Below are 47608 nucleotides of genomic sequence, written 5' to 3'. Positions count from 1 at the left end.
GGCTGGGAGGGCCTCATCGCGGGCAAGCCCCATCCCACATGTTGAACGCAGTCCAACGGTGGGAGGGGGCTGGCCCGCGATGCGCGAAGCGCGGCTTTTATTTTTTCAGGTCTTCAGCACCTTGCAATGGTTCGTCGCCCAGCAGCAAGTCCTTGTCATGGCTGACCTGTTCCTCTTCGAACATGCGCCAGGTGCGGTCGCCTTCCACGCCGAGCAGCTCGACGAAACGGCGGCCTTCGACCTTGTCGGTGACCTGGCCGAGGTAGCGCCCGGGTTCGCTGGGGCTGAGGGCCAGGTTGATCTTGCGATCCTTCTCCGGCTGGGTTGGGGAAATCAGGTTCAGTTCCAGGGTCGCCGGGTTGCTGTTGCCGGTCAGGTGCACCTCGACTTCGCCGGTCAGCTCGTCCAGGTGCACCTTGGCGCGCAGTTGCAGGATCTGGGCCAGTAGCTCGCGGTCCAGGGAGCGGTTGATGCCTTTGCCGGCCTCGTAGTAGTTGTCGTTGACCAGGTTGTCCGGGTTGTTCACCGCGATGGTGACCATGGACAAGGTCAAGGTCACCGAGCAGGCCAGGATGCCAATGATGATCCAGGGCCAAAGGTGCTTGTACCAGGGGCTTGCGGCAGTTGCTGCAGGCATTGTTCTGCTCTCTGTTTAGCGGACTTGGGGGCCGATGAATCGGCTCTTGGCTTCAATACGAACACTCTCGTCATCGGCGTCGGTGAGGATGAATTTGACCTCGTTGGTGCTCGACGGCAATTGTTCCGGCGCGCTTGACAGCTCCACCGGCATGCTGACGATGTCGCCGGCGGCCACCTTGATTTCGCGCCGGCCTTGCAGCTTGAGGTCCGGCAGGCCGGCGGCGTCGAGCACGTAAGTGTGGTCGCGCTGGTCCTTGTTCATGATCTTGAGGCTGTAGACGTTTTCGATGCGCCCCTCGGCGTTTTCGCGGTACAGCACGCGGTCTTTGCTGACGTCGAAACCCACCAGCGAGCGCATGAAAAACGCCGCCGCCAACAGGCCGATCATCGCCAGCAACACCAGCGCATACCCGATCAGGCGTGGGCGCAGCTTATGGGTTTTCTGCCCGGACAGGTTGTGCTCGGTGGTGTAGCTGATCAGGCCGCGGGGGTATTCCATCTTGTCCATGATGGTGTCGCAGGCATCGATACAGGCCGCGCAGCCGATGCACTCGATTTGCAGGCCGTCGCGGATATCGATACCGGTCGGGCACACCTGCACGCACATCGTGCAGTCGATGCAATCGCCCAGGCCCTGGGCCTGGTAGTCGATACCTTTTTTGCGCGGGCCACGCACCTCGCCACGGCGCGGGTCGTAGGAGACGATCAGGGTGTCCTTGTCGAACATCACGCTCTGGAAGCGTGCGTAAGGGCACATGTAGATGCACACTTGCTCGCGCAGCCATCCGGCGTTGCCGTAGGTGGCGAGGGTGAAGAAGCCGACCCAGAAATACGACCAGCCATCGGCCTGGCCGGTGAAGAAGTCGAACACCAGTTCGCGGATCGGCGAGAAGTAGCCGACGAAGGTCATGCCGGTGGCAAAACCGATCAATAGCCAGAGTGTGTGCTTGCTGAATTTGCGCAGGAATTTGTTGGCGCCCATGGGCGCTTTGTCGAGCTTGATGCGCTGGTTGCGGTCGCCTTCGGTGACCTTTTCGCACCACATGAAGATCCAGGTCCACACGCTTTGCGGGCAGGTATAGCCACACCACACGCGCCCGGCGTACACCGTGATAAAGAACAGGCCAAACGCCGCAACAATAAGGATGCCCGAGAGCAGGATGAAGTCCTGGGGCCAGAAGGTTGCGCCGAAAATAAAGAATTTACGCTCCGGCAGGTTCCACCACACGGCCTGGTGGCCACCCCAGTTCAGCCACACGGTGCCGAAGTAGAGCAGGAACAACCCGGCGCCGCCGAGCATGCGCAAATTGCGAAACAGGCCGGTGAAGGCGCGTGTGTAGATTTTCTCTCGTGGCGCGTAGAGGTCGACAGTGCTGCTGGCGTTTTTGGCAGGCGGGGTAACGTCATGTACCGGTATCTGGTTGCTCATCATTGCATCCCACGGCGGTGGAGATTTGCCTCGGCCAGTACGTGCCAACCGGGGTCAAATTAAGGGTGTTGCAGTGGCGTAATGATACGCCCCAGATCCCCCTCAAAGGGTGCGACCTTTGGTCGCGTAGGGGAAAATCAATTGATGGTGTACGTGACCTGGATCAATTGACAGGGGAAGTATGGACGGTTTTGCGTGGCTGTCAGTCGAACCAACGAAGTAATTGATCAACGGGCGCATAGGATTTTTTGATTTGGCGTGTCGGGAATTAACAATGTCGACGTCGCCGATTTCTGAAATGACGTGTTGCGTTTTCTTTATGAACCTAACTGCTCGTGATGCCACAGAACAGTATCTTCTCCATGAAGGGGAAGGATAATAGAGCAGAGGTTAAGTTATGAAAGTTGAAGGCGCCGCGATTGGCTTGGTAAACCAGAATAGTATTAAGCCGGGCAGTGATAATGCGAGTTTAAAATCCCCGGTCGACGACAGTGTGTTTCGTTCTATGAGTGCGCAGTACATGGGCGAGATGTTGTTTTTTCAGTTTAAAAAACTCACTGATCCCAAGACTAATGATCAGTACATAACCCGAGACTCTCTCTATCAGGCAGCGTATTCAAATAAACGGGACGGCCTGCCGGAGTACGAAAAGTCAATGGTTAAGGAACTTTTGCGTCGTCCGGCGCTTTTGGAGCGACTCGATATCGGTCAGGACGGTAAGCTCGATAACAAAATTGACATAGGAAATGTCCGTTTGGTTATGAAGTCCAAGGAGTATGGTGCGCTCAAGTCCGAAAGTGATACTTACCTTGGTAAGCAGCTACAGGCAGGTTTCGAAAAATTTGCCGACCCGAATGAAAAAGGCTTCATCACTACGTCTTCGCTCAGGCAAGCGGCTAAAGGTGTCGAAGGATTTACAGCTAAAGATTCGCTATTGGCATCCGAGGTTTTACGGCGTGGTCTAGTGCTGGAGGGTCTTGCTGCTGATCGTAACGGGGAGTTGGATAATAAGACAGGTCAGGTAAATATTCAGAATGTCACTGCGGCAAGTGATGATAATGTATTTAAATCCATGTCAGACGACGAAATCACCCTGAAATTTATTTCTAGTTTCGAGCGGTTCCTGGGGCCGAGGGGTGGTTTTCTACTCTCGTATGAATCCTTGGAGAATATTGCAAATTCACAGGGGGGTGGTTCGTTCTCTGCTGAGGATTCTGCGTTTGCGCGTGAGCTGTTAAGCCGCAAACCGCTTATGAAGAGCTTTGAGTTTACTTGGAGCGGAAAACTGTCCTCCGCCACTGCAAAGAGCGTGTTCGTAGAGAAAAATCTTCACCACTTTGAGCAAGACTACAGCACGGGTCCCACGTTTGCAGGTAAGGGGCAGCGAGTTGCATATGACAAGGATGGGCGTGAGCTGGCGCGATATGACTATAAAAATGATCCAACAAAATTCGGCCAAGGTAGTTGGGTGATGCGTTTGCCGTAACTCGGTTCAGTAAGTCAAACGATTTTTTGGGACCGTATATGTCTTGATTGATCTCGCGATTGAAAATGACGAAGCCCCGCACAGCTTAATTGCACTGTGCGGGGCTTTGCTTTTGGCAGGGCCGACTGCTTTTCAGCAGGCCATGACGCCATGCGGCAGGCTGTACGCACGCGCCGGCAAATGCACCTTGTCCTTGCCTTGCGAGCGCAGCACAAGTTTATAGCGATTAAGTGTGTATGAATCTGTCTGTAAGTTTCTATGTATTTTGGGAACGTGGCGCGGTGAAATGAACACTCACTTGTCACCTGCTTCCATGTCGGGAGTAGGATAATTTACAGTGAGATTACTTTTGGATATTTCTACAACGCTGGCAAACTCCAATCCTTTGAATTCTTCGGCCGAAAGTTTCGACCACATACGCGCAGCGCTTAAAGAACTTTCAAACTTTTACATGAGCCTGGATAACTTTTCATTGGCCCTGCTGCTGGGTCAAAACCTGCAACGGTTTTCGGATCCGGAACAGCCAGGTTTCATCACTGCAGATTTCCTGGGGCTTATCGTCAAAGGCGAGGGTGGTAACAAGTTTACCCAGGCAGATCAGGCGCTCGCGCTGGAAATCCTATCGCGTGATGGGTTTGTCTCGGGTATTGATCTGGACAGTAATAACCAGAAAGACGGAAAGTTTGATTTGAGCGATATCCATCGATACATGGATTCGCTGTAACAGCGCCAATAAGTTGTCCGCACCTGCCTCCATGGATTAGTCAGTGTTATTGCAGATGAGTCTGGATGTTGTCGGAAGGCGAAGTAGTTTCGCGCTCAAATAAAAAACAGCCCCGCCAATGAAGACTGGCGGGGCTGTTTTTGTGTCAGTGCGTTACTTTGCGTCTGCCGGCTTATCCCCATGGGACAGGCTGTAAACATACGCCGCGAGCAAGTGCACTTTGTCATTGCCTTGCAACAGTTCCTGAGCAGGCATTTGACCCTGACGGCCATAACGGATGGTTTGCTGCAACTGAGCGAAGCTCGAACCGTAGATGAATGCACCCGGGTGGGTCAGGTCCGGCGCGCCCATTGCCGGGGTGCCTTTACCGGCAGGTCCGTGACAGGCCACGCAGTTGGCGGCGAAGAGTTTCGCGCCGTTTTCCACATCGGCCTTGGTACCTTCCGGCAGCTTGCGGCCGTCGAGGTTGGTCACCACAAACCCGGCCACGTCGGCCACGCCTTGCTCGCCGATGACCTCGGCCCAGGCCGGCATCACCGCGTGGCGGCCTTTCATGATGGTTTCCTTGATGGTTGCCGGTTCGCCGCCCCAGCGCCAGTCGGCGTCGGTCAGGTTGGGGAAGCCGTAGGCGCCCTTGGCGTCGGAGCCGTGGCACACCGAGCAGTTGGAGGCGAACAAGCGGCCACCCATCTTCAAGGCCTGCGGGTCCTTGGCCACTTCCTCAATCGGCATCGCCGCGAATTTGGCGAAGATCGGCCCGAACCTGGCTTCCGACTTGGCCATTTCCTTTTCCCATTCGTGCACGCCGGTCCAGCCGGTCTGGCCGTTGGCAAATGGGGTTTGCTTGTCGTTGTCGAGGTAGTTGTAGCCCGGCAGCAAGCCTTTCCAGTTGCCCAGGCCCGGGTACAGCGCCAGGTAGCCGAGGGCGAAGATGATGGTGCCGACGAACAGCATGAACCACCATTTTGGCAGCGGGTTGTCGTACTCCTCGATACCGTCGAACGAGTGGCCGACGGTTTCGTCCGTCTGCTCGGCGCGCTGGCCCTTGCGGGTCGACAGCAGCAGCCAGGTCAGGGCGAAAATGGTACCCAGACTGAGGACTGTGACGTACAGACTCCAGAACGTAGTCATTCTTTGTTACTCCTAGACGCTTGCTCGACGTGCTTGATGGCTTCGGGGTCATCCGCGAAGGGCAGCATGGTCGCGTCGTCAAACTCCGACTTGCGTTTGGGGCTGAACACCCACAACGCCAGGCCGATAAAGGCCACCATCACGACAACGGTGCCCAGGCCACGAATCATCCCGATATCCATGAAGATCACCGTTTGCTTTTGATGATGGTGCCAAGGCCTTGCAGATAGGCCACCAGTGCGTCCATTTCGGTCTTGCCCTTCACGGCTGCGGCTGCACCGGCGATGTCTTCGTCGGTGTAGGGCACGCCCAGGGTGCGCAAGACTTCCATCTTCTTCGCGGTGTCCTTGCCGTCGAGCTTGTTTTCCACGAGGAACGGGTACGCCGGCATTTTCGACTCAGGCACCACGTTGCGCGGGTTGTACAAGTGCGCACGCTGCCAGTCATCGGAGTAACGCCCACCGACCCGGGCCAGGTCCGGGCCGGTGCGCTTGGAGCCCCACAGGAAGGGGTGGTCCCACACGCTTTCGCCGGCGACCGAGTAGTGGCCGTAGCGTTCGGTTTCAGCGCGGAACGGGCGGATCATCTGCGAGTGGCAACCCACGCAACCGTTGGCGATGTAGACGTCGCGGCCTTCGAGTTCAAGCGCGGTGCGCGGCTTCATGCCTTCGACCGGCTTGTTGGTCACGTCCTGGAAAAACAGCGGGACGATCTGGGTCAGGCCGCCGATGCTCACGGCGATGACCATGAAGAAGGCCAGCAGGCCGATATTCTTCTCGACTACTTCATGCTTCATCAGTGCGCTCCCACAACGGCGATCTTGGCGGCAGCTTCAGCTTGCGCAGGGTCGGAGGCACGCACGGTGCGCCAGACGTTGTAGGCCATGAGCAACATGCCGCTGGCAAAGAACGCACCGCCCAGGGCGCGGACGATGAAACCAGGGTGGCTGGCTTGCAGCGCTTCGACGAAGGAGTAGGTGAGGGTGCCGTCATCGTTGATCGCACGCCACATCAGACCCTGGGTGATGCCGTTGACCCACATCGACGCGATGTAGAGCACGGTGCCGATGGTGGCGAGCCAGAAGTGCGCGTTGATCAGCCCGACGCTGTGCATCTGCACGCGGCCGAACAGTTTGGGGATCATGTGGTACAGCGCGCCGATGGAGATCATCGCGACCCAGCCCAGAGCGCCGGCGTGCACGTGGCCGATGGTCCAGTCGGTGTAGTGGGACAGCGAGTTGACGGTCTTGATCGCCATCATCGGCCCTTCAAAGGTCGACATGCCGTAGAACGCCAGCGAAACCACCAGAAAGCGCAGGATCGGGTCGGTGCGCAATTTATGCCAGGCGCCCGACAGGGTCATCATGCCGTTGATCATGCCGCCCCAGCTCGGGGCCAGCAGGATGATCGACATCGCCATGCCCAACGACTGCGCCCAGTCCGGCAGTGCGGTGTAGTGCAAGTGGTGCGGGCCGGCCCAGATGTACAGGGTGATCAGCGCCCAGAAGTGCACGATGGACAGGCGATACGAGTAGATAGGGCGTTCGGCCTGTTTGGGCACGAAGTAGTACATCATCCCGAGGAAACCGGTGGTCAGGAAAAAGCCCACGGCGTTGTGGCCGTACCACCACTGGATCATCGCATCCGTCGCCCCGGCGTAGGCCGAGTAGGACTTGAACAGGCTCACCGGCAGCGAGGCGTGGTTGACGATGTGCAGCATCGCCGTCACCAGGATAAAGGCGCCGTAGAACCAGTTGCCCACATAGATGTGCTTGGTCTTGCGCTTGACGATGGTGCCGAAGAACACCACGGCGTAGGTCACCCAGACGATGGCGAGCAAAATTGCGATCGGCCATTCCAGCTCGGCGTATTCCTTGGTGGTGGTGTAGCCCAGCGGCAGGGTGACGATGGCGCCGACGATAACGGCTTGCCAGCCCCAGAAGGTGAAGGCCGCAAGGCCGTCCGAGATGAGTCGCGTCTGGCAGGTACGCTGCACGACATAGTAGGAGGTAGCAAACAGTGCACATCCGCCGAAGGCGAAGATCACCAGGTTGGTGTGCAGCGGGCGCAGGCGGCCGAAGGTTGTCCATGGCAAACCGAAATTCAATTCCGGCCACACCAGTTGCGAGGCGATGAACACCCCGAGCCCCATGCCAAGGATCCCCCAGACCACCGTCATGATGGCGAACTGGCGGACTACCTTATAGTTATAAGCAGTCGGACTGATTGCTGTGCTCATTCTAAGGTTCCACGGTTTAGGTTTTTTTATAGTTGAAATCGGCCGCAAGTATGGACAAACCGAGGGGCCATTGCAACGCAATGGCTGACCTGTATCAATGCGTTCCGGGCCAGATTCTGCGCCCTTTCCATGTTTGGCGTAAGGACAAAATCAGAAATCGAAAGCTGATCAAGTGGACAAGAATTTTTCCAGGCCGCGACGGATACCGTTGCGTACGCCAAAACCGCCCGCTGTGCAGCAAGCGTAGACCCGAATGGCAGGGGGGGAAAGTTGTGCTTTGGAAGGGGTGCGACACTCGGTCACGCAGCGCGTGGCTCAGTCAAGAGTGAGCGATGATCCTGTGGCGAGGGAGCTTGCTCGCGTTCGACAGCGAAGCTTGCGTCGGCTTCTAGGGGCCGCTTCGCAGCCCAACGGGAGCAAACTCCCTCGCCACAGGTAGATCTGCCGCCCCGGATTGGAGCGGCAGTCAGAGGTTACTGCGCTTGGCTTTCTGGCGTTGCGCCATCAGCGTTGTGGGACAGGCTGTAAACGTAGGCGGCGAGCAGATGCACCTTGTCATTACCCTGCAGCACGTCCTGTGCTGGCATCTGGCCCTGGCGGCCGTGGCGGATGGTCTGCTGCAACTGGGCCACGCTGGTGCCGTAGATATACCCGGCCGGTTTGGTCAGGTCCGGCGCGCCCATGGCTTCCATGCCGTGGCCTTCTGGCCCGTGGCACGCGACGCAGGTGGTGTTGAAGGCTGCCTGGCCTGCCGCCAGGTCGGCAGTGCTGTCAGCGGGCAAGGGCAGCTTGGCCAGGTCGTGACGAACATAGGCGGCGACGTTTTTCACGCCGTCGTCGCCGAGCATGTCACCCCAGGCCGGCATTGCCGCGTGGCGACCGTTGAGGATGGTGGTCTTGATCGCTTCGGCCGAACCGCCCCAGCGCCAGATGTTGTCGGCCAGGTTCGGGAAGCCGAACGCACCCTTGGCATCCGAGCCGTGGCACACCGCGCAGTTGGAGGCGAACAGGCGACCGCCCATTTTCAGCGCCTGCGGGTCCTTCGCCACGTCTTCCACGGGCATGGCCGAGAATTTGGCAAAGATCGGCCCGAATCGGGTGTCGGCCTTGGCCATTTCCTTGTCCCATTCCTTGGCCGAGGTCCAGCCGTCTTCATAGCCCGGCAGTACGCCTTTCCAGTTGCCCAGGCCCGGGTAGAGGACCAGGTAGCCGACCGCGAACACCAAGGTGCCGGCGAACAGCATGAACCACCACTGGGGCAGCGGGTTGTCGTATTCCTCGATACCGTCGAAGGCGTGGCCCATGGTCTGGTCGACGCTGCCCTTGGTCTCGCCCTTGCGGGTGCCGATCAAGAGCCAGGTCAGGCCGATCAGGCTGCCGAGGGTCAGTACGCAGATCCATGTACTCCAGAATAGGGTCATGGCTGAGTGCTCCTTGTTGCAGGCGCTTCTTGAGCGTCGGATGGAAGAGGTTCATCGGCGAAGGGCAACAGGCGGGCCTGCTCGAATTCCGCATTGCGCCGGTTGTTGAACACCCACAGCGACAAGCCGATAAAGGCGATGGCGACCACCAGCGTGCCGAGGCCGCGGATGGTGCCCGCATCGAATTCAAATCCCATGGCTCACCTCTTGCTCTTGATGGCAGTGCCGAGCACTTGCAGGTACGACACCAGCGCGTCCATCTCGGTCTTGCCCTTGAGGCTGGCCACTGCGCCACTGATGTCGTCGTCGGTGTACGGCACACCGAGGGTGCGCATCACCTTCAACTTGGTCTCGGTGTGGCTGCTGTCGACCTGGGCCGTGACCAGCCACGGGTAGGCTGGCATCTTCGACTCGGGCACCACGTTGCGCGGGTTGTACAAGTGCGCGCGGTGCCAGTCGTCCGAGTAGCGCGCGCCGACGCGCGCCAGGTCCGGCCCGGTGCGCTTGGAGCCCCACAGGAACGGGTGGTCCCACACGCTTTCGCCCGCTACCGAATAGTGGCCGTAGCGCTCGGTTTCGGCGCGGAACGGGCGGATCATCTGCGAGTGGCACTGCACACAGCCTTCGCGGATGTAGATGTCGCGGCCTTCCAGCTGCAGCGCGGTGTAGGGCTTCATGCCTTCCACCGGCTTGTTGGTCACGTCCTGGAAGAACAGCGGGACGATCTGGGTCAGGCCGCCGATGCTCACGGCGAGCACCATGAGCAGCATCAGCAGGCCGACGTTCTTTTCAATCGTTTCGTGTTTCATCACAGACTCCTCAGGCCATCTGCGCGACAGGGGTGGCTTCGACAGGCTGCGCCGAACGCACGGTGCGCCATGTGTTGTAAGCCATCAGGAACATGCCGCTGAGGAACACCGCACCGCCCACCAACCGCACGATGAAGCCTGGGTGGCTGGCCACCAGGGTTTCGACGAAGGAGTAGGTCAAGGTGCCGTCTTCGTTGACCGCACGCCACATCAGGCCCTGGGCGATGCCGTTGACCCACATCGAGGCGATGTAGAGCACGGTGCCGATGGTGGCCAGCCAGAAGTGCGCGTTGATCAGGCCGAGGCTGTACATCTGCTCGCGCCCGAAGATTTTCGGGATCATGTGGTACAGCGCGCCGATGGAGATCATCGCCACCCAGCCGAGGGCGCCGGCGTGTACGTGGCCGATGGTCCAGTCGGTGTAGTGGGAGAGGGCGTTGACGGTCTTGATCGCCATCATCGGGCCTTCGAACGTCGACATGCCGTAGAAGGCCAGGGAGACGACGAGGAAGCGCAGGATCGGGTCGCTGCGCAACTTATGCCAGGCACCCGAGAGGGTCATCATGCCGTTGATCATGCCGCCCCAGCTGGGTGCCAGCAGTACCAGGGACATGACCATGCCCAGCGATTGCGCCCAGTCCGGCAGCGCGGTGTAGTGCAAGTGGTGCGGGCCGGCCCAGATGTACAGGGTGATCAGCGCCCAGAAGTGCACGATGGACAAGCGATACGAATACACCGGACGTTCGGCCTGCTTGGGCACGAAGTAGTACATCATCCCCAGGAAACCTGCGGTGAGGAAAAAGCCTACCGCGTTATGCCCATACCACCACTGCACCATGGCATCCGTCGCACCGCCGTAGAGGCTGTAGGACTTGGTCAGGCTGACCGGGATTTCCAGGTTGTTGACGATATGCAGGATGGCCACGGTGATGATGAACGCACCGAAGAACCAGTTACCCACGTAGATGTGCTTGGTGGTGCGCTTCATGATCGTGCCGAAGAACACCACGGCGTAGGCGACCCAGACGATGGTGATCAGGATGTCGATCGGCCATTCCAGCTCGGCGTACTCCTTGGAGCTGGTGTAGCCCAGCGGCAAGCTGATCGCCGCCAGCAAGATCACCAGCTGCCAGCCCCAGAAGCAGAACGCGGCGATTTTCGGCGCAAACAGCTGCGCCTGGCAGGTGCGTTGCACCGAGTAGAACGAGCTGGCAAACAGCGCGCAGCCACCGAAGGCGAAGATCACCGCGTTGGTGTGCAGCGGACGCAGTCGACCGAAGCTGGTCCAGGGCAAATCGAAGTTGAGCGCGGGCCAGACCAATTGGGCAGCGAGAAAAACCCCGAGCCCCATGCCGACGATGCCCCACACCACCGTCATAATGGCGAATTGGCGGACCACCTTGTAGTTATAGGCGGTACTTAAAGTAGTGTTCATGGTTCCCCATCCACGGTTCAACCCAAGCAAATGCGGCACTTGGGCTGGAGTTATAGGCAGACTAAATAGCGAGGCAAGCATGGGCAAAGAGCACAAGGCCAGTATTGACGGGGATCAATGGGCGCAGTGTGTGCGTGAACGCGGCTGGTTGTGGGATGCGGCAACCGGGTCTATCGCGCGTGCGCCTGTCACCCTGATCCTGGCCCACGGCGCCGGTGCACCGATGGACTCAGCGTTCATGAACGACATGGCTGCACGCCTTGCCGGGCACGGCGTGAACGTGTTGCGCTTCGAGTTTGCGTACATGGCCCAGCGGCGCCTGGATGGCGGCAAACGCCCGCCCAATCCGGCGCCAAAACTGCTGGAGGCGTGGCGTGAGGTGTATGCCGAGGTGCGACGTCATGTCGCTGGGAAGCTGGCGGTTGGCGGCAAGTCCATGGGCGGACGCATGGCCAGTCTGCTGGCCGATGAACTGGGCGCTGACGCGCTGGTGTGCCTGGGCTATCCGTTCTATGCGGTGAGAAAGCCGGAAAAACCACGGGTCGAGCATCTGGCGGGGTTGAAGACGCCGACGTTGATTGTGCAGGGGGAGCGCGATGCGTTGGGTAATCGGGCGGCAGTGGAGGCGTATGTGTTGTCACCGAGCATCGAGCTGATGTGGCTGGTGGCGGGGGATCATGATTTGAAACCGTTGAAGGCTTCGGGGTTTAGTCATGAGCAGCATTTGGAGGCTGCTGCAGGGAAAGTGGCTGGGTTTTTGGGTGGTCTGTAGGGCCCCATCGGGGGCAAGTCGAATCGTCGCACCGCCCCTCCCACATTTAACCGCGTACATCTTTTGGAATGCGGTCAAAATGTGGGATGGGGCTTGCTCCCGATAGCGGTATCAGCGGTTAAAACGCTCCACCAGCGAGTACTGAGTATTCGCGGTATGCGTCAGCTCTTCACTCAACTGCGCCGAGTTCAACGCCTGCTCTGACGTCTGGTCCGCCAATAGCGCAATCGTGCTGATATTGCGGCTGATCTCTTCGGCCACCGAGCTTTGCTCTTCGGTCGCGGCGGCGATCTGGGTGGTCATGTCGGTGATGTGCGCCACCGCTTCGCTGATACCCACCAGCGCCTGGTCCGCCTCCATCACCCGCGCTACACCCTCTTCGGCCTGGCGATGCCCGGCGTCCATGGTTTGCACGGCAGCGGCGGCGGTGTGCTGCAGCTTGGCGATCAGGGCATGGATCTGCCCGGTCGATTCAGCCGTGCGCTGCGCCAGTTGACGGACTTCGTCAGCCACCACCGCAAAACCACGGCCCATTTCACCGGCGCGCGCCGCTTCGATGGCCGCGTTGAGCGCCAGCAGGTTGGTCTGGTCGGCGATGCCTTTGATCACATCGACCACGCCGCCGATTTCATCGCTGTCTTTGGCCAGCTGGGTGACGGTCACGCCGGTCTCGCCCACGGCCACCGACAGACGCTGAATCGCCTCGCGGGTTTCCCCGGCGATGTCGCGGCCACGGCCGGTCAGGCGATTGGCTTCCTGGGTGGCGTCGGCCGTGCGCTGCACGTGGCTGGCGACTTCCTGGGTAGTGGCCGCCATCTGGTTGACGGCGGTGGCCACCTGTTCGGTTTCCACACGCTGGCGTTCCAGGCCGCTGGAGCTGTTGTGCGCCAGGGTATTGGATTGCGCCGCTTGCTCGTTGAGGTGTTCGGCAGTGTCCTGCAACCGGGTAAGACAGGTCTTCAGACGCGCCTCCTGGCTGAGGATCGACATCTCCAGGCGCGCCTGGGCGCCACGGCTGTCGGTGTACATCTGCGCGATCAACGGGTCGGAAGTGGTCTGCTCGGCCAGGCGCAGCAAGCGCTTGAGGCCGCGCTGTTGCCAGCTCAGGCCCAGCAGGCCCAACGGCACCGACAAGCCCGCCGCCAGGGCAAAACCCCATTGCGAGGTCAGGGTGGCGCCGATCATGAAGCTCAATTGGCTGATCAGGATAAACGGCAGCCAGTCCTGCAACACCGGCAGCCACTTGTCCCGCTGGGGAACGGCCGACTTGCCCTGGTTGATGCGTTGGTAGAGCGCTTCGGCGCGGCGGATCTGCTCGGCGGTGGGCTTGATGCGCACCGATTCGTAGCCGACCACCTGGTTGCCTTCGAAGACAGGCGTCACATAGGCGTTAACCCAGTAGTGGTCACCGGTCTTGCAGCGATTCTTGACAATGCCCATCCATGGCAAGCCTTGTTTGAGCGTGGTCCACATATGCCCGAACACTGCGGCCGGAACATCCGGGTGACGCACCAGGTTGTGTGGCGCGCGGAGCAGTTCTTCGCGGGTGAACCCACTGATCTCGACAAACGCGTCGTTACAGTAGGTGATCACACCCTTGGCATCCGTGGTGGAGATCAACCGTTGCTGAGCGGGGAAGGTACGTTCGCGCTGGGTAACGGGTTGGTTATTACGCATGATTGTTCAATCCGCAAGGCTTTCAGGGGTTATCGGCCCTGAAGGGGATTTATTTAACTTATTTTTGCAACAATCGGCCAACCCGCCCCGGGCGCAGTACCAGCCACAAGGCCCCCGCAATCAACACCCCGCCATACACATGCGCCATCGACAGCGGCTCATCCAGCAGTAGCGCGCCCCACAGCACACCAAAGGGCGGAATCAGAAAGGTGGTGGTCATGGACCGCACCGGACCGATGGCGGACAGCAAGCGAAAGTACAGGACATAAGCCAGTGCCGTACACACCAACCCCAGCCCCAGCAGCGACGACCACACCTGCCAGCCACCCCAGCTCGCGGGTGGATGGCTGATGGCGTTGTAGGCAAAGAACGGCAACAGAAACAGGGTGGCGCCGAGCATGCTGCCCAGCGCCGACAGGCGACTGTCGAGGCCGCCACGCTGGTCGAGCCAGCGGCGCGCGAGGAAACCGGCAAAGCCATAGCAAGTGGTGGCGACCAGGCAGGCCAGCGCGCCCATCAGCAATTGCAGGTCGAAGGCCACCGGCCCGGCACGGGTCAGCACACCCACGCCGAACAGGCCCAGGCACACGCCGGCGACTTTGGAGGGGGTGAGGCGTTCGCTGAAAAACAGCCCGCCGATCAACACGCCCATCAACGGCGTGGTGGCATTGAAGATCGCCGAGTAACCCGCCGGCAGGACCTGGGCCGCCACCGAGTACATGGTCGCCGGCACGCCGGAGTTGATCACCCCCAGCAGCAGGACCGTCTTGAATTTGCCCTGGAAATCCCAGCTCACGCGCATCATCGCCAGAATCACCAGCAACCCGGCGGCGGCAATCGACACGCGAAAAAACGCCGTCGGCACCGGACCGATTTCCGGCGCGATGATGCGCATGAACAGAAAGCTCGCGCCCCAGATGGCGGCGAGCCCGAGCAGGTACAGGGTGTCGACAGGTCTCACGGGGAACTCCCACATCACTAAGGCCGCGAGTGTGACCAGTGGCCTGCCCTGACACAATCACTGTTTAAAGGACGAATCGCGTCACCATGCCGTTAAGGTCCACTGCCAGGCGTGACAGCTCCTGGCTGGCGGCCGAGGTCTGGGTGGCGCCGGCGGCGGTCTGCGTGGACAGGTCGCGAATGTTCACCAGGCTGCGGTCCACATCGCGCGCGACCAGCGCCTGCTGTTCGGCGGCACTGGCGATCACCAGGTTGCGCTGGCTGATCTGCGAGATGGCCGCGGTGATTTTTTCCAGCGCGCTGCCGGCGCTGTTGGCCCGTTGCAGCGTCTGGCCCGCGTGGTCGGCGCTGCTGTTGAGCGCCTCGACGGTGGCCTGGGTGCCTTGCTGGATACCGGTAATCATCTGCTCGATTTCTTCGGTGGAGTCCTGGGTGCGCTGTGCCAGCGAACGCACCTCGTCGGCCACCACCGCGAAACCACGCCCGGCCTCACCGGCCCGCGCGGCTTCAATCGCCGCATTGAGCGCCAGCAGGTTGGTTTGCCCGGCAATGCCACGGATCACCTCCAGCACCTTGCTGATGTCCTGGGCCTGTACCGCCAGGCCTTCGGCCTTGTTCGACGCGCCGAGCACTTCGTCCACCAGGTTCTGGATCGAGCTGATGGTTTCGCTGATCTGGTAGTGGCCGTGCTTGCTGTCTTCATCCGAAGCCTTGGACGCTTCGGCGCTGGACACCGCATTGCCCGCCACCTCGTCCACGGCCGCGCTCATCTCGGTCACGGCGGTGGCGGCCTGTTCGATCTCATCGTTCTGCGCTTGCAGGCCACGGGTGCTTTGTTCCATCACCGAACTCATCTCTTCGGCGGCGGAGGCCAGCTGTTGCGCCGACTCGCTGATGCCACGGATGGTGGTTTGCAGCTGCGTCTGCATGGTCGCCAGGGCGCCGAGCAATTGGCCCGGTTCGTCGTTGCCGCTGACGGCAATCGGCTGGCTCAAGTCGCCGGCGGCGATGGTCCGGGCCACGGTCAACGCTTGGCCGAGTGGCGCGGTGATGCTGCGGGTCAGCAGCCAGGCCAGCAGCAAGGTGGCGATCAGCGCGACCACGATGATCAGGCCGACAATCCACTGCGCGCTCGTATACATCTGCGCCGCTGAATCGGCGGCGGCCTGGACGCCGTTCTGGTTGAAGACGATCAGGTCTTCCAGGCTCTGGTTGAGGAGTGTGCCTTGTGGCGCGAGACGGCTGTTCAACAGGTCGATGGCGTCTTGCTGTTGGTCCTTGTCCACCAGGGCGACCATTTGAGTAACGATGCTGAGGTAGGTGGCGATGTTGCCTTTCACCTTATCCAGCAGCGCGCGTTCGTCGTCGCTTTTGAGCAGGCTTTCGTGGCGCTCCAGCAGGGTTTGCAGCTCGCTGCGGTGGCGGGTGAGCAGGCTTTGGCTGGCGTCACGGACCCGCGACTCATCGGTCGTTGCCATGCGCAACGCCTCCAGGCGGATGCTGGCCACGTAGGCCGCACTGTCGTGGACGTTCTCGATGCTCGGCATCCACGACTCTTCGATGACCAGCGCGCTTTCGCGCAGCTTGGCCATCTGGCCCAGACCAAACAGGCCGACAATCACCAGCAAGCTGGCCAAAACCCCAAAACTCAGACTGGCGCGCAAACCGATCCGCATGTTCCTCAATGACATCTCAATGCTCCTTGGGCGATTAGAACCTGCTCCCGGATCGGTCTTCTGACCTTGTTAGGGTGGGAGAGGGCGCGCTGTATATCAAAGTGCCACTAAGGTGGTAATCAGGGTTTCCCTTAGTTGGATCCAAAGTTTCAATCAACCATGGTATTCAGGCTGGCTCGCAAAGTTTCGGGCTCAAGCGGGCAAGCCCCGGCGCTAAAGGCTTGTGGTTGAAACAACGTGCGACTTTCTGGTGCGCTTATTGACCGGACGGTCGAATTAAAAAAATTGCAAAAAAATGTACGAATTGAACAAAGTTGTACAAGGCGGGGCAAAAAATCATCCTTCTCCTGTTTGCCTACACTGGCTAAGCTCAGGGCTTCCAGATGCCCGCTCGAGGTTTCCTGCATGTCGCCCAACACGCCCGCCCTCGCCATCGCCCACAGGATCCTTGAAGGCTTCGACGATTACCGCGAACACTTCCGGCAGATCACCGATGGCGCCCGCGAACGTTTTGAAAAGGCCCAGTGGCAGCAGGGCCAGGCGGCGTCAGCGGCGCGCATCAACCTGTATGAAGAGAAGGTCGTTGAAGTCACCGCCGGCCTGCGCGCCAGTGTCGACGAGGCGCACTTGCTGGATATCGACCTTTGGCCCCTGGTGAAAAGCGCCTACATCGGCCTGATCGACCTGCGCTTCGACGATGAGCTGTCCGAAACCTGGTACAACTCGATCTTTTGCGGTCTGTTCAGCCATGACCTGATCAGCGACGGCTGCATGTTCATCCACACCACCCGCCCGAGCCCGAGCCTGCGCCGCGCGCGCGCAGCGCAAACCCGCACTTACACGCCGGCCGGGCAGATCGCCGGGATGCTCGCGCAGGTGTTTGCCGATTACCGTTTCAATGAGCCGTATGCCGACCTCGCCGCCGACCTGCGCCGCCTCGAAGCGCAACTGCGCGAGAACCTGCCCGACTGGGTGTGCAAAGACCCGGACCTGGGCGTCGAGCTGTTTTCCTCGGTGCTCTACCGCAACAAAGGCGCCTACCTGGTAGGGCGCATTTACACGCGCGAGGAACAATGGCCGCTGGTGATCCCGCTGCTGCACCGCGAAGGGCAGGGCATCCAGATCGATGCGTTGATCACTGACGAAGCCGAGGTGTCGATCATCTTTTCGTTCACCCGCTCCTACTTCATGGTCGACGTGCCGGTGCCGGCGGAATTCATCGGCTTTCTCAGGCGCATCCTGCCGGGCAAACACATCGCCGAGTTGTACACCTCGATTGGTTTCTACAAGCATGGCAAGTCGGAGTTCTACCGCGCGCTGATCAACCACCTGGCGACCACCGACGACCAATTCATCATGGCGCCCGGCGTGCGTGGCATGGTCATGAGCGTGTTTACCCTGCCGGGCTTCAACACCGTGTTCAAAATCATCAAGGACCGCTTTTCGCCGTCGAAAAACGTCAACCGCGCCACGGTCATCGAAAAATACCGCCTGGTAAAAAGCGTCGACCGCGTCGGGCGCATGGCCGACACCCAGGAGTTTGCCGACTTCCGTTTCCCCCTGAGCAAATTCGAGCCCGAATGCCTGGCCGAATTGCTCGATGTGGCCGCTGGCACCGTCGAGGTTGAAGGCGACACGGTGCTGATCCGCCACTGCTGGACCGAACGGCGGATGACCCCGCTGAACCTTTACCTGGAAAACGCCAACCCCGCCCAGGTGCGCGAAGCCCTGGAAGATTACGGCCTGGCGATCAAGCAACTGGCGGCGGCGAATATCTTCCCGGGCGACATGTTGCTCAAGAACTTCGGCGTCACCCGTCATGGCCGCGTGGTGTTCTACGATTACGACGAAATCTGCTTTCTCACCGAAGCCAACTTCCGGCACATCCCCGCACCGCGCACACCCGAGGACGAAATGGCCTCCGAACCCTGGTACTCGATCGGCCCGCTGGACGTGTTCCCGGAAGAATTCCCGCCGTTCCTGTTTGCCGACGCCGGCCAGCGCAAGCTGTTCGACGAGTTGCATGGCGAGCTGTACAACGCCGATTACTGGAAAGGCCTGCAGGAAGCGATTCGCGCCGGCAAGGTGATCGACGTGTTCCCGTACCGGCGCAAGGGCACGCTGTAAACGCCTGATCCTGTGGGAGGGGGCTTGCCCCCGATAGCGGTGGCTCAGTCACTGATATGTTGACTGACACACTGCTATCGGGAGCAAGCCCCCTCCCACATTTACATCGCCGTCTGCCAGATAAGCTGCTTTTCTGCCACACTTGCCGGCCGTGCATAAATAGACGACCTGCAAAGTACCTGATGACTGACCAAGCGCCTGCTATCGACCAACTGCTGAAAAACCTCGATCACGCCATGCTCGCCGACCGCCACCGCTTGCGGCGCCAGCTGCTTGAGCTGCGCAAGAAGCCCGACGAGGAGAAGCTGGCGCAGTGGGTCACGCGCATGCAGGCGTCCTGCGCCCAGGTCACGGCGCGGCGCGCCAGCCTGCCGGTGATCCGCTATGACGACAGCCTGCCCATCGCCGCCAAGCGTGACGAGATCAAGGACGCGCTGCTCAAGCATCAGGTGCTGATCATTGCCGGTGAAACCGGCTCGGGCAAAACCACCCAGCTGCCCAAGATCTGCCTGGAGATCGGCCGCGGCCAGTACGGCCTGATCGGCCACACCCAGCCACGCCGGATCGCCGCGCGCAGCGTCGCCAGCCGCGTTGCCGAAGAGTTGGCTACGCCACTCGGTGCGCTGGTCGGCTATCAAGTGCGCTTCGAGGACCAGAGCGACTCCAATACGCTGATCAAACTGATGACCGACGGCATCCTGCTGGCCGAAACCCAGAACGACCGCTACCTGGAACGCTACGACACGATCATCGTCGACGAAGCCCACGAACGCAGCTTGAACATCGACTTCCTGCTCGGCTACCTGAAAACCCTCTTGCCGCGTCGCCCTGACCTGAAAGTCATCATTACCTCGGCGACCATCGACCTGGAGCGCTTTTCCAAGCACTTCGATGATGCGCCGATCGTCGAAGTCTCGGGCCGCACCTTCCCGGTCGACACCTGGTACCGCCCGCTGACCCTGGAGCAGGACGAAGAGGGCAACCGCGTCGAGGATGACTTGACCGTCGATCAGGCGATCCTCGCCACCCTCGATGAAATCGCCGCCTATGAGCGCAGCGAGCGCCGCAGCCCTGGCGATGTGCTGGTGTTTCTGCCGGGCGAGCGCGAGATTCGCGACGCCGCCGAAATGCTGCGCAAGGCCCAGCTCAAGCACACCGAAATCCTGCCGTTGTACGCGCGCCTGTCGCCGGCCGAACAGCAGCGCATTTTCCAGTCGCACCCGGGCCGCCGTGTGGTGTTGGCGACCAACGTCGCCGAAACCTCGCTGACCGTGCCGGGCATTCGCTACGTGATCGACAGCGGCACCGCGCGCATCAGTCGCTACAGCTACCGCGCCAAGGTGCAGCGCCTGCCGATCGAGGCGATTTCCCAGGCCAGCGCCAACCAGCGCAAAGGCCGTTGCGGCCGGGTCGAGCCGGGCATCTGCATTCGTTTGTACAGCGAAGAAGACTTCATCGGCCGCCCGGAATTTACCGACCCGGAGATTCTGCGCACCAACCTTGCCGCCGTAATCCTGCAGATGCTGCACCTGCGCCTGGGCGAGATCACCGACTTCCCGTTTATCGAGCCGCCGGACGGCAAGGCCATCAGCGACGGTTTCAACCTGCTGCAAGAGCTGTCGGCGGTGGACCGCAACAGTCAGCTCACACCGTTGGGCCGCCAGCTGGCGCGCCTGCCGGTGGACCCGCGCATGGGCCGCATGCTGCTCGAAGCGGCCAAGCTCGGCAGCCTGCAGGAAGTGCTGATCGTCGCCAGTGCCATGTCGATCCAGGACCCGCGCGAGCGCCCACCGGAGCGTCAGCAAGCTGCCGACCAGGCCCACGCCCAGTGGAAAGACCCGGATTCGGATTTCGCCGGGCTGGTCAATCTATGGCGCGGTTTTGAAGAGCAACGCCAGGAACTGACCGCCAGCCCGCTGCGCAACTGGTGTCGCAAGAATTTCCTGAATTACCTGCGCCTGCGCGAGTGGCGTGACTCCCATCGCCAGCTGAGCCTGATCTGCCGCGACATGCAGCTGACCGTCAACAAAGAGCCGGCGGACTTTGCCAAGTTGCACAAAGCCGTGTTGTCCGGCTTGCTCAGCCAGATTGGCCAGAAAACCGAAGACGGCGATTACCTTGGCGCGCGTCAGCGGCGCTTCTGGATTCACCCCTCATCGGGCATCGGCAAAAAACGCCCGCAATGGCTGATGACCGCCGAACTGGTAGAAACCACCAAGCTCTACGCGCGCATGGTGGCGAAGATCGATGCCGACTGGATCGAGCCGCTGGCCGGGCACCTGATCAAGAAAAACCACTTCGAACCGCACTGGGAGAAGAAGCGCGGCCAAGTGGTGGCGTTCGAGCAGATCACGCTGTTCGGGTTGATCGTGGTCGGGCGCCGACCGGTGCATTACGGGCCGATCGACCCGGTGGTGTCGCGCGAGCTGTTTATCCGCGAAGGCCTGGTGCGTGGCGAGATCCAGTCCCGAGCCAAATGCCTGACGGCCAACCAGCAATTGCTCGAGCAGCTCGACGAGCTGGAAGCCAAGGCCCGCCGTCGTGACATCCTGGCCGATGAAGAAACCCTGTACGCCTTCTACGATGCGCGCCTGCCGGCGGAGATCCACCAGACCGCCACCTTCGACAGTTGGTACAAGGTCAACAGCCAGAAAGACCCGCAGCTGCTGATCATGCGCGAAGAAGACGTGCTGGCCCGCGAAGCCAGTGAAGTCACCGCCGCGCATTACCCGGACACCTTGCACCTGGGCGACCTGGCGCTGGCCTTGAGTTACCACTTTGAACCCAACCACCCACGCGACGGCGTGACCCTGCGCGTGCCGGCGCCGCTGCTGCCGGCATTGCCGCCGGAGCGCCTGGAATGGTTGGTGCCGGGGGTGATCGAAGCCAAGTGCATCGCCCTGGTGCGCAACCTGCCCAAGGCGCTGCGCAAGAACTTTGTGCCGGTGCCGGATTTCGTCAGGGCGGCGTTGCAACGTATCGACTTCGGCCAGGGCTCGCTGCCCCAGGCGCTGGGCCGCGAACTGCTGCGCATGACCGGTGCGCGGGTCAGCGATGAAGCCTGGGCCGAAGCCGCGCAGCAGGTGGAAAACCACCTCAAGATGAACCTCGAAGTGGTCGACGCCCAGGGCAAGTTCCTCGGCGAAGGCCGTGACCTGGCCGAGCTGACCGCACGTTTCGCCGAAGCCAGCCAGGCCGCTCTGGCCGTGCCGCAGACCGCGAAAAGTCAGCAACCGGTGGAAGCCAAGGTGTTTGCCGCGGTGGCCGAAACCACCCAGCAAAACATCGCCGGTCTCAAGATGACGGTCTACCCGGCCCTGGTCGAAGAAAACGGCACGGTCAAGGAAGGGCGCTTTTCGACCGCCGCCGAGGCTGAGTTCCAGCACCGCCGCGCCTTGCAGCGCCTGCTGATGCAGCAACTGGCGGAACCGGCGAAATTTTTGCGCGGCAAATTGCCCGGCCTTACCGAGTTGGGCCTGATGTACCGCGAGCTGGGGCGCATTGACGCATTGGTCGAAGACATTCTGCTGGCCAGCCTCGACACCTGCGTGCTCGAAGGCGAAGCCAGTTTGCCGCGTGACGGTGCCGGCCTGGCCGCGTTGGCGGAACGCAAGCGCGGCAGCTGGACCGAACACGCCGAGCGCCTGGCGCGCTTGACCCTGGAAGTGCTGAAGCTCTGGCACGGCCTGCAAAAGCGCTTCAAAGGCAAGATCGACCTGGCCCAGGCCGTGGCCCTGAACGACATCAAGCAGCAACTGAGCAACCTGGTGTACCCAGGGTTTGTGCGCGAAACCCCGGCGCAGTGGTTCAAGGAGTTGCCGCGTTACCTCAAGGCCATCGAGCTGCGCCTGGAGAAGTTACCTGGCCAGGTGCAAAAGGATCGGGTGTGGAGCAGCGAGCTGGGTGGGTTGTGGGCGCAGTACCAGAACCGCCTCAACAAACATGCCCAGGAAGGCAAGCGCGATCCAGAGCTGGCGCTTTACCGCTGGTGGTTGGAGGAATACCGGGTGTCGTTGTTCGGCCAGCAGCTGGGCACCAAAGTGCCGATTTCCGACAAGCGTTTGAGCAAGCAATGGAGCCAGGTCGAGGCCTGACCACGACGCAGCCCCTTTGTGGCAAGCGAGCTTGTGTGGCGAGCGGGCTTGCCCGCGTTGGGCTGCGCAGCAGCCCTAAAACCTGCTGACCGGATTTTTCTGGTGCACCGCGGTGAAAGTATGGGGCTGCTGCGCAGCCCAACGCGGGCAAGCCCGCTCGCCACACAAGCCTGCTTGCCACACCAAGGCTGCTCGCTATAAAAGCGGTTTCAGCTGCTTTACGCGGGATATGGCGCCAAATCCCCGGGGTTGTGGCAAACTTCGCGGTTATAAATGCCGGGATCGTCGTAGCAGCGGCGCGATGGAATAAAGCGTTGCCAGTTTGACGCCGCTGGACGGCATCGAACTACTTACAGTTTGGTACGACGGTACCAATATCTTCTCTGCCTGACAGATTTAGAGGAACGACCGTGCATAACGTCGTCATCAGCGGCACTGGCCTGTACACCCCGGCCAACAGCATCTCCAACGAAGAGCTGGTGCAGTCTTTCAATGCCTACGTGCAGCAGTTCAACAGCGACAACGCCGCCGCCATCGAGCGCGGTGATGTGCAGGCACTGACCGAGTCGAGCGCCGCCTTTATCGAAAAGGCCTCGGGCATCAAGAGCCGGTTTGTGATGGACAAGGACGGCATCCTTGACCCGCAACGCATGGCACCGCGCCTGCCGGAGCGCAGCAACGACGAGTGGTCGGTGCTCTGCCAGATGGCCATTGGCGCCGCTGAGCAAGCCCTGCAGCGGGCCGGCAAGACCGCCGCCGACATCGACGGTGTGATCGTTGCCTGTTCCAACCTGCAGCGTGCCTACCCGGCCATCGCCATCGAGGTCCAGGAAGCGCTGGGCATTGCCGGCTTCGGTTTCGACATGAACGTGGCGTGTTCCTCGGCGACCTTCGGCATCCAGAACGCAGCCAACAGCATCCAGCTGGGCCAGGCCCGGGCGATCCTGATGGTCAACCCGGAGGTCTGCACCGGCCACCTCAATTTCCGTGACCGCGACAGCCACTTCATCTTTGGCGATGCCGCCACAGCGGTCGTCCTCGAGCGCGCGGACCTGGCCACCTCCGAGCACCAGTTCGACGTGGTGAGCACCAAGCTGCTGACCAAGTTCTCGAATAACATCCGCAACAACTTCGGCTTCCTCAACCGCACGGCGGAAGAGGGCGTCGGCGCGCCGGACAAGCTGTTCGTGCAGGAAGGCCGCAAGGTTTTCCGTGATGTCTGCCCGATGGTTGCCGAGCTGATCGGCGTGCACCTGGAAGAAAACCAGTTGAACGTGACCGACGTGAAGCGCTTCTGGCTGCACCAGGCCAACCTGAGCATGAACCACCTGATCGTGAAGAAACTGCTGGGCCGCGAAGCCACCGTGGAAGAAGCGCCGGTCATCCTCGATACGTACGCCAACACCAGCTCGGCGGGTTCGGTGATTGCTTTCCACACCTACCAGGACAACTTGCCCAAGGGCTCCGTCGCGGTACTCAGTTCGTTTGGCGCGGGTTATTCGATCGGAAGCGTGATCCTGCGCAAGCGCTGATTTGCAAGGCTGCGCGCTGATTTGGTTTGCACAGTCAAAGTGGCTGGCGAGTGACTCAGCGTCGATAAAGGCGGGGGTCAAGCAGGCTCGCGTGGGTGACTCGGACGGATGATGGGGACCGATCCACCCACGCAAGACTGTACAGCCACCTCGGGCCGTCCTGGCCCAAGGCTTATTGCATTTACCCTTAGAACTTGGCTTCTGCGTCCAGCTGGAAGGTGTTGGCCTTGGCGCTGTCGTTCAGGCGCGTGCGGCTGTAGGTGTCGGTCTTGGTCAGGAAGTACGTGGCACCGACCGAGAAGTTCTTGTCGATGTCGTAGCCAACCTTGAACTTGTGACCGCGCGAACCGGTGAAGCCGCCGCCGAAGTCCGAGTCGGTAAAGGCGCCGACCACGGCGTTTTTCTCAACGTCGCGATAGTTGTAATCCAGGTTGAAGCCAAACACCTTGGACTTGGCACCGAGCAACCAGGCAGTGTCCGAATCGTCGATTGCGTCGTTGTTTTTCACGTACTGGCCGTAGAACGACAGTGGTACCGCCAGGCCGCCGATATCGACTTGGCTGAAGCCTTCATACAGTCGGAACTCGCCGTTTGGCGTGTTGCCATTAGTCGCCAGTACGCTCGGGTTGCTGCTCCCGCCGGGGGTGACGTCTTCATCGTTCTGGTAGGCGTAGATGCTGCCGCCCAGGGTCACTTTCAGGTTGTCGGTTAGCGAGAAACGGGTGCCCAACTGGCCGGTGGTCAGGCGCAGGTCATGGCGGTATTGCACGCCGTCGCCGTCCACGTTGTCCTTGAGGTTGTAGTTACCCAGGCTGCCGAACAGCTCGGCGCTGCCACCCAATGGGTACTTGTAGGTGAGGGCCAGACCTTCTGGGTTGATGTCGCTATCCCAGATCACGTCGCCCATGTTGACCCACGGCTGCAGCATTTTGCCGCCGATGATGTGCAGGTTCTTGATCTGGTCAGGGTGGTAGTCGATGTAGCCGAGGTCCAGCCAGATCGATTTTTTATCGAAGTAGCCGTCCAGGTCCTGGTTGGTGGAGCGCGCATCGCTGCCGCCGCCAGTGGCGATACGGATACCGGTGTCCACTTGCGGGTTGATTTCGGTGTAGGCGCCGAGGCGGGCGCGGATGCGTTCACGGTCCTTGTCACGGCCAGTGACGCCAGCGCGGGTGACGCCATTTTCGCCGTCGACCTTGATGGTTTCGTGACGCATGCGCACGTCGCCCTTGAACTGAGTCTTGGCGGCCCAGGCGAGCTTCTGGTCGAAGACGCTCAGGTCGTTGGTTTTCTTCGCGGTGGCCGCGATCTGTTCGTTGGTTTCTTGTTGAGCTTGCTGTGCGATCTGCTTTTCTTTCTGGTCCTTGGCCAATTCCGCTTGCAGTTCGGTGTACTGCGCTGCGGTGATCTGACCGTTGGCCTTGAGCATGTCGAGCAATTTAGCGTCGACTGCGGCGCTGGCCGGAACGCTCAGGGCCAGCAACAGGCCGCCACACAGGGCCGCCGCAGTTTTAGTGGAAGCAAGACGCATATCAATCTCCGAAAGTGAGGAGGGATGGCAAACCATCCAGAACACAACCGACCGATGACGGACGGAAAAATAACCACCTGATAGAACCAGGCGCTCTAAAAACAGGCGTCAGTATCGCGATCGTTTATGACGAAGCAGTGGCTAAGTGATGTCATGTAGATGACAATTTATTTATGAATGAAACTATTGGTTTAGAGCGCTGTCCGGCGATTTGAGGGTGTGCCCGGGCTGGCGATAAGCGATACTCGCGAGGCTTTCACGCCATGACGTAGTGAGGATGCCGATGCCGTTGCAACGCCTGGACAGCCTGTCCGAAATCGCCCCGCAGGTTTGGGATGCGCTGGTGCCAGAGGCCCAGCCCTTTGTGCGCCATGCCTTCTTGAGCGCACTCGAAGACAGCGCGAGCCTGGGCCCGCAGTCGGGCTGGCAGGCCGAGCATCTGTTGCACTGGGAGGGCGAGCGGCTGGTGGCGGCCTTGCCCAGTTATCGCAAGTGGCACTCTTATGGCGAGTACGTGTTCGATCACGGTTGGGCCGATGCCTGTGCGCGGGCGGGGATTGATTACTACCCCAAGCTGCTGACGGCGGTGCCGTTCAGCCCGGTCAGCGGGCCACGCTTGCTGGCGCGCAGTGCCCAAGACGGTTTCGAGTTGCTCAACAGCCTGCCGGGCTACCTGGAAATCGAAGGGCTTTCCAGCGCCCACATCAACTTTACCGATGCGCTGGCCGATGAGGCTTTGGCCAGCCAGCCGGATTGGCTGCAGCGCCTGGGTTGCCAATTTCACTGGCAGAACCGTGGCTACCGCGACTTCCAGGATTTCCTTGACGCCCTGAGTTCACGCAAGCGCAAACAGATGCGCAAGGAGCGTGAGCAGGTGGCGGGGCAGGGCATCGACTTCGAATGGTTGCAAGGCCATGAACTGAGCGAGGCGCAGTGGGATTTTGTCTACGCCTGCTACGCCAACACCTACGCGGTACGCCGACAAACGCCCTACCTGACCCGCGCGTTTTTCAGCCTGCTGGCCGAGCGCACGCCCGAGGCGATTCGCGTGGTGCTGGCCAAGCAGGGCTCACGCCCGGTGGCCATGGCCTTCAGCCTGATCGGCGGCGACAGTTTCTACGGTCGTTACTGGGGTTGCCTGGCCGAGTTCGACCGACTGCATTTCGAAACGTGTTTCTACCAGGGCATGGACTACGCCATCGCCCATGGCCTGCAACGTTTCGACGCCGGTGCCCAGGGCGAGCACAAGTTGATTCGAGGCTTTGAGCCGGTGATCACGCGGTCATGGCACTACCTGCGCCATCCGGGGTTGAAGAGTGCTGTAGAGGACTTTCTGGAGCGCGAGCGGGTGGGGATTCTGGCGTATGCCGAGGAGGCGAGGGCAGCCCTGCCGTATCGGCAGGGCTGAACCCGTTTGCGTCAGGCCGGATCCTCCTTGCCCAGCCATCGATAGGTGACACCGGCAAGCACTGCACCGAGCATCGGCGCGAGCCAGAACATCCACAACTGCTGGACCGCCCACCCGCCCACAATCAGCGCAGGCCCGGTACTGCGGGCCGGGTTGACCGAGGTGTTGGTGACGGGAATGGAGACCAGGTGGATCAACGTGAGCGCCAGGCCAATGGCGATGGGGGCGAGGCCCTTGGGGGCACGGTGGTCGGTGGCGCCGAGGATGATCAGCAGGAACATCGCGGTCATCACCAGCTCACTCACAAACCCCGCCGCCAGCGAGTAGCCGCCGGGGGAATGTGCGCCATAGCCGTTTGATGCCAGGCCGCCGGCCAGTTCATAGCCCGGTTTGCCGCTGGCAATAAAGTACAACAACGCGGCGGCAACTACCCCGCCAATGACTTGGGCCACGATATACGCCGGTAACTCCCGGGCCGGAAACCGCCCACCCATGACCAGCCCTACCGATACCGCCGGGTTGAGGTGGCAACCGCTGATGTGCCCGATGGCGACCGCCATGGTCAGCACCGTCAGCCCGAATGCCAGCGACACGCCCAACAACCCGATCCCGACTGCCGGGAACGCTGCGGCCAACACCGCACTCCCGCAACCGCCCAACACCAGCCAAAACGTACCTAACCCCTCCGTGACTGAACGTTTGAACAAAGACATGCAACACGTCCTTGATAGATAGCTCTACCGAATCAGTAAATCAGTGATGCTCCCTGCAGATTTACTTCAGCGCCCGTCTGGGCACTGCACTGAGTACAGCAGAGTTTTTACACAAATGCTGCTGAACGAATGCGATCAAAGGTGGGAGGGGGCTTGCCCCCGATGGCGGTGGGTCAGTGACAGATGAGCTGACTGACATGCCGCTATCGGGGGCAAGCCCCCTCCCACGTTTTGAACGGTGTTTGCTTTAGTCGATGCCGACAAACCCGCCGGTTTGATGCTGCCACAACCGGGCGTACAACCCCTTGTGAGCCAGCAACTCGGCATGGCTGCCGCTCTCGGCGATCTGGCCTTTTTCCAGCACCACCAGGCGGTCCATGCGGGCGATGGTCGACAACCGGTGCGCGATCGCAATCACCGTCTTGCCTTGCATCAGGGTTTCCAGGCTTTCCTGGATCGCCGCTTCGACTTCCGAGTCGAGTGCCGACGTGGCTTCGTCCATGATCAGGATCGGCGCGTCCTTGAGCAGGACGCGCGCAATGGCGATCCGCTGGCGCTGCCCGCCCGAGAGCTTCACGCCGCGCTCACCCACATGCGCATCCAGCCCGGTGCGGCCTTCGGCGTCCGACAGGAGTGGGATGAACTCATCGGCGCGAGCCTTGTGCACGGCGGCCCAGAGTTCTTCGTCGGTGGCGTCCGGCTTGCCATACAGCAGGTTGTCGCGGATCGAGCGGTGCAGCAGCGACGTGTCCTGGGTGATCATGCCGATCTGCTCGCGCAGGGTTTCCTGAGCCACCTCGGCGATATTCTGGCCGTCGATCAGGATGCGCCCGCCTTGCAGGTCATACAGGCGCAACAGCAGGTTGACCAGGGTCGACTTGCCCGCGCCGGACGGGCCGATCAGGCCGATTTTCTCGCCCGCCTTGATCTCCAGGTTCAGGCCGCCAATGATCCCGCTCTTTTTGCCGTAGTGAAAATCCACCTGTTCAAACCGCACTTCGCCCTGGGGCACGCTCAGGCGTGGGGCGTTGTCGCGGTCGATCACGGCCAGTGGCTGGGCGATGGTTTTGAGGCCGTCCTGCACCATGCCGATATTTTCGAAGATGCCGTTGACCACCCACATGATCCAGCCGGACATGTTGACGATGCGGATCACCAAACCGGTGGCCAGGGCGATCGCGCCCACCGAGATCAACGACTGGGTCCACAGCCACAGCGCCAGGCCGGTGGTGGTGACGATCAGCAGGCCGTTCATGGTGGTAATTACCACGTCCATGCTGGTCACTACGCGGCTGGCCAGCTGGGTTTTTTCGGTCTGCTCGATGATCGCTTCCTTGGCGTACTCCTGCTCGTAGCGAGTGTGGGCGAACAGCTTCAAGGTGGTGATGTTGGTGTAGCCATCGACGATGCGGCCCATCAATTTCGAGCGGGCCTCGGAGGAAATCACCGAGCGCTCCTTCACACGTGGCACGAAGTAACGCAGCGTCAGGCTGTAGGCGATGATCCAGGTCACCAGCGGGATCATCAGGCGCCAGTCGGCCTCGGCAAACAGCACCAGGGAACTGATGGCGTAGATCGCCACGTGCCAGATCGCGTCTACCGCCGCCACGGCGGAGTCGCGCAGGGAGTTGCCGGTCTGCATGATGCGCTGGGCAATACGCCCGGCGAAGTCGTTCTGGAAGAAATTCAGGCTCTGCTTGAGCACGTAGCTGTGGTTCTGCCAGCGGATCAGGCTGGTCATGCCGGGGCTGATGGTCTGGTGCACCAGCAGGTCATGCAGCGCGCCGAAGATCGGGCGCAACAGCAGTGCGACCACGGCCATCCAGATCAGCTCGGTGCTGTGAATCTGGAAGAAATTCGCCGGCGGCGTGCCCTGGGCCAAGTCGATGATGCGGCTCAGGTAGCTGAACAGCGCGACTTCGATCAGCGCGCCGATCAGGCCCACCACCAGCAAGGCGGCGAAGTGCGGCCACACCTGGCGCAGGTAGTAGAGGTAGAAGGGCAGGACTTTATCGGGAGGGGCTTCGCTGGGCGCGTCGCGGAAAATATCGATCAGTTGTTCAAAACGACGATAGAGCATTAGGTTGACGCCCGCCTGGCGGGCTCTCCTGTTCAAATGCGCGCGGTGCCTTGTGGGCACCGCGCGGGGCTACTTGAAGAACGCCCTGCAGACTTCAGTCGATGCGCTTGGCCGACTTGATCAGGACAGGATCGATAGGCACGTTCTGCATGCCTTGCTTGGTGGTGGTCTGGGAGTTGACGATGATGTCGACCACGTCCATGCCCTTGACCACTTTGGCGAACACGGCATAACCGGCATCGCGGCCTGGATCCAGGAAGGCGTTGTCGGCCACGTTGATGAAGAACTGGCTGGTAGCCGAATCCGGGTTCGAGGTGCGCGCCATCGACAAGGTGCCACGCACGTTATGCAGGCCGTTGCTGGCTTCGTTCTTGATCGGCGCGTCGGTCGGCTTTTGCGACATCTGCGTGGTGAACCCGCCGCCCTGGACCATGAAGCCCGGGATCACACGATGGAAAATCGTGTTGGTGTAGAAACCCTTGTCGACATAGGCCAGGAAGTTCTTGGTGCTGATCGGCGCCTTGACCGGGTCCAGTTCGATTTCAATGTCGCCGTTGGTGGTGCTGATCAGTACGTGGGGCGCGCTGGACTTGGCCGGTGCCGCAGGTTTTGCCGGCGCGGCTGCCGTGGCGGCCATCAGGTTGGCGGCGAACAGAAAGGAGCCAGCAAAGAAGGCGATTTTTTTCAGCATGGGTCAGTGATCCTGGGTAGTGGTTTCGACTGTCTGTAGAAAGTCGAGCAGGGTGGCATTAAAGACGTGGGGTTGATCCAAGGGCGTGGCATGGCGGGAATCCTCGATCACCACCAGCCGCGCATTGGGCAGCAGTTTTACATAGTTTTCTTTTTGCGCCACGGGCGTGTAGTCATGGTCGGCGCTGATGACCAGGGTTGGACAGGTAATCCGCGAAAGTCGTTCCTGCACACCCCAGCCCACAATCGCGTCGAAGCTGGCGAGATAAGCACGTTTGTCGTTTTTTGCCCAGCGTTCGGCCATCTTGCGGCGCAGGTCGGCCTGTTCCGGTTTGGGGAACAGCCGATCGCCCAGGGCCTTGCCGATGGTGTTCAGGCTGAGCACACGCGCCAGGCTCCAGCGCTTGGCCCATTGCCAATAATCATCGGCACTGCGCACCTTGACCTGCGGCGCGCTGTTGACGATGCACAGGCTCTTGACCAGCGCCGGTTCGTTTACCGCCAACTGAAAGGCGATCATGCCGCCCATGGACAGGCCCACCACATGCGCGGGAGGCAGGCCCAGGTGTTCGATCAGCGCGATCAGATCAAAGGCAAAACCCTCGATGCTGTAGCGCTCTCGCGGTTTGTCGGAGCGCCCGTGCCCCCGTACGTCCACCACGATCAGGCGGTAATGCCTGGCGAGTAGCGGAATTTGCAGTTCCCAATCCTGGCTGCTGGAGCCCAGGCCATGGATCAGGATCAGCGGCGCGCCGTGGCCATATTCTTCGTAATGCAGGCTGCAGCCTTCATGGTCGAACCAGGCCATGCATGAACTCCGTTTCAGGCTTGCTGGGGGGCGGCATAAGGCGCGTCCAGAGGGGCCGTGTCAAAGGTGCGCAGCAGTTCCACAAGAATCTGCGTCGCTGGCCCCAAGGGTTTGTCCTTGTTCGAGTACAGGTAGAACGTAGGGTGGCGGCTGCCGCCCTGTTCCAAGGGTAGCTGCTTGAGCACGCCTTCGGCGAGTTCGCGTTCGATCATGTGCCGGGGCAGCCAGGCAAAGCCCAGGCCGCTGCCGACAAAGGCGGCGGCGGTGGCCAGGCTGCCGACGGTCCAGCGCTGCTCGGCGCCGAGCCAGCCGACGTCCCGTGGCTGTTGGCGGCCGGAGTCGCGGATCACCACCTGCATCTGGCTTTCCAGGTCCTGAAAGCTGAGTTCGCGGTTCATCCGGTGCAGGGCGTGCTCGGGGTGGGCCACGGCGACGAACTCCACATCGCTCATTTCCGTACCCAGGTAGCCGGGGATGCTGAAACCGCTGATGGCCAGGTCGGCCACGCCTTCCATCAACAGCTCCTCGACGCCGGACAGCACCTCTTCACGCAAGCGCACCCGGCAGCCACGACTTTGCGGCATAAAGGCCGTGAGGGCGCGTACCAGTCGCGCATTCGGGTAGGCGGCATCGACGACCAGGCGTACTTCGGCTTCCCAGCCCTGCTCCATATGGTGGGCGAGGTCTTCCAACTGGCTGGCGTTTTTCACCAGTTGGCGGGAGCGGCGCAACAGCACTTCACCGGCCTCGGTGAGGACCGCCTTGCGCCCGTCGATACGCAGCAGCGGCACGCCGAGTTGGTCTTGCATACGGGCCACGGTGTAGCTCACCGAAGACTGCGAGCGGTGCAGCGCTTCGGCCGCCTGGGCGAAGCCGCCATGGTCGACCACGGCTTGCAGCGTGCGCCATTGATCGAGGGTAACGCGGGGCGCTTTCACGATGTGTTCCTCTTGTCCTAAGCTGACAGTCCTTATTGGAGACTGCCGAATGAGAAAATTCTGTTGTGTATTGCTGGCGCTGCTGCCGATGAGCGCGTTTGCCTACCCCATCGACGTGACTAAAAAGATCGACGGCGTGAAGCTCGACTACACCGCGTCCGACGTGGACGGCGACATCAGTTCGATCCAGCTGAATAACTACGACACCCATGACGCCGTGTGTTCTGTCACCTTCACCAATGGCCCGGAAGCCCCGCGTCGCCGCACGGTGACGGTACCGGCAGGTAAAAGCACCAACACCACGGTCAAATTCAACCGCGCGATTATCAAGATGCGGATTGCGCTGGCATGTGCCCCAAAATAACGCAGCAGCGGGGCATGTCTACAGGAATACTCCGCATATAAACAAATTTCTAGATGGGTTGTAGCAGTTTTTTGCGCTTTTTTATCGAATGGGCCATGGTTAATCTTTTCTCCATCGACTTACAGCAATTACAGATGGAGCCTACGAAGCCATGTCCAATGTTCTGATCATCGAAAGCAGCGCCCGCGAGCAGGGTTCGATTTCTCGCCAACTGACCCAGCAGTTCATCAGCCAATGGCAGGCCGCCCACCCGGCGGATCAGATCACCGTGCGTGACGTGGCCCGCAACCCGGTTCCGCACTTGGATCTCGACCTGCTCGGCGGCTGGATGAAGCCGGCAGATCAGCGCAACGACCGCGAACAGGCTTCTCTGGACCGCTCCAACGAATTGACCGACGAACTGCTGGCCGCCGACGTCCTGGTACTGGCCGCGCCGATGTACAACTTCGCTATCCCCAGCACCCTGAAAGCCTGGCTGGACCACGTGTTGCGGGCCGGTGTGACCTTCAAGTACACCGCCACCGGGCCCCAAGGCCTGTTGACCGGCAAGCGCGCCATCGTGCTCACCGCGCGCGGCGGCATCCACACCGGTGCCAGCTCCGATCACCAGGAACCGTACCTGCGCCAGGTAATGGGGTTTATCGGGATCCACGACGTCACCTTCATTCATGCCGAGGGCGTGAATCTGAGCGGCGACTTCCAGGAAAAAGGCATCAACCACGCCAAGGCCCTGCTGGTACAGCTCGTAGCATCAGCGGCGTAACGCTTTAATCGTCACATAATCGCATGGTGTTTATATCCACCCACGCAAACCCTTCAAGTACGCGTAACGAACCTCCCTTTGCACTTTCTGCTCCTGAGTGCTCCTGCCCGACTGACGCTTTAGCGAGGTCGGGTTTTTTTTGCCCCGAGTTTCTTCAAACAGCGAAAACCTTTAATGTCCCGCCCATTCGAAACGAGGCGCACATGGGCTATCTACTGGTTGTTACCCTGATTCAGGCATTTTCCTTCAGCTTGATCGGCGAATACCTCGCCGGTCACGTCGACAGCTACTTCGCCGTCTTGATACGCGTGGTGCTGGCAGGGCTGGTCTTTATCCCACTGACTCGCTGGCGCTCGGTGGAGCCAGGCTTCATGCGCGGCATGTTGGTGATCGGCGCCCTGCAGTTCGGGGTGACCTACGTGTGCCTGTACCTGAGCTTTCGCGTGCTCACGGTGCCGGAAGTGCTGCTGTTCACGATTCTTACGCCGCTGCATGTGACCCTGATCGAGGACGCCCTCAACCGTCGCTTCAACCCTTGGGCGCTGGTCGCCGCACTCGTGGCAGTGGCGGGCGCGGCGGTGATTCGCTTCGACCAGATCACCCCGCACTTCCTGATGGGCTTTTTGCTGCTGCAACTGGCCAACTTTACCTATGCCGCCGGACAGGTGATGTACAAGCATCTGGTCGCGCGGTACCCGAGTGATCTGCCGCACTACCGGCGCTTCGGGTATTTCTACCTGGGCGCTTTGATTGTGGTGCTGCCGGCGTTCCTGTTGTTCGGCAAAGCTGACTTCCTGCCTGAGGCACCGCTGCAATGGGGCGTGCTGGTGTTCCTCGGCTTGGTCAGCACTGCGCTCGGCATGTACTGGTGGAACAAGGGCGCCTGCCTGGTGCAGGGCGGCACCCTGGCGGTGATGAACAACCTGCATGTGCCGGTGGGGCTGTTGCTCAACCTGCTGATCTGGAACCAGCATGAGCCGCTGGGCCGCCTGGCCTTGGGTGGGTTGGTGATCGTGGGGGCGGTGTGGATCAGCCGCTTGGGTGTGCGCTCGATGGCGCCAGTTGCGCCACCAAAAACTCAATGAACGCGCGGGTTTTCTGCGGCTCCCGCCGCGCAACTCGCCAATCCCGTCCCGTGCGCGCTGCGCGGCTTCGTCCAGCGCCGCAATCACTTCCCGCGCCGCTTCGAAGCACTCCGCGCCACCTCCTGCAGGGTTAACGCAGGCCGAACTTCAACGGGTATTCGACCACTACGTACACGCGGTCGATATCGTCCCCGGCCTGGGCACTGTTGGCGCGGTGGCTGACATGGGAAAGCTGCACCGACAGGTCCTTGGCCGGGCCGGACTGCACCACGTAATGCAGGTCGATATCGCGCTCCCAATGGCGACCACCGCGACCTTGCTGGGGTTGATAGGCGCCGCTGTCCGCATCGAACGGGTTGTAGGCGCCGCCTTGTGGCGCGTGTGTGCCGTCGATACCGCGCCCAGTCACGTAGCGGGTCATGAACTTCAAGCCCGGAATGCCCAGGCTTGCCAGGTTGAGGTCATAGCGAAGTTGCCAGGAGCTTTCGCCGGGGCCGTTGAAATCGGCGTACTTGATAGAGTTGGCGAGGTAGATGGAGTCGCCGCCGACAAAGTCGAAGGGCGTGTTGCCGTTGATCTTCTGATAGGCCAGGGTCAACGACTGCGCGGCGAAGCTGTACTTGCTCGCCAGGCTGTAGGCGGTGGTGGCAATGGCGCCGGCCACCGCGCGGCCCTGGTCTTCACTGCGATAGAGATTGCCATCCAGCAGCCAGTTTGCTGACGACCCATGCAGGTTGGCGTAGTACTGGCGCCAGGTATCGCTCAATTGCGCGGCATAGAGCGCGCCGCCCACCGGCCGACCTTCAAAGAGTTGCCCGCCGATAAAGTCGATGGCGCCGCTGCGGGTGCTCGCCCCGTAGCCGCTGAAATCGCCATGCGCGCTGGACGCATTCTGGTTCTTGAAGGCGGTGAAGTGCCCGGCCTGCCAGTGCAGGGCATCGATTTCGTGGCTGTCGAGCAACAGGCCGGTGGCGTATTCCGGTTGCAGGCGTTTGTCCGACGTGTCGAACACCGGGGTTTCGACGGTCATTTCGCCTGCCGATAGGGTGGTGTTCGACACACGCAGCTTGAGTGCGCCGCCGGCGCTGGAGTAGTCGCGTTCACTGCGCCCGGCGCTGTCCACCGGCAACAGGCCGGTGCCCGAATGGCCTTTGCCGCCGTCGAGTTTCAGCCCGACAAAGGCGTGAGCGTCGACCCCGACGCCAAGTGTGCCAGGGGTGAAACCAGAGGCGAACGAGGCGATAAAGCCCTGCGCCCATTCCTCTTTGTGCGGCTTGCTTGCGGGGGAGCGTTCCTTGTTGTCGAGGTAGAAGTTGCGGCTGAGCACGTCCAGGCTTGAATCGTCGATAAAACCTGACGCCAGCACGCTGTTGCAGGTGCCGGCCAGCAGCAGTGAATACAAGGTTGGAGCGCGCATCGGCGTTGCCTCAAAGGATTTCCAATGAGGCCAAGGGTCGCCAAATGTTCAGCACAGCGATTGCATGGCTGTGCTGAATCGGTCTAGATCGCGGCTTTTTCCAATGCAGGCAGGTGGCTGGCGCCCAATACCGCAGGCAATACCCCGGCGCGCAGGTCGTTGCCGCTCGGCTGCTGATACAGGCTCAGGCCGAACTCGGGCAACACCGCCAGCAGGTAATCGAAAATATCGCCCTGGATGCGTTCGTAGTCGGCCCACGCCGTGGTGCGGGTGAAGCAGTAGATCTCCAGCGGCACGCCTTGGGCGGTGGTTTGCATCTGGCGCACCATGCAGGTCATGTTCGGCTGGATGTCCGGGTGGCTCTTGAGGTAGGCCAGGGCATAGGCACGGAAGGTGCCGAGGTTGGTCATGCGACGGCGGTTGGCCGACAGCTGCGCGCTGTTGCCCTGGGCTTCGTTCCAGGCCTTGAGTTCAGCCTGCTTGCGGCTGATGTAGTCGGTGAGCAAATGCACCTGGGTCATGCGCAGTTCTTCATCGTCATGCAGGAAGCGCACACCGCTGGCATCGATAAACAGGCTGCGCTTGATACGACGCCCACCGGACGCCTGCATGCCGCGCCAGTTCTTGAATGACTCGGACATCAGGCGCCAGGTGGGGATGGAGACGATGGTCTTGTCGAAATTCTGCACCTTGACCGTGTGCAGGGTGATGTCCACCACGTCACCGTCGGCGCCGACCTGGGGCATTTCGATCCAGTCGCCGACCCTCAGCATGTCGTTGCTGGTCAACTGCACGCTGGCTACGAACGACAGCAAGGTGTCCTTGTACACCAACAGAATCACCGCCGACATCGCACCCAGACCCGACAGCAGCAACAGCGGCGATCGGTCGATCAGCGTGGCGACAATGATGATCGCCGCAAACACGAACAGCACCATTTTTGCCAGTTGCACATAGCCCTTGATCGAGCGGGTGCGGGCGTGTTCGGTGCGCGCGTAGATCGCCAGCAGCGCATTGAGCAGGGCGCTCACTGCCAGCGTCATGAACAGGATGGTGAGCGCCAGGGCCACATTGCCGATGAACAGGATCGCGGTCTTGCTCAGATCCGGCACCAGGTACAGGCCGAACTGAATCACCAGGGACGGCGTCATCTGCGCCAGGCGATGGAAGACTTTGTGGTGCCGCAGGTCGTTGAGCCAGTGCAGGGCGGGTTGCCGGCCGAGCAGTTTGACGGCGTGGAGAATGAGGTAGCGCGCGACCCGCCCGAGCAGCAGAGCCACCACCAGCAACACCAGCAAGCCGAGGCTGGCATGCAGCAGCGGGTGTTCATCAAGTGCGCCCCAGAGGTCCTGGGCATTGAGCCAGAGCTGTTTGATATCCATGGGTGTAACCGATTCTTCTGTGAGACAAGACGGGGCGATTAGAGCATTTAAGTGCAATAAAGTTGACGTTTTGGACAAATGCTTTGACAAAAAAGCAGCTGATTAGCACCGTTCGCGTAAAGACACTCGGTTTGGACGCCCGAAACCGGTACCCTATGCAGCTGATTTTTTGTATTTCTTCGAGGTAGCACCCGTGTTTTCCCAATTCGCCCTGCACGAACGCCTGCTCAAAGCCGTGGCCGAGCTTAAATTTGTCGAGCCTACGCCTGTGCAAGCAGCGGCCATCCCGCTCGCGCTCGAAGGGCGTGACCTGCGGGTGACGGCTCAAACCGGGAGTGGCAAGACCGCCGCTTTCGTCCTGCCGGTTCTGAATCGCCTGATCGGCCCGGCCAAGGTCCGCGTCAGCATCAAGACCCTGATCCTGCTGCCGACCCGCGAGCTGGCCCAGCAGACCTTGAAGGAAGTGGAGCGCTTTTCGCAGTTCACCTTCATCAAGTCCGGCATCATCACCGGCGGCGAAGACTTCAAAGTCCAGGCGGCCATGCTGCGCAAGGTCCCGGACATCCTGATCGGCACCCCGGGCCGCATGATCGAGCAGCTCAACGCCGGCAACCTCGACCTCAAGGAAGTCGAAGTGCTGGTGCTGGACGAAGCTGACCGCATGCTCGACATGGGCTTTGCCGACGACGTGCAGCGTCTGGTGGCCGAGTGCGTCAACCGCCAGCAGACCATGCTGTTCTCCGCGACCACCGGCGGTTCGACCCTGCGTGAGATGGTCGCCAAGGTGCTGAACAACCCTGAGCACCTGCAGGTCAACAACGTCAGCGACCTCAACGCGACCACCCGCCAGCAGATCGTGACCGCTGACCACAATGTGCACAAAGAGCAGATTCTCAACTGGCTGCTGGCCAACGAGACTTATCAGAAAGCCATTGTGTTCACCAACACCCGTGCTGCGGCTGACCGCATCTACGGCCGCCTGGTGGCTCAGGAATACAAGGCGTTCGTGCTGCACGGCGAAAAAGACCAGAAGGACCGCAAGCTGGCCATCGACCGCCTCAAGGCGGGCGGCGTGAAGATCCTGGTTGCCACCGATGTCGCGGCGCGCGGCCTGGACGTGGATGGCCTGGACCTGGTGATCAACTTCGACATGCCACGTAGCGGCGACGAGTACGTACACCGTATCGGTCGTACCGGGCGTGCCGGTAACGACGGTCTGGCGATTTCGCTGATCTGCCACGGCGACTGGAACCTGATGTCGAGCATTGAACGCTACCTCAAGCAGTCGTTCGAGCGCCGCACCATCAAGGAAGTCAAAGGCACTTACACCGGGCCTAAAAAGGTCAAGGCGTCGGGCAAAGCCGTTGGCGTTAAGAAGAAAAAGACCGACGCCAAGGGCGACAAGAAGAAAACCGGCGCCAAGTCGCCGACCAAGCGCAAGATTGCCAACCGCCCCAAGACCGACAACCTGTCGCTGGTCAGCAAGGACGGCATGGCGCCGCTCAAGCGCCGCAAGCCGCAGGAACCTGCAGCCGAGTAAGGCTTGGGTGATGTGAAAAAACCGGACGCTGTCCGGTTTTTTTATGCCTTCAATTTTTGGCGTTGGCTGCGGCTTCTTTCAATTCCTTCATGCGCGCGTCGATCAGTTGGCACTTGTCGGGAAACTCCGCGCTCTCGGTGTCCAGGTCCATCTTCTGAAGCTCGGCATTGATTTCCTTGGCCTTGGCCGGGTTTTGCTCGGTGAGCTGAGTCACTTCCTTGGCCAGTGCTTCGCGCTTGGCCGTGGCTTCTTCGGGGGTGCAGGCCCAGGCGGGCAGGGCTGTGAGCAGCGCGGCAGCGATGGCCAGGTTCATCAGGGTTTTCATGGTTCGGACCTCCTTGGCGATGATGTGCGGTTGAGGGGGCGAACGTCTGGAAAGTTCAGAGAAATGACGCCCGTCCGATGGGCTGAACGGCCAATGGCGCGACAGGTCACACCTTTTGACGGGCTACTTTTCCATGCCTGCAGGAGGAATCAGGATGACGACTTACAACTGGGATTTGATCGAACGGCTACTGCACGAAGTGCAGAACGGTGAAGGCAGCTTCGCCCCACGCAAATACGCCGAGCAGGAAGCTGCCGAAAAGGCTACAGCGGGCGAGGCCACCGGTAATCTGGATACGTTGAAAAAGACCGCTGCCGATTATGAGGCGCTGCTGTTCAAGCGTGGGTTCATCGAGTCACGCCCCGAGGATGAGGGCGGCAACGGTGAGAATTTCATCTTGACGCCATTGGGCGCGCAATTGCTGGCGCTGATCGACAGTTCGATCCCGGGTAATGATCACCCGCGCCAAGTGTTGGATGAGCAGGCGGATGCGCTGGACCCTGCGACCTTCGCTGAAGTGGCGTCCAAGGCTCAGATAGCCTGACGGGTAAGACGCGGATCAACATGTGGGAGGGGGACTTGCCCCCTCCCACTTGTTTAAATTGCAGCGGCCTTGAGGCATTTGAGCGCCTTGAAGTCGCTGCGTACGCCGTCGATTTTTTGCGTCAACTTCAAGCGCTGTTGTGCAGTGCTTTCAGCCATCAGGTCGACGATCAGGCCGCGCGCCGCCGCTTCGGTCTGGGCGTAGGCCGCGCGGTATTGCGGTGTCCACAGGCTTTCCCGATCCACCAATAGCTGCTGCATTTTTTGCGCGAAGTCGGCGCTTTGGCGTTGCTGCACGGCCTCGATAAACTGCGCCTGCCAACGGGCGCGGTTGCCGATCCATTCCTGATTTTGCCCACCCAGGGCAATCGACCACGCGGTGACGCGATTTTGCTGGCTGGCGCTCAATGGTCCGATCCACGCATCCAGGCGCTTGCTCATGCGTGCGGCGCGCTCCTTGATCTGCTGGTCCAAAGGTGGCTTGAGGTATTCGTCCTGGCGTTTGCGCAGGTCCTTGGCCAGGGCATCGTTCATTTCCCGGACCTGCTGATCATCCAGCCCCTTGAGCAGCTCGATGGCTGACGGCGTGATCTCGCGGGCGACCTCGGCGATGGCCTGCTTGGCTTCGACAGTACGGGTTTGCAACGCGGCGTCGGTCACCTGATTGGTGTCGACCATCTGTTGCAGGCGGTCCAGCCAGTCGAGGTAGCCCGGCAATTGTGTGGTGCAGTGCCAGGCGAGGTGTTCCTTGAGCTTGTCGTTGAACCAGCTCTTCTGCCCGGCGTTCATGTCCAGGTAGTCGTTGAGGGTCCAGGGGATGATCACGTCGAGGTTGCGGTAGGCCAGGCCGACGCGGCTGCAGCCGGTGATTACCAGGCTCAGGGTCAGCAATACCATCAGTAGTTTGAGCCGACGCAGCATGGGCGAGTCCTTGGGCAGAGGGGGTCAGTGCATGTGAACCTGCGGCGGGCGCGACAGTTCAGCCCATCAATAAAACGATCGCGCCGCCTTCAGCGTCAACAGCCCATCGCATTGCGAATTGTGTCCGGAGTAAGCTGAGCAATCGCCGCCGCTGAGGCTGGAGTCGCTGTAGATCAGGTCCAGGTCAACGCCCATCCACTGCCGAGAGAATTGCACCGACCAGTCGCTGAATGTGCTGATGGAGCCGCCGTCCACCGAGACGGGGGCGCCCAACTGATGAGTGGTGTACTTCATGCTGACGCCGATGCCGAAGGGCTGCGTACCGCCAAGGTCGGCAAACAGTGTGCTGTCCTGGCGGTCGGGGTCATTGCTGAAGGAGGCGCCGAAACGGTTGCCCAACAGGTTGAGGCCACCGTAGATCTCCTGACTGTCGAGCGGGCTGAGCTTGGGGTAGCTGTAGTGGATCAACCCCACTTCGTAGCCCAGGGTCTGGTCGAAGGGGTGTTTGAAGCCCATGTAGGAATCGACTTCAAGGTTGCTCGCGGACGACAGCCCCATGTTCGGAGAAAACTGACCGAAATACAGGCCACTGTCGTGGCTTAGATCGAGGCCGCCGTGGAAGGCGTCACTGCCGGGTGAAGTGGGCTTGACCAGGCCCTGGGCCATGCTGCGGCTGGGGGTGGTGCCCAATTTCAAGTCGAAGTCGCCCAATTCACGCTGGAATATCTGTGCGTGGGCAAGGGGGCTGGCGGCCAGGGCCGTAACCAGAAATATGCAGGGTTTAAGCATGCTTCACTCCATGAAAAGCGAGGAGCAGTAACGAGGGAGGCCGGGAAATGCCCGAGCTAGACGTGTGCAAGGATACCGACGAATGCCCGGCGGTGAGGCCCGTTCGTCGATTAGCGCAGTATTGATTGAGTCAGGAGGGTATTTCAGGCTCTAGTCCTAGCGCCTTGATGGCAAGACGCTTAGGGACCAGGTGTATTGCGAGGTTTTACTTTTTACCCAGGCTGATCTGCTTGGACGGGCCGAAAGTCTGGCCGCTCACGCCCTTGGCAATTTGCTGGATTTCGCCGCCGGACTTGAGGAAAGCAGCAATCTGGCTGTTGATCGATTCGCTGGTTTCAACGGCGGGAGCTGGCTTTGCTTTGCTGTTGGATGCTTTTACACGCATGGCGGCCACTAACCTGTAGAAAATTAACTTGGCCAGGCATCGTACAGGAAATACTTGACAATTGCTTGGCAAATATCCCCCAGGAATAAGTGCGGCGCTGGGAAATAGCCAAACTTAATCTTTGAAATAACCCGCTAACTTACTGTTTTAACTCGAAAGCACCCTGCCGATGAGCGCCAGGTGCATGACTGAATTTCTCCGTATGATCGGACGAGCGGGGCGGTGCCAGCAGAAAGCCACGCCAGCCCGCGTTTTTTCCGGCGGGCGCGCGTGCCGGGCGCAACTCGGGTAGAATGCCGCCCACGTAACGAGGGTATTTGGAAATGGCTTTAGTCGGGCGCTACAACAGCTTGCAAGTGGTTAAACACACTAACTTTGGTTTGTACCTGGACGGTGCGCAAGACGGGGAAATCCTCTTGCCTAATCGGTACATCCCCAAAGATATTCCCAGTGAAGATGAAGACTGGCTTAACGTGTTCATCTATCTGGACAGCGATGACAAACTTATCGCCACGACTGAAAAACCGAAAGTTCAAGTCGGCGAGTTCGCCAGTTTGAAAGTCGTCGAAGTCAACAGCATTGGTGTATTCCTCGATTGGGGTTTGCCAAAGGATCTGTTGCTGCCGTATTCGGAAGAAAAACGCCAGATGACCGCCGGTGAATACTGCGTGGTCCACGTCTACCTCGATAAACACACCAAGCGCATTACTGCGACCGCACGCCTGGATCGCTACCTGGACAAGACCCCCGCCAACTACCAGGTGGGCCAGGAAGTCGACCTGCTGGTGGCCGAAGCCACGGACATGGGCTTCAAGGCGATCATCAACAACAAGCACTGGGGCCTGATTCACAAGAACGAAGTGTTCAAGTTCCTGCGCCCGGGCAAGGAAGAAAAAGGCTTTATCAAAGAGATCCGCGCCGATGGCAACATCAGCCTGAGCTTGCAACCGGTCGGCCAGGAAGCGGCCTCCAGCCTCAACTCCAAGATCCTCGCCAAGTTGCGTGAAAACAACGGCACCTTGCCGGTCAGCGACAAGAGTGATCCGGCAGTGATCAGCAACTTGTTCGGTGTCAGCAAGGGCAACTTCAAGAAGGCCATTGGTGCACTCTACAAGCAAGGCCACATCGTGATTCACGCGGATCGCATTGAACTAAGCTGAGTGCGTTTTGCTCTTCTGTAGGAGCCAATGGGCTCCTACAGAGGTTGCATCAATGTCTAGAAAATCGCTGTTTGCCTACCTTGGCACCTTGATCGCGTTTTTGCTGCTCGACGGTCTCTGGCTGGGTGTCCTCATGGGCCCCACCTACAAAGCCTTGCTCGGCTCGTTGATGCTTGATCAGCCCCGCCTGCTGCCCGCTGTTCTCTTCTATCTCTTGTATGCCCTCGGTTGCGTGGTGTTCGCGGTCCTGCCAAGCGGCAGTTGGCAACGCGCTGCCCGCCTGGGCGCCTTGCTGGGTCTGGTCGCCTATGGCACTTATGACCTGAGCAACTGGGCCACGCTGCAAGGCTGGTCTGCCGGCCTCGCCGTGATGGACATGGCGTGGGGCACCGTCCTCACCGCCGCGTGCTGTACCGTCGGGTACCTGTGTGCAGATCGAGTGCGCCAGTGATTGTGTACACTATTAATGTGCACCGTTGCTGAGCAACGTCCCTGCTTTAAGCCTTGCATAGATCCCTTTGGAGCGCCGTTCTAGAGGGATTGTGTGCCATTGGCACGTATTCTGCTGACTTCCTCGTATACAAACCATGCCGCCTTCCGTATGCACCTGCTTCGGCAGCGCAGGCCGGTATTTCGAGGAGCCAAGCGATGACCGAACAATTGCCCAAAGGCTACAGCCCACGCCTGTATAACCAGGATCTGGGCCCGCTGCCGCAGAAGTGGACCTGGTACAACATCTTCGCCTTCTGGATGAGCGACGTGCACAGCGTTGGCGGTTATGTGTTCGCCGCCAGCCTGTTCGCCCTCGGCCTTGCCAGTTGGCAGGTGTTGATCGCCTTGCTGGCCGGGATCTGCATCGTGCAATTGATTGCCAACCTGGTGGCCAAGCCAAGCCAGCAGGCGGCGGTGCCTTACCCGGTAATCTGCCGGCTGGCCTTTGGGGTGTTCGGGGCGAATATTCCTGCAGTGATTCGCGGTTTGATCGCCGTGGCGTGGTACGGGATTCAGACGTATCTGGCCTCGAGTGCCCTGATCATCGTAGTGCTGCGTTTTTTCCCACAGATGGCAGTGTATGCAGAGCCACATTTTGCGGGTCTGTCCTACTTGGGCTGGTTTGGTTTTCTAAGCCTCTGGACGCTTCAGGCTGCAGTATTCTGGGCCGGCATGGAGTCCATCCGGCGCTTTATCGATTGGGCGGGCCCGGTGGTTTACGCGGTAATGTTTGCCTTGGCCGGCTGGATCGTGTGGAAGGCAGGCTGGGCGAATATCAGTTTCACCCTGTCGGAAAAATCCCTGTCGGGCTGGCAGGCGTTCGGCCAGGTGATTGTGGCCACCGCGCTGGTGGTCTCGTACTTTTCCGGGCCAACCCTGAATTTCGGCGACTTCAGCCGCTACTGCCGCAGCATGCAGGATGTGCGACGCGGCAACTTCTGGGGCTTGCCGGTGAACTTCCTGGCGTTTTCCCTGGTGACGGTGGTGATTGTCTCGGGCACCTTGCCGGTGTTCGGCGAGATGCTCCACGACCCGATTGCCACCGTCTCGCGTATCGATAACAACATGGCGGTGCTGCTCGGTGCCTTTGCCTTCGTGACCGCAACCATCGGCATCAACATCGTCGCCAACTTTGTTTCTCCGGCCTTTGACTTCGCCAACGTCGCACCGAGCAAAATCAGCTGGCGCGCCGGTGGCATGATCGCAGCGGTCGCCTCGGTCTTCATTACCCCGTGGAATCTGTTCAACAACCCGCTGATGATCCATTACACCCTGGATATCCTCGCGGCGTTCATCGGACCGCTGTTCGGGATTCTGCTGGTGGATTTCTACCTGATCAAAAAGCAGAAGATCGACGTGGATGCGCTGTTCGATGACAGCCCGAACGGGCGCTACTACTTCGACGGCGGCGTGAACTGGACGGCGGTCAAGGCCCTGGTGCCCGCGACGCTGGTGGGCGTCGCGATCACCTTCACCCCTGCGTTGCAGGGCATGGCCAATTTCGCCTGGTTTACCGGCTGCTTCCTGGGTGGGCTGTTTTTCCTGGTGCTGGCACGGCGTGAGCGGGTTCGCGAACCGGCGCCGTTGGTCGCGGGCTGACCAATATCCCGCCAGCCATTAGCAGGCCTGCACCGGCGATCACCAACGCCAGCTGCAGGCCACCGCTCAGGTGGCTGCTGATTGACGCCAGCAGTGGCCCGCTCAATTGGCCGAGGGCGAAACTTGCGGTGAGCAGCCCGGTGCTGCGCTGGTAGCCATGGGGCGCCACCTCCCTGAGGCGCGCCATCACCAGTTGCATGCATGCCAGGAACGGCCCGCCGCACAGCAACACGCCCAACGCCAGCCCCCAGCCATTGCCCAGTAAGCAGGCGAACACCCCGGCGGCCTGCAACCACAAGGTTGTCATCAGCCAGCGGCGGGTGGTGTCCGGGTCTTTACGCCGCAGGCTCGCGACCACTACGCCAATCGCCGCCGCCAGGCCAAAGCATGGCCAGAACAGATCGGCCTGCCACGCGCCCTTGAACTGCGCGCTGGCCATTTGCGACAGGAACGTCGCCGGAATGATGTAGCCGAGCCCGTACAACACGTAGATCCAGCACAAGTGCGCGAGGCTGCCGTTGCTGCCTGCATCGCTATTGCCGGCAACCGCTGCGCTGGCGGACGGCTTGGGCAAAAAGGGCAGAATCGCCAGCAGCATCACCAGCGCCACCGCGCCATACACCAGCCACAAGGTTGCCGAGTTTTGCCCCGCCAGGTTGGAGCCAAGCGCCAGCAGGCCGGTCAACAGAATCCCCAGGCCCGGCCCCGCAAATACCAGGGCACCCAGGCGCGGGCGCCCGGCAGCGATTGCCAGCGGCTGGCTCAGGCTGGTGATCATCACCAGCGCCCAGGCGCTGGCCACCCCGGTTCCAAAGCGCAGCAGCAAGTGTGGCCAGAACCCATGCGCCCAATAAGAGGCGAAGGTCAGCAGCACACACAGCCACAGCCCGCCGTACAGGCGAGCGCGCACGTGGTGATGGCTGCGGGCGAAGATCGAATCCACCGCACCTACGAAGTAACCCAGGTAATTGGCCGCAGCAATCAGCCCGGCGCCGGTCAGGTCGATCTGCCCTTCGCTGAGCAGGTGTGGCATCTGTGGGGTGAGGGCGAAGCGGCCAATGCCCATGGCCATCATCAGGGCAATAAAGCTGGCGAGTAGGCGGGTCAGGGGAGACATGTTCAGGTTTCCTGCAAAGAAGCGAATGACCCTCAGGCTAATGCTGATTGACTTTCTGTAAAAATGAATAATAGTGAGTAACTTGTTCAGTTTTGGAGAATAGTATGGAGTTCAGTCAATTGCGGATTTTCCAGGCGGTGGCGCAAGAGGGCTCCATTACCCGTGCGGCCGAGCGCTTGCACCGCGTGCCGTCAAACCTGTCGACGCGCCTCAAACAGATGGAGGAACAGCTGGGCGTAGAGTTATTTGTGCGCGAACGCCAGCGCTTGCAGCTTTCTCCTGCGGGCAAGGTCTTGCTGGACTACAGCACTCGCCTGCTGGCGCTGCATGACGAAGCCCAAGGCGCCGTGCAGGGCGGGCAGCCAGCCGGCGATTTTGTGCTGGGCAGCATGTACAGCACGGCGGCGATTCACTTGCCCGAGTTGCTGGCGCGCTATCACAAGGCCCACCCGATGGTGAACCTGCAGGTGCAATCGGCGCCCAGCGGCGAACTGTTGGAGGGCTTGATCACCGGGCGTCTGGACGCAGCGCTGGTAGACGGCCCGCTGACCATTGCCGCCTTGGACGGCGTGCCGCTGTGCGAAGAGCGCCTGGTGCTGATCTGCGAAGCCGACCACCCGCCGGTGCACGGTCCACAGGATGTCGCGGGCCGTTCGGTGTTCACGTTCCGACGCAGTTGTTCCTACCGTGCGCGCCTGGAAACGTGGTTTTCCCACGAGCGTGTGGCCATGGGGCGGGCGATTGAGATTGAGTCCTATCAGGGCATGCTGGCGTGTGTGATCGCCGGTTCAGGCGTGGCGTTGATGTCTGAATCCATGCTCGACAGCCTGCCGGGCAAGGGCAGCGTGTCCGTTCATCCGCTGACAGGGCCTTTTGCCACTGCGACCACCTGGCTGATGTGGCGAAAGGGTATGCTCGGCGCTAATCTCAACGCGTGGATTGACCTCCAGCAAGAGGGCAAGACTGAACGGCTGCCGGACACGCGCGCGATTGCTTGAACGATCAGTCAGGATTTAGATCCATTCAGTAATAGTTCGTTGTGGTTTCGTTCAAGCATTACGTAGGACTTACGGCTACTATCAGTGTAGGAAAAGGCGACAGAACTTGCGCCTACCAGCATTACCCTCAAAGGGGGCAACCATGAAAGAGAAAATCCAGAACTGGCTCCATGACGTAGGCGTTGCATTGGGCTTGATCGAGCCACCGCTGCAACCGGTGCCGATCCGCACGGATGACGAGCAGCGTCGGCCACGTCGTCGGTAGATCCTTACTCCAAGGCTGCCGCAGAATCAAAGGTGGGAGCGGGCTTGCTCGCGGAGGCGGTGGGCCCGTTAACGGCAATGTTTACTGACACACCGCCTTCGCGAGCAAGCCCGCTCCCCCATTTTTTTGCGCCAGGGCAAAAAAA

43 protein-coding genes and 1 pseudogene are annotated in these 47608 nt (G+C 60.6%); 17 read left to right on the top strand and 27 right to left on the bottom strand.

The window, feature by feature from the left end:
- Positions 1–97 precede the first annotated feature (97 nt).
- Positions 98–637: a FixH family protein gene (locus GIW02_RS17280; RefSeq protein ID WP_236421955.1), complete on the bottom strand. Its 540-nt coding sequence runs from the start codon at positions 635–637 to the stop codon at positions 98–100.
- A 15-nt stretch (positions 638–652) separates the two neighbouring features.
- On the bottom strand, positions 653–2068 hold the full coding sequence (gene ccoG / locus GIW02_RS17275) for a cytochrome c oxidase accessory protein CcoG (protein ID WP_236413635.1): 1416 nt from the start codon (positions 2066–2068) through the stop codon (positions 653–655).
- A gap of 397 nt (positions 2069–2465) precedes the next feature.
- Here ccoG and GIW02_RS17270 point away from each other — a divergent pair, with 397 nt between their 5' ends.
- The gene (locus tag GIW02_RS17270; protein WP_236413633.1) at positions 2466–3554 is read left to right on the top strand and encodes a hypothetical protein; all 1089 of its coding nucleotides are present in this window, start codon (positions 2466–2468) and stop codon (positions 3552–3554) included.
- A gap of 349 nt (positions 3555–3903) precedes the next feature.
- Positions 3904–4278: a hypothetical protein gene (locus GIW02_RS17265; RefSeq protein WP_236413631.1), complete on the top strand. Its 375-nt coding sequence runs from the start codon at positions 3904–3906 to the stop codon at positions 4276–4278.
- A gap of 153 nt (positions 4279–4431) precedes the next feature.
- Here the strand turns inward: GIW02_RS17265 and ccoP (GIW02_RS17260) are convergent, their stop codons facing one another.
- The 8 genes from ccoP (GIW02_RS17260) to ccoN (GIW02_RS17225) all read right to left on the bottom strand — a co-directional run bounded on the left by ccoP (GIW02_RS17260) (position 4432) and on the right by ccoN (GIW02_RS17225) (position 11312).
- Complete coding sequence (gene ccoP, locus GIW02_RS17260) at positions 4432–5409, bottom strand: cytochrome-c oxidase, cbb3-type subunit III (RefSeq protein ID WP_236413629.1); 978 nt, start codon at positions 5407–5409, stop codon at positions 4432–4434.
- Positions 5406–5591, bottom strand: a complete 186-nt coding sequence (locus GIW02_RS17255; protein ID WP_016775513.1) for a CcoQ/FixQ family Cbb3-type cytochrome c oxidase assembly chaperone — start codon at positions 5589–5591, stop codon at positions 5406–5408. The genes ccoP (GIW02_RS17260) and GIW02_RS17255 overlap by 4 nt, the downstream gene beginning before the upstream one ends.
- A 5-nt stretch (positions 5592–5596) precedes the next feature.
- On the bottom strand, positions 5597–6205 hold the full coding sequence (gene ccoO / locus GIW02_RS17250; protein ID WP_003193167.1) for a cytochrome-c oxidase, cbb3-type subunit II: 609 nt from the start codon (positions 6203–6205) through the stop codon (positions 5597–5599).
- On the bottom strand, positions 6205–7647 hold the full coding sequence (ccoN, locus tag GIW02_RS17245) for a cytochrome-c oxidase, cbb3-type subunit I (protein ID WP_236413627.1): 1443 nt from the start codon (positions 7645–7647) through the stop codon (positions 6205–6207). The genes ccoO (GIW02_RS17250) and ccoN (GIW02_RS17245) overlap by 1 nt, the downstream gene beginning before the upstream one ends.
- A gap of 473 nt (positions 7648–8120) precedes the next feature.
- Positions 8121–9068, bottom strand: coding sequence for a cytochrome-c oxidase, cbb3-type subunit III (gene ccoP, locus GIW02_RS17240; RefSeq protein WP_236413625.1), 948 nt, complete (start codon positions 9066–9068; stop codon positions 8121–8123).
- The gene (locus tag GIW02_RS17235) at positions 9065–9265 is read right to left on the bottom strand and encodes a cbb3-type cytochrome c oxidase subunit 3 (protein WP_116626101.1); all 201 of its coding nucleotides are present in this window, start codon (positions 9263–9265) and stop codon (positions 9065–9067) included. The genes ccoP (GIW02_RS17240) and GIW02_RS17235 overlap by 4 nt, the downstream gene beginning before the upstream one ends.
- Positions 9266–9268: 3 nt before the next feature.
- Complete coding sequence (gene ccoO / locus GIW02_RS17230) at positions 9269–9877, bottom strand: cytochrome-c oxidase, cbb3-type subunit II (RefSeq protein WP_034108140.1); 609 nt, start codon at positions 9875–9877, stop codon at positions 9269–9271.
- A 10-nt stretch (positions 9878–9887) separates the two neighbouring features.
- A complete protein-coding gene (ccoN, locus tag GIW02_RS17225; RefSeq protein WP_236413623.1) occupies positions 9888–11312 on the bottom strand; it encodes a cytochrome-c oxidase, cbb3-type subunit I in 1425 nt (474 codons plus the stop codon).
- Between the two features lie 79 nt (positions 11313–11391).
- Between ccoN (GIW02_RS17225) and GIW02_RS17220 the strand changes: the two genes are divergently transcribed.
- Positions 11392–12084 carry an alpha/beta family hydrolase gene (locus GIW02_RS17220; protein ID WP_236413622.1) on the top strand — a complete coding sequence of 231 codons (693 nt, stop codon included), beginning with the start codon at positions 11392–11394 and terminating at the stop codon, positions 12082–12084.
- A gap of 111 nt (positions 12085–12195) precedes the next feature.
- Here the strand turns inward: GIW02_RS17220 and GIW02_RS17215 are convergent, their stop codons facing one another.
- From GIW02_RS17215 to GIW02_RS17205, 3 genes are all read right to left on the bottom strand, one after another.
- Positions 12196–13761: a methyl-accepting chemotaxis protein gene (locus GIW02_RS17215; RefSeq protein ID WP_236413612.1), complete on the bottom strand. Its 1566-nt coding sequence runs from the start codon at positions 13759–13761 to the stop codon at positions 12196–12198.
- Between the two features lie 58 nt (positions 13762–13819).
- Positions 13820–14722: a DMT family transporter gene (locus tag GIW02_RS17210; protein ID WP_236413610.1), complete on the bottom strand. Its 903-nt coding sequence runs from the start codon at positions 14720–14722 to the stop codon at positions 13820–13822.
- Between the two features lie 64 nt (positions 14723–14786).
- Positions 14787–16397 (bottom strand): methyl-accepting chemotaxis protein, encoded by a 1611-nt coding sequence (locus tag GIW02_RS17205; RefSeq protein ID WP_456361601.1) that lies wholly within the window; start codon positions 16395–16397, stop codon positions 14787–14789.
- Between the two features lie 405 nt (positions 16398–16802).
- On the opposite strand from GIW02_RS17205, the gene aceK reads away from it, so the two are divergent.
- From aceK to GIW02_RS17190, 3 genes are all read left to right on the top strand, one after another.
- The gene (gene aceK, locus GIW02_RS17200; RefSeq protein WP_236413597.1) at positions 16803–18524 is read left to right on the top strand and encodes a bifunctional isocitrate dehydrogenase kinase/phosphatase; all 1722 of its coding nucleotides are present in this window, start codon (positions 16803–16805) and stop codon (positions 18522–18524) included.
- Between the two features lie 182 nt (positions 18525–18706).
- The gene (gene hrpA, locus GIW02_RS17195) at positions 18707–22618 is read left to right on the top strand and encodes an ATP-dependent RNA helicase HrpA (protein ID WP_236421953.1); all 3912 of its coding nucleotides are present in this window, start codon (positions 18707–18709) and stop codon (positions 22616–22618) included.
- Between the two features lie 410 nt (positions 22619–23028).
- Positions 23029–24150, top strand: coding sequence for a beta-ketoacyl-ACP synthase III (locus GIW02_RS17190; RefSeq protein ID WP_236413576.1), 1122 nt, complete (start codon positions 23029–23031; stop codon positions 24148–24150).
- Between the two features lie 187 nt (positions 24151–24337).
- On the opposite strand, the gene GIW02_RS17185 is transcribed toward GIW02_RS17190, so the two are convergent.
- On the bottom strand, positions 24338–25681 hold the full coding sequence (locus GIW02_RS17185; protein WP_236413574.1) for a putative porin: 1344 nt from the start codon (positions 25679–25681) through the stop codon (positions 24338–24340).
- Between the two features lie 283 nt (positions 25682–25964).
- Here GIW02_RS17185 and GIW02_RS17180 point away from each other — a divergent pair, with 283 nt between their 5' ends.
- Complete coding sequence (locus tag GIW02_RS17180) at positions 25965–27089, top strand: GNAT family N-acetyltransferase (RefSeq protein WP_236413572.1); 1125 nt, start codon at positions 25965–25967, stop codon at positions 27087–27089.
- Positions 27090–27100: 11 nt separating this feature from the next.
- Here GIW02_RS17180 and aqpZ read toward each other — a convergent pair whose 3' ends face one another.
- From aqpZ to GIW02_RS17155, 5 genes are all read right to left on the bottom strand, one after another.
- Positions 27101–27802: an aquaporin Z gene (aqpZ, locus tag GIW02_RS17175; RefSeq protein WP_236413570.1), complete on the bottom strand. Its 702-nt coding sequence runs from the start codon at positions 27800–27802 to the stop codon at positions 27101–27103.
- Between the two features lie 247 nt (positions 27803–28049).
- Positions 28050–29882 (bottom strand): ABC transporter ATP-binding protein, encoded by a 1833-nt coding sequence (locus tag GIW02_RS17170; protein ID WP_236421951.1) that lies wholly within the window; start codon positions 29880–29882, stop codon positions 28050–28052.
- A gap of 94 nt (positions 29883–29976) precedes the next feature.
- Entirely contained in the window at positions 29977–30573 is a 597-nt protein-coding gene (locus tag GIW02_RS17165) for a peptidylprolyl isomerase (RefSeq protein WP_236419869.1), read from the bottom strand.
- A gap of 3 nt (positions 30574–30576) precedes the next feature.
- Positions 30577–31380, bottom strand: coding sequence for an alpha/beta fold hydrolase (locus tag GIW02_RS17160; RefSeq protein WP_236419866.1), 804 nt, complete (start codon positions 31378–31380; stop codon positions 30577–30579).
- A gap of 14 nt (positions 31381–31394) precedes the next feature.
- Complete coding sequence (locus GIW02_RS17155) at positions 31395–32318, bottom strand: LysR family transcriptional regulator (RefSeq protein ID WP_236419864.1); 924 nt, start codon at positions 32316–32318, stop codon at positions 31395–31397.
- 49 nt (positions 32319–32367) lie between these two features.
- Here GIW02_RS17155 and GIW02_RS17150 point away from each other — a divergent pair, with 49 nt between their 5' ends.
- From GIW02_RS17150 to GIW02_RS17140, 3 genes are all read left to right on the top strand, one after another.
- The gene (locus GIW02_RS17150) at positions 32368–32682 is read left to right on the top strand and encodes a 3-phosphoglycerate kinase (RefSeq protein WP_236419862.1); all 315 of its coding nucleotides are present in this window, start codon (positions 32368–32370) and stop codon (positions 32680–32682) included.
- 151 nt (positions 32683–32833) lie between these two features.
- Positions 32834–33445, top strand: a complete 612-nt coding sequence (locus tag GIW02_RS17145) for an FMN-dependent NADH-azoreductase (RefSeq protein WP_236417590.1) — start codon at positions 32834–32836, stop codon at positions 33443–33445.
- 203 nt (positions 33446–33648) lie between these two features.
- Positions 33649–34530: a carboxylate/amino acid/amine transporter gene (locus GIW02_RS17140; RefSeq protein WP_236417591.1), complete on the top strand. Its 882-nt coding sequence runs from the start codon at positions 33649–33651 to the stop codon at positions 34528–34530.
- Positions 34531–34554: 24 nt separating this feature from the next.
- On the opposite strand, the pseudogene GIW02_RS17135 reads toward GIW02_RS17140, so the two are convergent.
- The 3 genes and pseudogenes from GIW02_RS17135 to GIW02_RS17125 all read right to left on the bottom strand — a co-directional run.
- Positions 34555–34647: pseudogene (locus GIW02_RS17135) on the bottom strand (LysR family transcriptional regulator); the annotation flags it as partial.
- A 13-nt stretch (positions 34648–34660) separates the two neighbouring features.
- A complete protein-coding gene (locus GIW02_RS17130) occupies positions 34661–35947 on the bottom strand; it encodes an OprD family porin (protein WP_236417592.1) in 1287 nt (428 codons plus the stop codon).
- A gap of 83 nt (positions 35948–36030) precedes the next feature.
- The gene (locus GIW02_RS17125; protein WP_236417593.1) at positions 36031–37329 is read right to left on the bottom strand and encodes a mechanosensitive ion channel family protein; all 1299 of its coding nucleotides are present in this window, start codon (positions 37327–37329) and stop codon (positions 36031–36033) included.
- Between the two features lie 193 nt (positions 37330–37522).
- Between GIW02_RS17125 and GIW02_RS17120 the strand changes: the two genes are divergently transcribed.
- On the top strand, positions 37523–38869 hold the full coding sequence (locus GIW02_RS17120) for a DEAD/DEAH box helicase (RefSeq protein WP_236417594.1): 1347 nt from the start codon (positions 37523–37525) through the stop codon (positions 38867–38869).
- 49 nt (positions 38870–38918) lie between these two features.
- Here the strand turns inward: GIW02_RS17120 and GIW02_RS17115 are convergent, their stop codons facing one another.
- Positions 38919–39194, bottom strand: coding sequence for a hypothetical protein (locus tag GIW02_RS17115; RefSeq protein WP_236417595.1), 276 nt, complete (start codon positions 39192–39194; stop codon positions 38919–38921).
- A 154-nt stretch (positions 39195–39348) separates the two neighbouring features.
- Here GIW02_RS17115 and GIW02_RS17110 point away from each other — a divergent pair, with 154 nt between their 5' ends.
- Positions 39349–39738 carry a transcriptional regulator gene (locus tag GIW02_RS17110; RefSeq protein ID WP_236417597.1) on the top strand — a complete coding sequence of 130 codons (390 nt, stop codon included), beginning with the start codon at positions 39349–39351 and terminating at the stop codon, positions 39736–39738.
- Between the two features lie 53 nt (positions 39739–39791).
- On the opposite strand, the gene GIW02_RS17105 is transcribed toward GIW02_RS17110, so the two are convergent.
- The 3 genes from GIW02_RS17105 to GIW02_RS17095 form a co-directional block, all read right to left on the bottom strand.
- A complete protein-coding gene (locus GIW02_RS17105; RefSeq protein WP_236417607.1) occupies positions 39792–40658 on the bottom strand; it encodes a DUF6279 family lipoprotein in 867 nt (288 codons plus the stop codon).
- A 66-nt stretch (positions 40659–40724) separates the two neighbouring features.
- Positions 40725–41447 carry a TorF family putative porin gene (locus GIW02_RS17100; RefSeq protein ID WP_236417618.1) on the bottom strand — a complete coding sequence of 241 codons (723 nt, stop codon included), beginning with the start codon at positions 41445–41447 and terminating at the stop codon, positions 40725–40727.
- Positions 41448–41652: 205 nt separating this feature from the next.
- A complete protein-coding gene (locus tag GIW02_RS17095) occupies positions 41653–41832 on the bottom strand; it encodes a hypothetical protein (protein WP_003193095.1) in 180 nt (59 codons plus the stop codon).
- Between the two features lie 323 nt (positions 41833–42155).
- Here GIW02_RS17095 and GIW02_RS17090 point away from each other — a divergent pair, with 323 nt between their 5' ends.
- From GIW02_RS17090 to GIW02_RS17080, 3 genes are all read left to right on the top strand, one after another.
- Entirely contained in the window at positions 42156–42992 is an 837-nt protein-coding gene (locus GIW02_RS17090) for a S1-like domain-containing RNA-binding protein (RefSeq protein ID WP_122810126.1), read from the top strand.
- Positions 42993–43044: 52 nt separating this feature from the next.
- Positions 43045–43443, top strand: a complete 399-nt coding sequence (locus tag GIW02_RS17085; RefSeq protein WP_236417620.1) for a DUF2177 family protein — start codon at positions 43045–43047, stop codon at positions 43441–43443.
- 197 nt (positions 43444–43640) lie between these two features.
- The gene (locus tag GIW02_RS17080) at positions 43641–45083 is read left to right on the top strand and encodes an NCS1 family nucleobase:cation symporter-1 (protein ID WP_236417622.1); all 1443 of its coding nucleotides are present in this window, start codon (positions 43641–43643) and stop codon (positions 45081–45083) included.
- On the opposite strand, the gene GIW02_RS17075 is transcribed toward GIW02_RS17080, so the two are convergent.
- Positions 44995–46200, bottom strand: coding sequence for an MFS transporter (locus tag GIW02_RS17075; protein ID WP_236417623.1), 1206 nt, complete (start codon positions 46198–46200; stop codon positions 44995–44997). The genes GIW02_RS17080 and GIW02_RS17075 overlap by 89 nt on opposite strands.
- Before the next feature lie 104 nt (positions 46201–46304).
- Between GIW02_RS17075 and ptrR the strand changes: the two genes are divergently transcribed.
- Entirely contained in the window at positions 46305–47198 is an 894-nt protein-coding gene (gene ptrR / locus GIW02_RS17070; RefSeq protein ID WP_236421949.1) for a putrescine utilization regulator PtrR, read from the top strand.
- Between the two features lie 142 nt (positions 47199–47340).
- Positions 47341–47463, top strand: coding sequence for a PA1414 family protein (locus GIW02_RS27055; RefSeq protein WP_256347311.1), 123 nt, complete (start codon positions 47341–47343; stop codon positions 47461–47463).
- The last annotated feature ends 145 nt before the right edge of the window (positions 47464–47608 follow it).

Origin of the sequence: Pseudomonas syringae, from assembly GCF_021606685.1 — a bacterium.
GTDB classification, from domain to species: Bacteria; Pseudomonadota; Gammaproteobacteria; order Pseudomonadales; family Pseudomonadaceae; genus Aquipseudomonas; species Aquipseudomonas syringae_R.
Note: the sequence above shows the minus strand (reverse complement) of the source record. Positions and strands in the feature narration are given on the sequence as shown.

Bases quoted from the DNA above. Each gene is read 5' to 3' on its own strand.
- ccoN (WP_236413627.1), bottom strand. From the start codon at position 7,647: ATGAGCACAGCAATCAGTCCGACTGCTTATAACTATAAGGTAGTCCGC.
- ptrR (WP_236421949.1), top strand. From the start codon at position 46,305: ATGGAGTTCAGTCAATTGCGGATTTTCCAGGCGGTGGCGCAAGAGGGC.
- GIW02_RS17090 (WP_122810126.1), top strand. From the start codon at position 42,156: ATGGCTTTAGTCGGGCGCTACAACAGCTTGCAAGTGGTTAAACACACT.
- GIW02_RS17080 (WP_236417622.1), top strand. From the start codon at position 43,641: ATGACCGAACAATTGCCCAAAGGCTACAGCCCACGCCTGTATAACCAG.
- GIW02_RS17235 (WP_116626101.1), bottom strand. From the start codon at position 9,265: ATGGGATTTGAATTCGATGCGGGCACCATCCGCGGCCTCGGCACGCTG.
- GIW02_RS17125 (WP_236417593.1), bottom strand. From the start codon at position 37,329: ATGGATATCAAACAGCTCTGGCTCAATGCCCAGGACCTCTGGGGCGCA.
- ccoN (WP_236413623.1), bottom strand. From the start codon at position 11,312: ATGAACACTACTTTAAGTACCGCCTATAACTACAAGGTGGTCCGCCAA.
- GIW02_RS17165 (WP_236419869.1), bottom strand. From the start codon at position 30,573: ATGCTGAAAAAAATCGCCTTCTTTGCTGGCTCCTTTCTGTTCGCCGCC.
- GIW02_RS17100 (WP_236417618.1), bottom strand. From the start codon at position 41,447: ATGCTTAAACCCTGCATATTTCTGGTTACGGCCCTGGCCGCCAGCCCC.
- GIW02_RS17115 (WP_236417595.1), bottom strand. From the start codon at position 39,194: ATGAAAACCCTGATGAACCTGGCCATCGCTGCCGCGCTGCTCACAGCC.
- GIW02_RS17140 (WP_236417591.1), top strand. From the start codon at position 33,649: ATGGGCTATCTACTGGTTGTTACCCTGATTCAGGCATTTTCCTTCAGC.
- GIW02_RS17280 (WP_236421955.1), bottom strand. From the start codon at position 637: ATGCCTGCAGCAACTGCCGCAAGCCCCTGGTACAAGCACCTTTGGCCC.
- GIW02_RS17075 (WP_236417623.1), bottom strand. From the start codon at position 46,200: ATGTCTCCCCTGACCCGCCTACTCGCCAGCTTTATTGCCCTGATGATG.
- GIW02_RS17185 (WP_236413574.1), bottom strand. From the start codon at position 25,681: ATGCGTCTTGCTTCCACTAAAACTGCGGCGGCCCTGTGTGGCGGCCTG.
- GIW02_RS27055 (WP_256347311.1), top strand. From the start codon at position 47,341: ATGAAAGAGAAAATCCAGAACTGGCTCCATGACGTAGGCGTTGCATTG.
- GIW02_RS17180 (WP_236413572.1), top strand. From the start codon at position 25,965: ATGCCGTTGCAACGCCTGGACAGCCTGTCCGAAATCGCCCCGCAGGTT.
- GIW02_RS17105 (WP_236417607.1), bottom strand. From the start codon at position 40,658: ATGCTGCGTCGGCTCAAACTACTGATGGTATTGCTGACCCTGAGCCTG.
- GIW02_RS17170 (WP_236421951.1), bottom strand. From the start codon at position 29,882: ATGCTCTATCGTCGTTTTGAACAACTGATCGATATTTTCCGCGACGCG.
- ccoG (WP_236413635.1), bottom strand. From the start codon at position 2,068: ATGAGCAACCAGATACCGGTACATGACGTTACCCCGCCTGCCAAAAAC.
- ccoO (WP_003193167.1), bottom strand. From the start codon at position 6,205: ATGAAGCATGAAGTAGTCGAGAAGAATATCGGCCTGCTGGCCTTCTTC.
- GIW02_RS17160 (WP_236419866.1), bottom strand. From the start codon at position 31,380: ATGGCCTGGTTCGACCATGAAGGCTGCAGCCTGCATTACGAAGAATAT.
- hrpA (WP_236421953.1), top strand. From the start codon at position 18,707: ATGACTGACCAAGCGCCTGCTATCGACCAACTGCTGAAAAACCTCGAT.
- ccoP (WP_236413629.1), bottom strand. From the start codon at position 5,409: ATGACTACGTTCTGGAGTCTGTACGTCACAGTCCTCAGTCTGGGTACC.
- aqpZ (WP_236413570.1), bottom strand. From the start codon at position 27,802: ATGTCTTTGTTCAAACGTTCAGTCACGGAGGGGTTAGGTACGTTTTGG.
- aceK (WP_236413597.1), top strand. From the start codon at position 16,803: ATGTCGCCCAACACGCCCGCCCTCGCCATCGCCCACAGGATCCTTGAA.
- ccoO (WP_034108140.1), bottom strand. From the start codon at position 9,877: ATGAAACACGAAACGATTGAAAAGAACGTCGGCCTGCTGATGCTGCTC.
- GIW02_RS17095 (WP_003193095.1), bottom strand. From the start codon at position 41,832: ATGCGTGTAAAAGCATCCAACAGCAAAGCAAAGCCAGCTCCCGCCGTT.
- GIW02_RS17145 (WP_236417590.1), top strand. From the start codon at position 32,834: ATGTCCAATGTTCTGATCATCGAAAGCAGCGCCCGCGAGCAGGGTTCG.
- GIW02_RS17255 (WP_016775513.1), bottom strand. From the start codon at position 5,591: ATGGATATCGGGATGATTCGTGGCCTGGGCACCGTTGTCGTGATGGTG.
- GIW02_RS17205 (WP_456361601.1), bottom strand. From the start codon at position 16,397: ATGCGGATCGGTTTGCGCGCCAGTCTGAGTTTTGGGGTTTTGGCCAGC.
- GIW02_RS17130 (WP_236417592.1), bottom strand. From the start codon at position 35,947: ATGCGCGCTCCAACCTTGTATTCACTGCTGCTGGCCGGCACCTGCAAC.
- GIW02_RS17150 (WP_236419862.1), top strand. From the start codon at position 32,368: ATGAGAAAATTCTGTTGTGTATTGCTGGCGCTGCTGCCGATGAGCGCG.
- GIW02_RS17270 (WP_236413633.1), top strand. From the start codon at position 2,466: ATGAAAGTTGAAGGCGCCGCGATTGGCTTGGTAAACCAGAATAGTATT.
- GIW02_RS17220 (WP_236413622.1), top strand. From the start codon at position 11,392: ATGGGCAAAGAGCACAAGGCCAGTATTGACGGGGATCAATGGGCGCAG.
- ccoP (WP_236413625.1), bottom strand. From the start codon at position 9,068: ATGACCCTATTCTGGAGTACATGGATCTGCGTACTGACCCTCGGCAGC.
- GIW02_RS17215 (WP_236413612.1), bottom strand. From the start codon at position 13,761: ATGCGTAATAACCAACCCGTTACCCAGCGCGAACGTACCTTCCCCGCT.
- GIW02_RS17110 (WP_236417597.1), top strand. From the start codon at position 39,349: ATGACGACTTACAACTGGGATTTGATCGAACGGCTACTGCACGAAGTG.
- GIW02_RS17085 (WP_236417620.1), top strand. From the start codon at position 43,045: ATGTCTAGAAAATCGCTGTTTGCCTACCTTGGCACCTTGATCGCGTTT.